General features: G+C 56.7%; 56 protein-coding genes (2 of these 56 cut by a window edge). 31 read left to right on the forward strand and 25 right to left on the reverse strand.

The annotated features are described in order from the left end of the window. Positions 1-521 carry the 5' portion of a Fe-S biogenesis protein NfuA gene (gene nfuA, locus ABLV07_RS09860; RefSeq protein ID WP_015369356.1) on the reverse strand. The gene continues 55 nt to the left of window position 1, outside the view, so 521 of the gene's 576 nt are visible here — the first part of the coding sequence; the start codon lies at positions 519-521; the stop codon falls past the left edge of the window. A gap of 58 nt (positions 522-579) precedes the next feature. Next, positions 580-1,254: a DNA utilization protein GntX gene (gntX, locus tag ABLV07_RS09865; RefSeq protein ID WP_032706492.1), complete on the reverse strand. Its 675-nt coding sequence runs from the start codon at positions 1,252-1,254 to the stop codon at positions 580-582. Between the two features lie 37 nt (positions 1,255-1,291). On the opposite strand from gntX, the gene bioH reads away from it, so the two are divergent. Continuing rightward, complete coding sequence (gene bioH, locus ABLV07_RS09870) at positions 1,292-2,074, forward strand: pimeloyl-ACP methyl ester esterase BioH (protein ID WP_032713170.1); 783 nt, start codon at positions 1,292-1,294, stop codon at positions 2,072-2,074. A 112-nt stretch (positions 2,075-2,186) separates the two neighbouring features. Further along, positions 2,187-2,456: a YdgH/BhsA/McbA-like domain containing protein gene (locus ABLV07_RS09875; RefSeq protein WP_015369359.1), complete on the forward strand. Its 270-nt coding sequence runs from the start codon at positions 2,187-2,189 to the stop codon at positions 2,454-2,456. 49 nt (positions 2,457-2,505) lie between these two features. Here ABLV07_RS09875 and feoC read toward each other — a convergent pair whose 3' ends face one another. From feoC to ABLV07_RS09905, 6 genes are all read right to left on the reverse strand, one after another. Further along, complete coding sequence (feoC, locus tag ABLV07_RS09880; protein ID WP_059304497.1) at positions 2,506-2,742, reverse strand: [Fe-S]-dependent transcriptional repressor FeoC; 237 nt, start codon at positions 2,740-2,742, stop codon at positions 2,506-2,508. Positions 2,743-2,754: 12 nt separating this feature from the next. Next, positions 2,755-5,073, reverse strand: a complete 2,319-nt coding sequence (gene feoB, locus ABLV07_RS09885) for a Fe(2+) transporter permease subunit FeoB (RefSeq protein ID WP_126337327.1) — start codon at positions 5,071-5,073, stop codon at positions 2,755-2,757. A 29-nt stretch (positions 5,074-5,102) separates the two neighbouring features. Then, positions 5,103-5,330 carry a ferrous iron transporter A gene (gene feoA, locus ABLV07_RS09890; RefSeq protein ID WP_126028823.1) on the reverse strand — a complete coding sequence of 76 codons (228 nt, stop codon included), beginning with the start codon at positions 5,328-5,330 and terminating at the stop codon, positions 5,103-5,105. A gap of 386 nt (positions 5,331-5,716) precedes the next feature. Beyond that, positions 5,717-8,047: a Tex family protein gene (locus tag ABLV07_RS09895; RefSeq protein ID WP_047064507.1), complete on the reverse strand. Its 2,331-nt coding sequence runs from the start codon at positions 8,045-8,047 to the stop codon at positions 5,717-5,719. Positions 8,048-8,147: 100 nt separating this feature from the next. Continuing rightward, a complete protein-coding gene (gene greB, locus ABLV07_RS09900; protein WP_015703675.1) occupies positions 8,148-8,621 on the reverse strand; it encodes a transcription elongation factor GreB in 474 nt (157 codons plus the stop codon). 85 nt (positions 8,622-8,706) lie between these two features. Then, entirely contained in the window at positions 8,707-9,465 is a 759-nt protein-coding gene (locus ABLV07_RS09905; RefSeq protein ID WP_015369365.1) for a FadR/GntR family transcriptional regulator, read from the reverse strand. A 234-nt stretch (positions 9,466-9,699) separates the two neighbouring features. On the opposite strand from ABLV07_RS09905, the gene ABLV07_RS09910 reads away from it, so the two are divergent. The 9 genes from ABLV07_RS09910 (at position 9,700) to envZ (ending at position 18,121) form a co-directional block, all read left to right on the forward strand. Continuing rightward, a complete protein-coding gene (locus tag ABLV07_RS09910; RefSeq protein WP_020077790.1) occupies positions 9,700-10,440 on the forward strand; it encodes an SDR family oxidoreductase in 741 nt (246 codons plus the stop codon). A gap of 35 nt (positions 10,441-10,475) precedes the next feature. Next, positions 10,476-11,327: a fumarylacetoacetate hydrolase family protein gene (locus tag ABLV07_RS09915; RefSeq protein ID WP_020077791.1), complete on the forward strand. Its 852-nt coding sequence runs from the start codon at positions 10,476-10,478 to the stop codon at positions 11,325-11,327. Beyond that, positions 11,324-12,619, forward strand: coding sequence for an L-fuconate dehydratase (locus ABLV07_RS09920; protein WP_126027790.1), 1,296 nt, complete (start codon positions 11,324-11,326; stop codon positions 12,617-12,619). The genes ABLV07_RS09915 and ABLV07_RS09920 overlap by 4 nt, the downstream gene beginning before the upstream one ends. Next, on the forward strand, positions 12,606-13,457 hold the full coding sequence (locus ABLV07_RS09925; RefSeq protein WP_015369369.1) for an amidohydrolase family protein: 852 nt from the start codon (positions 12,606-12,608) through the stop codon (positions 13,455-13,457). The genes ABLV07_RS09920 and ABLV07_RS09925 overlap by 14 nt, the downstream gene beginning before the upstream one ends. Then, positions 13,441-14,217 carry an SDR family oxidoreductase gene (locus ABLV07_RS09930; RefSeq protein ID WP_042893919.1) on the forward strand — a complete coding sequence of 259 codons (777 nt, stop codon included), beginning with the start codon at positions 13,441-13,443 and terminating at the stop codon, positions 14,215-14,217. Before ABLV07_RS09925 ends, ABLV07_RS09930 begins: the two co-directional genes overlap by 17 nt. Continuing rightward, on the forward strand, positions 14,214-14,570 hold the full coding sequence (locus tag ABLV07_RS09935) for an L-rhamnose mutarotase (protein WP_116326417.1): 357 nt from the start codon (positions 14,214-14,216) through the stop codon (positions 14,568-14,570). The genes ABLV07_RS09930 and ABLV07_RS09935 overlap by 4 nt, the downstream gene beginning before the upstream one ends. A gap of 31 nt (positions 14,571-14,601) precedes the next feature. Further along, the gene (gene fucP, locus ABLV07_RS09940) at positions 14,602-15,825 is read left to right on the forward strand and encodes an L-fucose:H+ symporter permease (RefSeq protein ID WP_020077794.1); all 1,224 of its coding nucleotides are present in this window, start codon (positions 14,602-14,604) and stop codon (positions 15,823-15,825) included. A gap of 218 nt (positions 15,826-16,043) precedes the next feature. Continuing rightward, positions 16,044-16,763: a two-component system response regulator OmpR gene (gene ompR, locus ABLV07_RS09945; RefSeq protein ID WP_001157751.1), complete on the forward strand. Its 720-nt coding sequence runs from the start codon at positions 16,044-16,046 to the stop codon at positions 16,761-16,763. Beyond that, positions 16,760-18,121, forward strand: coding sequence for a two-component system sensor histidine kinase EnvZ (gene envZ, locus ABLV07_RS09950; RefSeq protein ID WP_015369373.1), 1,362 nt, complete (start codon positions 16,760-16,762; stop codon positions 18,119-18,121). The genes ompR and envZ overlap by 4 nt, the downstream gene beginning before the upstream one ends. 49 nt (positions 18,122-18,170) lie before the next feature. On the opposite strand, the gene pckA is transcribed toward envZ, so the two are convergent. From pckA to ABLV07_RS09975, 5 genes are all read right to left on the reverse strand, one after another. Continuing rightward, complete coding sequence (gene pckA / locus ABLV07_RS09955; RefSeq protein WP_015703667.1) at positions 18,171-19,790, reverse strand: phosphoenolpyruvate carboxykinase (ATP); 1,620 nt, start codon at positions 19,788-19,790, stop codon at positions 18,171-18,173. A 357-nt stretch (positions 19,791-20,147) separates the two neighbouring features. Next, complete coding sequence (gene hslO / locus ABLV07_RS09960; RefSeq protein ID WP_015703666.1) at positions 20,148-21,026, reverse strand: Hsp33 family molecular chaperone HslO; 879 nt, start codon at positions 21,024-21,026, stop codon at positions 20,148-20,150. Between the two features lie 26 nt (positions 21,027-21,052). Next, entirely contained in the window at positions 21,053-21,454 is a 402-nt protein-coding gene (hslR, locus tag ABLV07_RS09965) for a ribosome-associated heat shock protein Hsp15 (protein WP_015369376.1), read from the reverse strand. Beyond that, entirely contained in the window at positions 21,451-22,134 is a 684-nt protein-coding gene (gene yrfG / locus ABLV07_RS09970; protein ID WP_348853706.1) for a GMP/IMP nucleotidase, read from the reverse strand. Before yrfG ends, hslR begins: the two co-directional genes overlap by 4 nt. 60 nt (positions 22,135-22,194) lie before the next feature. Further along, positions 22,195-24,324 (reverse strand): intracellular growth attenuator family protein, encoded by a 2,130-nt coding sequence (locus ABLV07_RS09975; RefSeq protein WP_047740258.1) that lies wholly within the window; start codon positions 24,322-24,324, stop codon positions 22,195-22,197. Positions 24,325-24,609: 285 nt separating this feature from the next. On the opposite strand from ABLV07_RS09975, the gene nudE reads away from it, so the two are divergent. Continuing rightward, on the forward strand, positions 24,610-25,170 hold the full coding sequence (gene nudE / locus ABLV07_RS09980) for an ADP compounds hydrolase NudE (RefSeq protein ID WP_015703662.1): 561 nt from the start codon (positions 24,610-24,612) through the stop codon (positions 25,168-25,170). Positions 25,171-25,684: 514 nt separating this feature from the next. On the opposite strand, the gene ABLV07_RS09985 is transcribed toward nudE, so the two are convergent. Together ABLV07_RS09985 and mrcA are read right to left on the reverse strand one after the other, a co-directional pair. Next, positions 25,685-26,689: a hypothetical protein gene (locus ABLV07_RS09985; RefSeq protein ID WP_047042909.1), complete on the reverse strand. Its 1,005-nt coding sequence runs from the start codon at positions 26,687-26,689 to the stop codon at positions 25,685-25,687. A 237-nt stretch (positions 26,690-26,926) separates the two neighbouring features. Continuing rightward, the gene (gene mrcA / locus ABLV07_RS09990) at positions 26,927-29,485 is read right to left on the reverse strand and encodes a peptidoglycan glycosyltransferase/peptidoglycan DD-transpeptidase MrcA (RefSeq protein ID WP_032709277.1); all 2,559 of its coding nucleotides are present in this window, start codon (positions 29,483-29,485) and stop codon (positions 26,927-26,929) included. Between the two features lie 231 nt (positions 29,486-29,716). Between mrcA and pilM the strand changes: the two genes are divergently transcribed. The 12 genes from pilM to trpS all read left to right on the forward strand — a co-directional run bounded on the left by pilM (position 29,717) and on the right by trpS (position 39,681). Next, complete coding sequence (pilM, locus tag ABLV07_RS09995) at positions 29,717-30,502, forward strand: pilus assembly protein PilM (protein ID WP_015369382.1); 786 nt, start codon at positions 29,717-29,719, stop codon at positions 30,500-30,502. A gap of 2 nt (positions 30,503-30,504) precedes the next feature. Next, the gene (locus tag ABLV07_RS10000; protein ID WP_139397225.1) at positions 30,505-31,044 is read left to right on the forward strand and encodes a PilN domain-containing protein; all 540 of its coding nucleotides are present in this window, start codon (positions 30,505-30,507) and stop codon (positions 31,042-31,044) included. Then, positions 31,028-31,465 (forward strand): hypothetical protein, encoded by a 438-nt coding sequence (locus ABLV07_RS10005; protein WP_032713179.1) that lies wholly within the window; start codon positions 31,028-31,030, stop codon positions 31,463-31,465. The genes ABLV07_RS10000 and ABLV07_RS10005 overlap by 17 nt, the downstream gene beginning before the upstream one ends. Then, positions 31,455-31,862 (forward strand): HofP DNA utilization family protein, encoded by a 408-nt coding sequence (locus tag ABLV07_RS10010; RefSeq protein ID WP_072001163.1) that lies wholly within the window; start codon positions 31,455-31,457, stop codon positions 31,860-31,862. Before ABLV07_RS10005 ends, ABLV07_RS10010 begins: the two co-directional genes overlap by 11 nt. Further along, entirely contained in the window at positions 31,768-33,012 is a 1,245-nt protein-coding gene (hofQ, locus tag ABLV07_RS10015) for a DNA uptake porin HofQ (protein ID WP_151085431.1), read from the forward strand. The genes ABLV07_RS10010 and hofQ overlap by 95 nt, the downstream gene beginning before the upstream one ends. A gap of 269 nt (positions 33,013-33,281) precedes the next feature. Continuing rightward, positions 33,282-33,803 (forward strand): shikimate kinase AroK, encoded by a 522-nt coding sequence (aroK, locus tag ABLV07_RS10020; protein WP_002920267.1) that lies wholly within the window; start codon positions 33,282-33,284, stop codon positions 33,801-33,803. A 53-nt stretch (positions 33,804-33,856) separates the two neighbouring features. Continuing rightward, positions 33,857-34,951 (forward strand): 3-dehydroquinate synthase, encoded by a 1,095-nt coding sequence (gene aroB, locus ABLV07_RS10025; RefSeq protein ID WP_015369386.1) that lies wholly within the window; start codon positions 33,857-33,859, stop codon positions 34,949-34,951. Between the two features lie 84 nt (positions 34,952-35,035). Continuing rightward, entirely contained in the window at positions 35,036-36,328 is a 1,293-nt protein-coding gene (gene damX, locus ABLV07_RS10030) for a cell division protein DamX (RefSeq protein WP_032713181.1), read from the forward strand. Positions 36,329-36,407: 79 nt separating this feature from the next. Further along, positions 36,408-37,235 (forward strand): adenine-specific DNA-methyltransferase, encoded by an 828-nt coding sequence (gene dam, locus ABLV07_RS10035; RefSeq protein ID WP_015369388.1) that lies wholly within the window; start codon positions 36,408-36,410, stop codon positions 37,233-37,235. Between the two features lie 17 nt (positions 37,236-37,252). Beyond that, positions 37,253-37,930, forward strand: coding sequence for a ribulose-phosphate 3-epimerase (gene rpe / locus ABLV07_RS10040; RefSeq protein WP_015369389.1), 678 nt, complete (start codon positions 37,253-37,255; stop codon positions 37,928-37,930). Next, positions 37,923-38,684 (forward strand): phosphoglycolate phosphatase, encoded by a 762-nt coding sequence (gene gph / locus ABLV07_RS10045; protein ID WP_020077804.1) that lies wholly within the window; start codon positions 37,923-37,925, stop codon positions 38,682-38,684. The genes rpe and gph overlap by 8 nt, the downstream gene beginning before the upstream one ends. Beyond that, positions 38,677-39,681, forward strand: a complete 1,005-nt coding sequence (gene trpS, locus ABLV07_RS10050) for a tryptophan--tRNA ligase (RefSeq protein WP_015369391.1) — start codon at positions 38,677-38,679, stop codon at positions 39,679-39,681. The genes gph and trpS overlap by 8 nt, the downstream gene beginning before the upstream one ends. Before the next feature lie 68 nt (positions 39,682-39,749). Here the strand turns inward: trpS and cysG are convergent, their stop codons facing one another. The 3 genes from cysG to nirB form a co-directional block, all read right to left on the reverse strand. Beyond that, positions 39,750-41,123 carry a siroheme synthase CysG gene (cysG, locus tag ABLV07_RS10055; RefSeq protein WP_032713182.1) on the reverse strand — a complete coding sequence of 458 codons (1,374 nt, stop codon included), beginning with the start codon at positions 41,121-41,123 and terminating at the stop codon, positions 39,750-39,752. A gap of 152 nt (positions 41,124-41,275) precedes the next feature. After that, positions 41,276-41,602 carry a nitrite reductase small subunit NirD gene (gene nirD, locus ABLV07_RS10060; protein ID WP_015369393.1) on the reverse strand — a complete coding sequence of 109 codons (327 nt, stop codon included), beginning with the start codon at positions 41,600-41,602 and terminating at the stop codon, positions 41,276-41,278. Continuing rightward, positions 41,599-44,142 (reverse strand): nitrite reductase large subunit NirB, encoded by a 2,544-nt coding sequence (gene nirB, locus ABLV07_RS10065; RefSeq protein WP_015369394.1) that lies wholly within the window; start codon positions 44,140-44,142, stop codon positions 41,599-41,601. Before nirB ends, nirD begins: the two co-directional genes overlap by 4 nt. 215 nt (positions 44,143-44,357) lie before the next feature. Between nirB and ABLV07_RS10070 the strand changes: the two genes are divergently transcribed. After that, positions 44,358-45,680 carry a cytosine deaminase gene (locus tag ABLV07_RS10070; RefSeq protein ID WP_015369395.1) on the forward strand — a complete coding sequence of 441 codons (1,323 nt, stop codon included), beginning with the start codon at positions 44,358-44,360 and terminating at the stop codon, positions 45,678-45,680. Here ABLV07_RS10070 and tsgA read toward each other — a convergent pair. Further along, positions 45,677-46,855: an MFS transporter TsgA gene (tsgA, locus tag ABLV07_RS10075; protein ID WP_020077806.1), complete on the reverse strand. Its 1,179-nt coding sequence runs from the start codon at positions 46,853-46,855 to the stop codon at positions 45,677-45,679. The genes ABLV07_RS10070 and tsgA overlap by 4 nt on opposite strands. Positions 46,856-47,132: 277 nt before the next feature. Between tsgA and ppiA the strand changes: the two genes are divergently transcribed. From ppiA to ABLV07_RS10100, 5 genes are all read left to right on the forward strand, one after another. Further along, the gene (ppiA, locus tag ABLV07_RS10080; RefSeq protein ID WP_015369397.1) at positions 47,133-47,702 is read left to right on the forward strand and encodes a peptidylprolyl isomerase A; all 570 of its coding nucleotides are present in this window, start codon (positions 47,133-47,135) and stop codon (positions 47,700-47,702) included. Between the two features lie 106 nt (positions 47,703-47,808). Continuing rightward, positions 47,809-47,976 (forward strand): YhfG family protein, encoded by a 168-nt coding sequence (locus ABLV07_RS10085; protein ID WP_015703650.1) that lies wholly within the window; start codon positions 47,809-47,811, stop codon positions 47,974-47,976. Next, positions 47,966-48,568, forward strand: coding sequence for a putative adenosine monophosphate-protein transferase Fic (locus tag ABLV07_RS10090; RefSeq protein WP_032713183.1), 603 nt, complete (start codon positions 47,966-47,968; stop codon positions 48,566-48,568). Before ABLV07_RS10085 ends, ABLV07_RS10090 begins: the two co-directional genes overlap by 11 nt. Before the next feature lie 32 nt (positions 48,569-48,600). Continuing rightward, positions 48,601-49,164: an aminodeoxychorismate synthase component 2 gene (pabA, locus tag ABLV07_RS10095; RefSeq protein ID WP_042893910.1), complete on the forward strand. Its 564-nt coding sequence runs from the start codon at positions 48,601-48,603 to the stop codon at positions 49,162-49,164. Positions 49,165-49,253: 89 nt separating this feature from the next. Then, the gene (locus tag ABLV07_RS10100; RefSeq protein ID WP_015369401.1) at positions 49,254-50,474 is read left to right on the forward strand and encodes an aspartate aminotransferase family protein; all 1,221 of its coding nucleotides are present in this window, start codon (positions 49,254-49,256) and stop codon (positions 50,472-50,474) included. Here the strand turns inward: ABLV07_RS10100 and ABLV07_RS10105 are convergent. Further along, positions 50,464-52,542 (reverse strand): YccS/YhfK family putative transporter, encoded by a 2,079-nt coding sequence (locus ABLV07_RS10105; RefSeq protein ID WP_046883947.1) that lies wholly within the window; start codon positions 52,540-52,542, stop codon positions 50,464-50,466. The genes ABLV07_RS10100 and ABLV07_RS10105 overlap by 11 nt on opposite strands. Before the next feature lie 50 nt (positions 52,543-52,592). After that, complete coding sequence (gene crp / locus ABLV07_RS10110) at positions 52,593-53,225, reverse strand: cAMP-activated global transcriptional regulator CRP (protein ID WP_000242758.1); 633 nt, start codon at positions 53,223-53,225, stop codon at positions 52,593-52,595. Between the two features lie 304 nt (positions 53,226-53,529). On the opposite strand from crp, the gene ABLV07_RS10115 reads away from it, so the two are divergent. Further along, positions 53,530-53,934 (forward strand): OsmC family protein, encoded by a 405-nt coding sequence (locus ABLV07_RS10115; protein WP_015703648.1) that lies wholly within the window; start codon positions 53,530-53,532, stop codon positions 53,932-53,934. 62 nt (positions 53,935-53,996) lie between these two features. Here the strand turns inward: ABLV07_RS10115 and ABLV07_RS10120 are convergent, their stop codons facing one another. The 4 genes from ABLV07_RS10120 to ABLV07_RS10135 all read right to left on the reverse strand — a co-directional run. Continuing rightward, positions 53,997-54,866: a phosphoribulokinase gene (locus tag ABLV07_RS10120; protein ID WP_015369404.1), complete on the reverse strand. Its 870-nt coding sequence runs from the start codon at positions 54,864-54,866 to the stop codon at positions 53,997-53,999. Positions 54,867-54,938: 72 nt separating this feature from the next. Then, a complete protein-coding gene (locus ABLV07_RS10125) occupies positions 54,939-55,157 on the reverse strand; it encodes a YheU family protein (protein WP_015369405.1) in 219 nt (72 codons plus the stop codon). After that, the gene (locus tag ABLV07_RS10130; protein ID WP_015703647.1) at positions 55,154-56,176 is read right to left on the reverse strand and encodes a hydrolase; all 1,023 of its coding nucleotides are present in this window, start codon (positions 56,174-56,176) and stop codon (positions 55,154-55,156) included. The genes ABLV07_RS10125 and ABLV07_RS10130 overlap by 4 nt, the downstream gene beginning before the upstream one ends. 80 nt (positions 56,177-56,256) lie before the next feature. Continuing rightward, positions 56,257-56,943, reverse strand: partial view of an NUDIX domain-containing protein gene (locus ABLV07_RS10135; RefSeq protein ID WP_108684469.1) — the 3' portion only. It continues 33 nt past the right edge of the window; 687 of the gene's 720 nt are visible here — the last part of the coding sequence; its start codon lies beyond the right edge, outside the window; the stop codon is at positions 56,257-56,259.

Genomic DNA, 56,943 nt, shown 5'->3' on the forward strand with positions numbered 1-56,943 from the left:
AGCTCCGGGAATTCGTTCAGCAGCTGCTTTTCGATCCCTTCTTTCAGGGTCACATCGACCATTGAGCAGCCGTTGCAACCGCCGCCGAACTGCAGGATAGCCAGACCGTCTTCGGTGATTTCCATCAGCGAAACGCGACCGCCGTGACCGGCCAGCTGTGGGTTGATCTGCGACTGCAGCAGGTACTCCACGCGCTCCATCAGCGGGGCATCGTCGGAAACCTTACGCATTTTGGCGTTCGGCGCTTTCAGCGTCAGCTGGGAACCGAGCTGGTCAGTGACGAAGTCGATTTCAGCATCTTCCAGATAAGGTGCGCTGAGTTCATCAACATACGCGGTCAGCTGTTCAAATTTCAGCGCCGTGTCGGTGTCTTCCACCGCATCCGGTGGGCAATAGGATACGCCGCACTCAGCGTTTGGGGTGCCGGGATTAATCACAAATACGCGAATTTGCGTCCCTTCTTCCTGATTTGCCAGCAGTTTGGCAAAGTGCGCTTGTGCAGCATCGGAAATACGGATCATAGCGTTGGCCTAATAGTTGACTATTTTACTGGGTTATAATACGCCCATCAGCGGGGGTCTACAAGGTACGGCACAAACACCATACCTGAACCGTCGCGGCGCCGTTTCGCAAAAGCAGGCGGGAAATCTCGGCGACGGTGCTTCCGGTTGTGACGACATCATCCACAATGGCGATATGGAGGCCCCGAACGGATAATTCAACCTGGAAAGCATTTTTCAGGTTCTGCTTACGTAATCTGGCGCTTAACTGATGCTGCGTTGCGGTACGCCGGCTTCGCGTCAGCGCATCGCCGCGCCAGGCGCAGCCCATCCAGCGCGCCAGCGGGCGACATAGCGCCTCGCTTTGGTTAAATCCCCGACGCCAATGACGGCGCTGCCACAGCGGCACGCTGACAATCCGATCCACTGGCGGCAGCCCGCAATTAAGGCGCAGGCGTAAAAGAAGCAGTCGCGCCAGCGCCGCCGCGAGTTCCGGATGACGGGCAAACTTAAACTGGTGTACCAGCCCGCTTAGCGGTGGGGCATAGCTATTCACCGTCACCAGCCGCTGCCAGGGCGGTGGTTTTTGCAGGCAGCGTCCACAGGGCAAGGCGGGCGCCAATGCCGGTAAACCGCACTGCGGGCAGAGCGATGGCGTGACGAGCAGCGAGGCGGTGCACCGCGAGCACATCCCCCAGTGAGCCATGGCCAGCGGCATTTGGCATAGCCAGCATAAGCTGTGTGCTGTTAGCATAATTCCCCTCATAGTGATGGAAAGAGAACAGTAACTGATGAATGACATCTGGTGGCAAACCACGGGCGAAGGAAATTGTCATCTTGTGCTGCTGCACGGCTGGGGGCTGAATGCCAACGTATGGGATTGCATCACGCCGGAACTGGCTACGCATTTTACCCTTCACCTGGTGGATTTACCGGGCTATGGCCGCAGCGGTGGTTTTGGCGCCTTAACGCTTGAAGAGATGGCGCAGCAGGTCGTTGAAAAAGCGCCGGAGCAGGCTATCTGGCTTGGCTGGAGCCTGGGCGGGCTGGTAGCGAGCCTGGTGGCGCTGCAGCACCCGCAACGCGTGCAGGCGCTGGTGACCGTCGCTTCTTCGCCGTGTTTTGGCGCGCGCGACCAGTGGCCGGGGATTAAACCGGAAGTGCTGAGCGGCTTCCAGCAACAGCTGAGTGAAGATTTCCAGCGTACCGTCGAGCGTTTTCTCGCCCTGCAAACCATGGGCACCGAAAGCGCGCGCCAGGACGCCCGGGCGCTGAAAAGCACCGTTCTGTCGCTGCCGATGCCGCCTGCTGAGGTTCTCAACGGCGGGCTGGAAATCCTCAAAACCGCCGATTTGCGTCAACCGCTCGCCGCGCTGACCATGCCGTTTTTGCGCCTCTATGGCCGACTGGATGGGCTGGTGCCGCGTAAAATCGTTCCTCTGTTGGATGAGCTGTGGCCGCAAAGTGAGTCTGTTGTCTTCGAAAAGGCGGCCCACGCACCGTTTATTTCGCATCCCCAGCCATTCTGTGAGCCTCTCATCGCGCTGAAAAACCGGCTGAATAATTATTTTTAGCGCTGCGTGGTAAATCATCAGGATCGGGCAATACTTAGGTTGTTGCGGTGGTTGATTATTTCGTTTTTGCCGCCGCAAACTAAAAATAACAACCTTATGGAGAGTAAAGGCTATGAAACTTGTTACAGGTATTGTTGCATCTCTGGTGATAGGCTCCCTCTCTTTTGGCGCGTTCGCGGCGAAAGAGATTCAAAAAGATGAAGTCGCGAAGATGAATCTGACCAAGGTCGGTAGCATCACGACTTCCCGTACCACGTCGCCGATGGACGCGAAGCGCGATCTGTCGAAGAAAGCGGATGAGTTGGGTGGTAAGTACTTCGTAGTGATTGCCGGCGAGAAGAACGAGAAGACGGTTCACGCGAACGCCGACGTGTATAAGTAAATCAGGTGCTCCCCGGATAAGGAGCTAGTCGCTATCCGGGGATATCCATTCAGCGCAAAGACCACCACTCCCGCAGGCAGGCTTTCCCTTCCGGGCAGCTTTTACAGCTGCCGGAAAGGCAGCCATCGGCATCTTCGGTCATCTTGACCGCTTTCCCCATCGCTTCCAGGCGGCTCAACATGGCGTCGATCAACGGCTGTGGCGTATGCAGGCGGGCGCTCAGCTGAGCGGCTTCCATGCGCCCCTGCAGAGCCAGCATATCGCGAACGTCAATTAACGATGCCATGATGATTGCTCCTTAGTGGCAGTCGCCGGCTGGGCTCTGGCAGCAAGACGTCGGGGTTTTACGCGTCGCCAGCAGGGAAACATCCACCCGGCTACGCGCCCGACGCAACAGGCCAAAGACCACGACGTTAAACAGAATTACCGCCAGAATACACACCAGGCTGTAGCGCGGGTGTTGGCTAAAGCTCACGGTCTGGTAGTACAGCGTCGACAGCGAGTAGGCGATATTCAACCCCCACAACACCGAGAACATCATCCAACCGCGGCTGGACTCGCGGGCAATTGCTCCCATCACGGAAATGCATGGAATATAGAGCAGGACGAAGATCAGGTAGCTGTACGCGGCGGCGGCGCTGCCGAATTTACTGCCCATCACCCCCATGGCGCCGGTTTCCATTTCGCCATCGCCTTTGCTTGCTTCAATCGGGTTCGCCAGCACGCTCAGGCTAAAGGTGTCTTTCAGCCCCTGCCAGGTTTCATCGACGGCGGCTAACAGCTCGTCGCCAAGGCTAAACTCCTGTGGGTTAAACTCTTCATTCTGGATATCTTCCGCGGTGTAGAGGGTGTTCAACGTACCGACCACCACTTCTTTCGCCATCGCGCCGGTAAACAGGCCGACGGTTGCCTGCCAGTTATCTTCATGCACGCCAATCGGCTTAAACACTGGGGTGATCACTCGGCTAACCGAAGCCAGCGCCGAGTCGTTGATGTTATCGACCACTTTGCCGCTAAGCGAGAAGCTGTTCAGCGCGCTGAGGAAAATACTGACAATCACAATGACCTTACCGGCGCGCAGGACGAAGCCTTTCAGGCGCTGCCAGGTCTGGATAACCAGGCTCTTGATGTGCGGTACGTGATACACCGGCAGCTCCATCACGAACGGCGAGGCTTCGCCGCGCATAATGGTGTATTTGAGCATCAGGCCGGTGAGGATCGCCATCACGATGCCCAGCACGTACAGTGAGAAGACCGCCAGCGCGCCGTTCTGCCCAAAGAAGGCGGCGGCGAAGACCGCGAAAATCGCCAATCGGGCGCCGCAGGACATAAATGGCGCCATCATGATGGTCATCAGGCGTTCACGCGGCGCATCCAGCGTACGGGCGCCCATAACGGAAGGCACGTTACAGCCGAAACCGACGATCAGCGGCACGAAGGATTTCCCCGGCAGGCCTAACGCCTGCATCAGGCGGTCCATTACGAAGGCCGCGCGCGCCATATACCCGGAGTCCTCAAGGAAAGAGAGGAACAGGTACATCATGCCGATTTGCGGCACCAGCGGCAGCACGGTGTTGATACCGCCGCCCAGCCCTTGCGCGAGGAACACGGTCAGCCAGTCCGGGAAGTGCAGGGTGTAGCCCAGCCACTGGATGCCGTGAATGAAGATAGCCACCGAGCCGGCGTCGAAAATCGGCTGCAGGGCGCCGCCGATGTTGATAGCCAGCAGGAACATCAGGTACATCACGAACAGGAAGATCGGTAAGCCGAGGAAGCGGTTAAGGATAATTTTATCCATCGCCGTGGTGAACCGGCTCGGCTCAGCGGTCAGGGTGTTACTGACGGCATCGCATACCGCGGCAATGCTTTGATAGCGGGCATCGGCGATATAGAGCGCCGGATCGTCCATCTCGCCGCTCAGGTTGGCCAGCGCCACATCCAGTTTGTCGGCGGCGTTGCCGGCAAAGGCGCGGCTGTAAATATCGCCTTCTAGCATCTGCAGCCCCAGCCAGCGGCGCTGACGCAGCGGCATATCAGCAGGCATCGCCTGCGCCAGCATATCGGCTTCGCGCTGCAGAGATTGCGGATAGTGCACCAGTTCCAGCGGCTGATTTTGCTCATGGCGGTCAAGCGCCATTTTCAGCGCTTCGATGCCGCGACCGCGGGTGGAGACCAGCGGAATCACCGGGCAGCCGAGGCGGGCCGCCAGCGCGTCGACGTCGATGCGGATTTGCTGTTTTTCGGCAATATCGAGCATGTTTAGCGCGACGACGCAGGGAATACCCAACTCCAGCAGCTGCAGAGTCAGATAGAGGTTACGTTCCAGGTTCGAGGCGTCGATGACGTTAATCAGCAGGTCGGCATCGCCGCTGAGAATATAGTGACAGGCAATTTGTTCATCGAGCGATGTTTGCGAGGAGATGGTGGTCAGCGAATAGGTTCCCGGCAGGTCAACCAGAGTAACCTGGTGGTCGGTGGTGGTGAAGGCGCCTTCTTTACGCTCAACGGTGACCCCCGCCCAGTTACCCACCCGCTGGCGCGCGCCGGTTAGCTGATTAAATAACGTTGTTTTGCCGGAATTAGGATTACCAATTAAACCAACGGTTAATTTTTTCATTTTTCAGACTCTTAGTGCCGGGTCAGGTGTTATTGCGCAACCGCTTCCAGTTCAATTAACGCGAGGTCTTTTTTACGTAATACCAGGCTCACGCGCCGGGTCTCAATATGAATAGGATCGCCCAGTGGCGCCATGCGCACGACATGAAACGAAGAACCGGGCAACATTCCCAGGGAGAGCAGTTTCTGCCGATAAGCCGGGCTAATATCGCGGGAAAAACCGGTGATTTTCCACGCACTATCAGGAGTGAATTGCATAGGGCCTACTTGTTATCGCTAACCGAAAAGAGAATTTCCAGGCGCGGCTATTAAAGCGGCGCTGGGGACTATAGCCAACGAAGAAGAATAAAACTTAACTGATAACGATGATAATGAGAATGGTTTGTATCATCAATACATGGCATGGATAATAAATGCGGTTTTCCGGGGAATTTGCTTATTTTTTGATATGACGCAAGAACGTTGCTGTAGCTAAAAATAAGGGAAAAATTAATTTATTCACTTAATGTTTAATAAAGGTTTCATTAGTTAACAGAATGAAACTTTATAAATTTCGAACTTATTGAAAGGTTACTGGAATATATTAATCGAGGCTCAGGCATTAAAAAGCGGAAAATTGCCCCTCGAAGAGGGGCAGGGAAGGATTAGCGTTTTTTGCCCATCGCGGCGGCCAGCGCATCCATCATCGCGCTGTTGCCGGCTGGCTGAGCATCGCGACCGCGCGGCTTCGCCGCTTTTGCCGCCGGGCGGTTACCCTGCGGGCGATCGTTGCCGCCGCCGCGGCGCGCGTTGCTGTCGCCCGGTTGTTCATCGAGGCGCATCGTTAACGCGATGCGTTTACGCGGCAGGTCCACTTCCATCACCTTCACTTTGACGATATCGCCCGCTTTGACCACGGTATGCGGGTCTTCAACGAACTTATTCGACAGCGAAGAGATGTGGACCAGGCCATCCTGGTGCACGCCGATATCGACGAAGGCGCCAAAGTTGGTGACGTTGGTGACCGCACCTTCCAGAATCATCCCCGGCAGCAGGTCGTTCATCGTCTCAACGCCGTCGGCGAACTGGGCGGTTTTAAACTCAGGGCGCGGATCGCGGCCCGGTTTTTCCAGCTCTTTGATGATATCGGATACCGTCGGCACCCCGAACTTATCATCGGTAAAATCAGAGGCTTTCAGGTTGCGCAGCTCGCTGCTGTTGCCCATCAGATCTTTCAGCGCCTGCTGGGTAGCGGCCAGAATACGCTCGACCACCGGGTAGGCTTCCGGGTGAACGGTCGAGGCGTCCAGCGGGTTGTCGCCGTGGTTAATGCGCAGGAAGCCGGCGCACTGTTCAAAGGCTTTTGGCCCCAGACGGCTTACCTTCAGCAACTGCTGGCGGTTGAGGAACTGGCCGTTCTCGTCGCGCCAGGCGACGATATTCTGCGCCATCATGCGGGTCAGGCCCGCGACGCGGGTCAACAGCGCCACCGAGGCGGTGTTAAGGTCGACGCCAACGGCGTTTACGCAGTCTTCCACCACCGCATCCAGCTTACGCGCCAGCTGCGTCTGACTAACGTCATGCTGATACTGACCGACGCCGATTGATTTCGGATCGATTTTCACCAGCTCGGCCAGCGGATCCTGCAGACGGCGGGCGATAGAGACCGCGCCGCGTAGGGAAACATCGAGGTCCGGGAACTCCTGCGCCGCCAGTTCGGAAGCCGAGTAGACCGACGCGCCGGCTTCGCTGACGATCACCTTCTGGGCGGTCACTTTCGGGAACTGTTTTTGCACGTCGAGGAAGAAACGCTCGGTCTCGCGGGAAGCGGTACCGTTGCCGATAGCCACCAGCTCAACGTTATGTTTTTCGCACAGCGCCGCCACCACGACGGCGGCTTTAGCCGCCTGGCCGGTATGCGGGTAGATGGTATCGGTGGCCACCAGTTTGCCGGTGCCGTCGACTACCGCCACTTTGACGCCGGTACGCAGGCCCGGGTCAAGACCCATGGTGGCGCGCAGGCCGGCAGGTGCGGCCATCAGCAGGTCATGGAGATTACGGGCGAATACGTTAATCGCTTCGTCTTCCGCGCGTTCGCGCACGGTGCCCATTAATTCGGTTTCGAGGTGCATCAGCACCTTGATGCGCCAGGTCCAGCTGACGACGCCTTTGCGCCAGCTGTCCGCCGGGGCGTTATTCAGGCGCAGGCCGAGATGATCGATAATGATCTGCTCGCAGTGGCTCTCTTTCGGCGGCTCATCAAACTGCGGGTCGGCGTTGAGCGACAGCTGCAGCACGCCCTCATTGCGCCCGCGGAACATCGCCAGCGCGCGGTGCGACGGCACGGAAGCGATCGGTTCATGGTGGTCGAAGTAATCGCGGAATTTAGCGCCTTCTTCTTCCTTGCCGCTGACGACGCTGGCCACCAGATGGGCGTTTTTCCACAGATAATCACGTACTTTCGCCAGCAGGGCGGCGTCTTCCGCGAAGCGTTCCATCAGGATATAGCGCGCGCCGTCGAGAGCGGCTTTGCTATCCGCCACGCCTTTATCGGCATCGATATAGTTTGCCGCTTCGGTTTCCGGATCGTGGGAAGGCTCATTCCACAGCAGATCGGCCAGCGGTTCGAGACCGGCTTCAATGGCGATTTGCCCGCGGGTGCGGCGTTTAGGTTTGTACGGCAGGTAGAGATCTTCGAGCTCGGTTTTGCTGAGGGTGGCGTTGATGGCTTTTTCCAGCGCTTCGCTGAGCTTGCCCTGTTCGCCGATCGATTTGAGGATCGCCTGGCGGCGGTCTTCCAGTTCGCGCAGATACCCGAGGCGAGTTTCCAGATTACGCAGCTGCGTGTCATCCAGACCGCCGGTGACTTCCTTACGATAACGTGCAATAAACGGCACGGTGTTCCCTTCATCAAGCAGGCGAACGGCAGCTTCTACCTGTTCGGCTCTGGCCTGAAGTTCACCCGCAATAATGCGGCAGAGCGAATCATTCATCATCGGTTTTATTCATCATTAGGGTCAAAAATCAGGGGATAGTTATACGGGCTGCCAGGCTAAAATGCCAGCCGCGACCGGGTTCTCTCGGAATGTTCCGGCGCTATTTCACGTATTCAATTTCATTGACGTACCAGCTGGCTTCACCCGCTGGAGTGTTAACGATAGCCAGGTCGCCCACCTCTTTCTTCAGTAAAGCGCGCGCCATTGGCGAATCGATGGAGATATAGTCTTTGCGGCCGAAGATTTCATCGTAGCCGACAATGCGAAAGCGCTTGGTATCGCCATCGTCGTTCTCGATCTCCACCCACGCGCCGAAGAACACTTTGCCTTCCTGCTGCGGGGAATAATCGACGATTTTGAGATTTTCCAGACACTTGGTGAGATAACGCACCCGGCGGTCAATTTCGCGCAGGCGCTTTTTATTGTACTGATAATCGGCGTTTTCACTGCGGTCGCCAAGACTCGCCGCCCAGGTCACTTTCTTGGTGACTTCCGGGCGCTCTGTACGCCACAAGTAATCCATCTCTTGCTTCAGTTTTTCATACCCTTCACGGGTGATCAGCGGCGTTTTCATCTGTGGTTCATCCAAAATAATCTCGTCCCGCCGTACCTTAACCAGCCGTTTCGGCAAGGTAAAGCGGTGGGCGCAGAAATCGCGGCTACTGGCTGCGGGTAAAAATGGTAATCACCTGATCAATATGATTTTTCATTGCTTTCTTTGCCGCACGGACGTCGTGGGCCTCAATGGCTTCAAGGATCGCGCGATGCTCCTGTTCCGAGCGATGCGGCATATCGTCCGGCGTATAGTGGCGCTGCAGCATGCGGAACATACTGCCGTAGCGGTGGCCGAGCAGGTGGCCGATGATAAACGCGTACGCCGGGTTGCCGCTGGCCTGAGCGATACGGATATGGAACAGGCGGTCGCCGGGATGGGTGGTTGAACCGGCACGGTTATCGCGACAGTTTTGCTCAAAGGCCTCGCGGATAGCGGCCAGCTCTTCGGGGCTGGCGTGGCGTGCCGCCAGCGCGGCGGTTTCCGGTTCGATTAACAGGCGCGCCTGCAGCAGAGAAAAGGGCGGTAGTTCGGCGTTAAAATCGAGGTCTATGTTGAGTTCGTCGTCGATCTCCGTCCACTGGTCGCGACCGGCCTGCGCCATCACCGGCTCTTTGGTGGCGACGAGCGGCGTTTGCGATTTGACGATTACCCCGTTGCCGACGCGCACGTCCACCAGGCCAATCACCTCCAACGCAATCAGCGCTTCGCGCACCGATGCGCGGCTGACGTTCAATTGCTGGGCTAAATCTCGCTCAGACGGAAGACGACTGCCGGGCGGAAATTCGTTGTTCTCAATTAATCGCTTGAGTTGGTCTGCTATCTGTCTGTAAATCCTTGGGTTTTCCAGTCTGGTAATCGGCATGTTTCACCTTTGCTCATGCGATAGACAGTGATAAAGCGCACAAATATTGGCCAGCACACTTGAGTGTTTGTTAGTCGAGTGTAATTAATTGGTTAACCAATGTGCCGTTTGTGGCCGTTTTTGCAACATCTAAGCTTCACGATAGCGGGTTATGCCTGACTTGTCATGCGAAAGGTCAGGCCTTTGACTACCACCAATGGCCTGACCATTAGTCCTTTAGACCAGGGGAGAGAAATGGAACTAACCGGAAAACGCGTTTTGATTACCGCCGCAGGGCAGGGGATTGGCAACAGCTGCGCGCGGCTGTTTGCCGCCGCCGGCGCGGAAGTGATTGCCAGCGATATCAACATTGCCGGATTGAGCGATATCCCCGGCGTACAGGCGCTGCAGCTGGATGTCACCCGCGCGGATGCGATTGCCGCCGCCGCGGAAACGCTGGGCCCGCTGGATGTGTTGTTCAACTGCGCCGGGGTGGTGCATAGCGGCAGCATTCTTGAATGTAGCGAGCGGGAGTGGCAGTTCGCCCTCGATCTGAATGTCACCGCCATGTTCCACACGATTCGCGCCTTTTTGCCGGCGATGATCGCCCGCGGCGGTGGCTCGATTATCAACATGTCATCGGTAGCTTCCAGCGTGAAAGGAGTACCAAACCGCTTCGCCTACAGCGCCAGTAAAGCGGCGGTCATTGGCCTGACCCGCTCGGTAGCGGCGGATTTCGTCACCCAGGGCATTCGTTGTAATGCGATTTGTCCGGGTACCGTCGATTCACCTTCCCTACGCGGACGTATTGCCGAGCAGGCGCGCGAGCAGGGGCTGAGCGAAGAGGCGGTTTATGAGGCGTTTGTCGCCCGCCAGCCCATTGGCCGCATCGGCAAGCCGGAAGAGATCGCCCAACTGGCGCTGTACCTGGCTTCCGACGCCAGCGCCTACACCACCGGCACGGTGCAGATTATTGACGGCGGTTGGAGCAACTAACCGCGCGGCGCTTTATTTCACTATCAGGAAAACGCATGAAATTACTTCGTTTTGGCAATCCCGGCAGCGAGCGTCCGGGCGTACTCGATAACGACGGCCGCTTGCGCGACCTATCGAACTATGTGACCGATCTGCGCGGCGACGCGCTGCTGCCGGAGAGTCTGGCGCGTCTGCGCCAGCTGGATCTCTACAGCCTGCCGCTGGTTGATGGCAATCCGCGTATTGGCGCCTGCGTTGGCGGTATCGGTAAGTTTATCTGCATCGGCCTGAACTATGCCGATCACGCCGCGGAGACCGGCGCCGATATTCCGCAGGAGCCGGTGGTATTCAGCAAGTGGACCAGCGCGGTGGTCGGGCCTAACGACAACGTGATTATCCCGCGCGGTTCGCAAAAGACCGACTGGGAAGTCGAATTAGGGGTAGTGATTGGCAAAGGCGGGCGCTATATCGACGAGCGCGACGCCATGCAGCACGTTGCTGGCTACTGCGTGATTAATGACGTCTCCGAACGTGAATATCAAATTGAGCGCGGCGGCACTTGGGATAAGGGCAAAGGCTGCGACACGTTCGGGCCGACCGGCCCCTGGCTGGTGACCGCCGATGAAATCCCCGATCCCAACGCGCTTAACCTGTGGCTGGAGGTCGACGGCAAGCGCTATCAGGACGGCAACACCCGCACCATGATTTTCAAAGTGCCCTATATCATCAGCTACCTGAGCCGCTTTATGAGCCTGCAGCCGGGCGATGTCATCTCCACCGGTACGCCGCCGGGGGTGGGTATGGGCCAGAAACCGCAGCCGGTTTATTTACGCGCCGGCCAGACTATTCGTTTGGGCATTGAAGGGTTGGGCGAACAGCAGCAGCTGACCGTGGAGGACAAACAATGACGCAAATTACCGCCCTGCGGGTAGAGGATATTCGCTTCCCCACTTCTCAGCAGTTGGACGGCTCCGATGCGATGAATCCCGACCCGGATTACTCCGCCGCCTACGTGATCCTCCAAACCGACAATCCTAAGCTCACCGGTCACGGGTTGACCTTCACCATTGGCCGCGGCAACGAAATTTGCTGCGCGGCGATTCAGGCGCTGGAGCATTTAATCGTCGGCGAGCAACTCGAGACGATCGCCGCCGATATGGGCGCCTTCTGGCGGCGCTTTACCAGCGATAGCCAGCTGCGCTGGATTGGCCCGGACAAAGGGGCGATTCACCTGGCGACCGGCGCGGTGGTCAATGCGGTGTGGGATCTGTGGGCGAAGGCCGAAGGCAAACCGGTCTGGCGACTGGTCGCCGATATGAGCCCGGCCGAGCTGGTACGCTGTATCGATTTTCGCTACATCACCGACTGCATTACCCCGGAGGAGGCGCTGCGCCTGCTGGAAAGCCGCCAGGAGGGTAAAACCCAGCGTCTCGAACAGCTACAGGCGCAGGGTTATCCGTGTTACACCACATCAGCGGGCTGGCTGGGATACGGTGATGACAAACTGCGTCGTCTTTGTCAGCAGGCGGTGGACGCCGGTTTCTCGCATATCAAGCTGAAGGTCGGGCGCGACATTGAAGATGATATCCGCCGCGTGCGCATTGCCCGGGAAGTGATTGGCCCCGAGCGGAAATTGATGATTGATGCCAACCAGGTATGGGAAGTGGACGCCGCCATTCCATGGGTCAAAGCGTTGGCCTTCGCCAACCCGTGGTTTATCGAAGAGCCGACCAGCCCGGATGATATCGAAGGTCACCGCAAGATCCGCGAAAACATCGGCGCGGTGAAGGTCGCCACCGGCGAGATGTGCCAGAACCGGATTATGTTCAAACAATTCATTATGCGCGGCGCGATTGACGTGGTGCAGATCGATGCCTGCCGGTTAGGCGGCGTCAACGAAGTGCTGGCGGTGATGCTGATGGCGGCGAAGTACAACCTGCCGGTTTGCCCGCACGCCGGCGGCGTCGGACTGTGCGAATACGTCCAGCACCTGTCGATGATTGACTACCTGTGCATCGCCGGTACCCATGAAGGGCGGGTGATTGAGTTTGTCGACCATCTGCACGAGCACTTCCTGCACCCTTGCGAAATCCGCGGCGCAGCTTATATGCCGCCGCAGGCGCCGGGCTACTCGATTGAAATGCATCAGGCTTCTATCGAGCAGTACCGCTACCGTGGAGAAGCGCATGTTGCGCATTGACGCCCACCACCACTACTGGCGCTATCAGCCACAGGATTACCCGTGGATTGATGACGACATGCCGCAACTGCGCCGGGATTTTTACCCTCCGCAGCTCCAGCCGCTGCTGGCGCAGCACCGGCTCGATGGCGCGGTGGTGGTGCAGGCGCGTCATGATGAAAACGAAACCGCCTGGCTGGTGGCGCAGGTTTCTCAGGCGGTTGGCGTATGCGGCGTAGTGGGCTGGCTGGATATTACCGCCGCGGATCTCGAGGACAAGCTGACGCAGTGGCGCGGCCAGCTGTGCGGGTTGCGCCATCAGGTGCAGGATGAAGCCGATCCGGCAGCGTGGCTTGAGCGCGAGGCGGTCTCGCGAGGAATGCAGCAGTTGCAGCGCCAGGGCTATAGCTGGGATCTGTTGGTTACCCATCGTCATCTCGCGGCGGCGGCACGCTTTGCCGCCCGCCACGATGATCACTGGCTGGTACTCGACCATTTCGGCAAGCCGGATATCGCGCGCGGCGCGGCCCATTGGGCCGAACAGGCGCGGCCGCTGGCGGCGCTACCGCACGTGGCGCTTAAGCTTTCTGGTCTGGTGACCGAGGCCGCGGGCGGATGCTGGACCGAGCAGCAACTGCTGCCTTTCTTCGACGCCGCGCTGGAGCTGTTTGGCCCGCAGCGGCTGATGTTTGGTTCCGACTGGCCGGTATGCCTGCTGGCGGCGGAGTACCGCCAGGTTTACCAGCTGTGCGAAACGGCGCTGGCCCCGCTGACGGAAACGCAGCGGTCAGCTATCTGGGGCGGCACTGCCTGTCGGGTTTATGGTTTAACGGAGGCGAAGCGTGGATCTATTTCTTAAAGACAAAGTGGTTATCGTCACCGGCGGCGGCTCGGGGATCGGCGCGGCGGTAACGCAACTGCTGGCGGAAGAGGGGGCGGTGCCGGTCATCGTCACTAACGCCCAGCCAGAGCAGGGGTTTATGGATAGGCTGAAGCAAATCGCGCCGCAAAGTGAGCTGATTATCGCCGACCTGTGCCAGGAGGCTGAATGCGCCAGGGCGGTGAGCCAGGTGCTGGCGCGCTTTGGTCGTATTGATGCGCTGGTGAATAACGCCGGAGTGAACGATGGCGTAGGGCTCGAGGCCGGGCGTGAGGCGTTTCTCGGATCGCTTGAAAAAAACCTGATCCACTACTATCAGATGGCCCACCTATGCCGCGAAGCGTTAGAGGTGGCGCGGGGGGCTATCGTCAATATCGCCTCGAAAACCGCGCTCAGCGGCCAGGGCGGCACCAGCGGCTATACCGCGGCGAAAGGGGCGGTGCTGGCATTAACCCGTGAATGGGCGGTATCGCTGCGCGAGAGCGGCGTGCGGGTCAACGCGGTGGTGCCGGCAGAAGTGCTGACGCCGCAGTACCAGCGCTGGATAAATACCTTCCCTGACCCGCAGCGGCAGATGGCGGCGATTAACCAACGCATCCCGTTGGGCAAACGCATGACCACGCCGGAAGAGATCGCCAATACCGTGGTGTTTCTTATCTCCTCGCGTGCGTCGCACACTACCGGGCAGTGGCTATCGGTGGACGGCGGATATTTGCATCTCGACAGGGCGCTGTCATGAGCGTTACCGCCGCGCGGCGGCGACTGTGTCAGGCGTTGGATTTGGTCGATACGGCGGAGAAAATTGCCGAATACCAGCGTCTGCATGAACGTATCTGGCCGGAAGTCGCCGGGCATCTGCGCGCCCATGGCGTGCTGGATATGGAGATTTACCGGCTTGGCACGCGGCTGTTTATGGTGATGGAGGTCGCCGGGGATTTCGATGGCGAACGCTTTGCTCAGCACAGCCTGAACCACCCGGTCATTCAGCGCTGGGAAGCGCTGATGTGGCAATACCAGGTTCCCACCCCCTGGACGCCGGCAGGCGAAAAATGGGTGTCGATGGAGCGCATATTCTCTTTGCAGGATCAATAAAACAACTCTGTACTCTACTGAGGATCTCACCATGCTAGTGAATAAAACGGCGGAGCCGCTGGCGGCCCGCGCCGGGGCGACCCCTAATCTGCGCTGGGCATTTATGCTGGTCACCAGCCTGTTCTTTATGTGGGGGCTCTCTTACGGCCTGCTCGATGTTCTCAATAAACATTTTCAGGAGACCCTGCACGTCACCAAAGCGCAGTCCGGTTTACTGCAGGCGGCCTATTTTGGCGCCTACTTCCTGGTGGCGCTGCCCGCCGGCTACTTTATGGATAAACGCGGTTATAAAGCGGGGATCCTGGTCGGCTTGTGCCTGTATGCGCTTGGCGCGCTGCTGTTTGTGCCGGCGGCGAGCGTGAATAGCTTTGCGCTGTTCCTGTTCGCGCTGTTTGTGATTGCCTGTGGATTAGGTTGTCTTGAGACCGCGGCGAACCCTTATGCGACGGTACTTGGCGATAGTAAAGGCGCCGAGCGGCGGTTGAATCTGGCGCAGTCGTTTAACGGACTGGGGCAATTTATTGGCCCGCTGATCGGCGGCACGCTGTTCTTTTCAGCTACTCAGGGCGATACCGGCGATCAGAGCTCGGTAAAAATCACCTATGTCGCTATCGCCGTGCTGGTGCTGGCCATCGCGTTGCTGTTCCGCCGCACGCCGATGCCGGATATTCGCGAAGAGGAGGGCAGTCAGCAAGAAGCGGCGCAGGGGCTGTGGCAGCATCGCCACTTTACCGGCGGGGTTATCGCCCAGTTCTTTTATGTTGCCGCGCAGGTCGGCGTGGGTGCGTTCTTTATCAACTATGCGACCGAGCACTGGCATGGCGTGACAAACCAGCACGCTTCCTATCTGCTGTCGATTGCGATGATTAGCTTTATGGTCGGTCGTTTCTTCAGTACCTGGCTGATGGGGCGGGTGCAGGCGGCGACGCTGCTGATGGTGTATTCGTTGGTCAATATCGTGCTCTGCGGTCTGGTGATGATGAGTATCGACGGCGTGTCGGTGGTGGCGCTGATTGCGGTCTTCTTTTTTATGTCGATTATGTTCCCGACCATTTTCGCGCTGGGCGTTAAAAATATGGGCAGCCATACCAAACGCGCCAGCTCGTTTATGATTATGGCCATCGTCGGCGGGGCGATTATGCCTTACTTTATGGGGGCGCTGGCCGACCGCTACAGCACCGCGCTGGCCTATGGGTTGCCGCTGCTATGCTTCCTGGTGGTGCTGTGGTACGGCATGAGCCAACGACGCGCGTAAGCGGCAAAATTAGCTAAAAAGGCGGAGGAGACCCTCCGCCTTTTTCTTTTTTGTCGCGCCGGTGGTAAATTTTGCTCAGAATGACGGGTATAAACTGCTGTTTAATATGCTTTGTAACAATTTCGACTAGAATATATACCAGATTTGGCTGGTCGTATTAGCGTGGGTTTTTAAGAATACGCACTAACGATTGCAGTGAACCTTTGGGAGTACAAACAATGCAAGAGAATTATAAGATTCTGGTTGTGGATGACGACATGCGCCTGCGCGCGCTGCTGGAACGTTATCTGACCGAGCAGGGCTTCCAGGTTCGTAGCGTGGCGAACGCTGAACAGATGGATCGCCTGCTGACCCGTGAATCCTTCCACCTGATGGTGCTGGATCTGATGCTGCCGGGCGAAGATGGTTTATCTATCTGCCGCCGTCTGCGTAGTCAGAGCAACCCGATGCCGATCATTATGGTGACGGCGAAAGGGGAAGAAGTGGACCGTATCGTGGGCCTGGAAATCGGCGCCGATGACTACATTCCTAAACCGTTTAACCCGCGTGAACTGCTGGCCCGTATCCGCGCCGTGCTGCGCCGCCAGGCGAACGAGCTGCCGGGCGCGCCATCGCAAGAAGAAGCGGTGATCGCTTTTGGCAAATTTAAACTGAACCTCGGCACCCGCGAGATGTTCCGTGAAGATGAGCCGATGCCGCTCACCAGCGGTGAGTTCGCGGTATTAAAAGCGCTGGTTAGCCATCCGCGTGAACCGCTGTCCCGCGATAAGCTGATGAACCTTGCCCGCGGCCGCGAGTACTCGGCGATGGAGCGTTCCATCGACGTACAAATCTCCCGCCTGCGTCGCATGGTGGAAGAAGATCCGGCGCATCCGCGCTACATCCAGACCGTTTGGGGACTGGGCTACGTCTTCGTGCCGGACGGTTCTAAGGCATGAAGCGCGTGCGTTTTTCGCCGCGAAGCTCATTTGCCCGCACCCTGTTACTGATCGTCACCCTGCTGTTCGTCAGCCTGGTGACGACTTATCTGGTGGTGCTGAATTTCGCGATCCTGCCGAGTCTGCAGCAGTTTAATAAGGTGCTGGCATACGAAGTCCGTATGCTGATGACCGATAAACTGCAGCTGGAAGACGGCACCCAACTGGTGGTTCCGCCGGCGTTTCGCCGCGAAATTTACCGCGAGCTGGGGATTTCGCTCTATTCCAATGAGGCGGCGGAAGACGCAGGGCTGCGCTGGGCGCAGCATTATGAATTCTTAAGCCAGCAGATGGCGCACCAGCTTGGCGGGCCGACCGAAGTGCGGGTTGAGGTCAACAAAAGCTCGCCGGTGGTGTGGCTGAAGACCTGGCTTTCGCCGAATATCTGGGTGCGGGTGCCGCTGACTGAAATCCATCAGGGCGATTTCTCGCCGCTATTCCGTTATACGCTGGCGATAATGCTGCTGGCCATTGGCGGCGCGTGGCTATTCATCCGTATCCAGAACCGGCCGCTGGTCGATCTGGAGCACGCCGCGCTGCAGGTCGGACGTGGGATTATTCCGCCGCCCCTACGCGAGTACGGCGCGTCGGAAGTGCGTTCGGTAACCCGCGCCTTCAACCATATGGCCGCCGGGGTCAAACAGCTGGCGGATGACCGTACGCTGCTGATGGCCGGGGTCAGCCACGATTTGCGCACGCCGTTGACGCGGATCCGGCTGGCGACGGAGATGATGGGCGAACAGGACGGCTATCTTGCCGAGTCGATCAATAAAGATATCGAAGAGTGCAACGCCATCATCGAGCAGTTTATTGATTACCTGCGCACCGGCCAGGAGATGCCGATGGAGCTTGCGGATCTCAATGCCGTGTTAGGCGAAGTGATCGCCGCCGAAAGCGGCTACGAGCGGGAAATCGCCACCGATCTGCAGGCCGGAGAAATTCCGCTGCGCCTGCATCCGCTATCGATTAAACGTGCGCTAGCCAATATGGTGGTGAACGCCGCTCGTTACGGTAAGGGCTGGATTAAAGTCAGCAGCGGCAGCGAAGCCAGCCGTGCCTGGTTCCAGGTGGAAGATGACGGCCCGGGAATTAAACCGGAACAGCGCGAACATCTGTTCCAGCCGTTTGTGCGTGGCGATAGCGCCCGTAGCACCAGCGGCACCGGGCTGGGGCTGGCGATAGTGCAGCGTATTATCGACAATCATAACGGTCGCCTGGAGATTGGCACCAGCGAACGCGGCGGCCTGCTGATCCGCGCCTGGCTACCAATTCCGGTGCATCGCGCGCTGTCGCCGGCGAAGCCTGCGAAAGAGAGTTGAAATATAAAAAAGCCGGGCATCGCCCGGCTTTGTTGTCTCTGTGACCTGATTAACGCTTCGGACCGGCCGCAACCAGCGCAGCGCCGGCCGGGGTATCGGTATACTTCTCGAAGTTCTCAATAAACAGTTTCGCCAGCTGATCGGCTTTCTCCTGCCACTGCTCCGGAGAACCGTAGGTATTACGCGGGTCGAGGATATGGGTATCGACGCCCGGCAGCTCGGTTGGGATCTGCAGGTTGAACATCGGCAGAGTGAAGGTTTCGGCGTTATCCAGCGAACCGTCGAGGATAGCGTCGATAATCGCGCGGGTATCTTTAATTGAGATACGTTTGCCGGTACCGTTCCAGCCGGTGTTGACCAGGTAGGCCTGGGCGCCGGAAGCCTGCATGCGTTTTACCAGCACTTCAGCGTACTGCGTCGGGTGCAGCGACAGGAACGCGGCGCCGAAGCAGGCGGAGAAGGTTGGGGTCGGCTCGGTGACGCCGCGCTCGGTACCGGCCAGCTTGGCGGTAAAGCCAGACAGGAAGTGGTACTGAGTCTGGTCAGCGGTCAGGCGTGAAACCGGCGGCAATACGCCAAAGGCGTCGGCGGTCAGAAAGATAACCTTGGTGGCGTGACCGGCTTTCGACACCGGCTTAACGATATTTTCGATATGGTCGATCGGGTAGGAGACGCGGGTGTTCTCGGTCTTCGAACCGTCATCAAAATCGATGGTGCCGTCAGCCCGTACCACGACGTTTTCCAGCAGCGCATCGCGGCGGATCGCGTGATAGATATCCGGCTCGTTGGCTTCCGACAGCTTAATGGTCTTCGCGTAGCAGCCGCCTTCGAAGTTAAATACGCCGTCATCATCCCATCCGTGCTCGTCATCGCCAATCAGGCGGCGTTTCGGGTCGGTGGAGAGGGTGGTTTTACCGGTGCCGGAGAGGCCGAAGAACACGGCGACATCGCCTTTTTCGCCGACGTTAGCGGAGCAGTGCATCGAAGCGATGCCCTGTAGCGGCAGCAGGTAGTTCATGATCGAGAACATCCCTTTCTTCATTTCGCCGCCGTACCAGGTGCCGCCGATGAGCTGGATGCGTTCGGTCAGGTTGAAAGCCACGAAGTTTTCGGAGTTCAGACCCTGCTCTTTCCACTGCGGGTTGGTGCACTTCGCGCCGTTCATGACGATAAAGTCCGGCTCGAAGGCTGCCAGTTCTTCTTCGCTCGGGCGAATGAACATGTTCTTAACAAAGTGTGCCTGCCAGGCGACTTCAGTAATGAAGCGCACGCTGAGGCGGGTGTCGGCGTTGGCGCCGCAGAAGGCGTCGACGATAAACAGGCGTTTGCCCGACAGCTGGTGAGTCACCAGGCCTTTCAGGTGCTGCCAGGTTTCCTGGGAGAGCGGCTTGTTATCGTTCTTGCCATTGCCTTTATCAGACCACCACACGGTATCGCGAGTGGTATCGTCACGGACGATATATTTATCTTTCGGCGAACGGCCGGTGAAAATGCCGGTATCGACGGCGATGGCGCCAAGATTGGTTAATACGCCACGCTCATAACCTTCCAGTTTCGGGTCGAGCTCTTCCTGATACAGCGTATCGAAGCTCGGGTTGTGGACAATTTCCTGGACGTCATTGATACCGTAAGCCTTGAGATCCTGCGGGGTTAAACTATTAACGCGCATGTCACTGCTCCTTAGCCAATATGTACTGCTTTAAATTGTAGGGTTTCTTTCAGGGAATAGACCGCGACCAGGCTCATAGATTTACGTATCTCGACAAACGCCTTTCTTACGAAAAACACAGTGACTCCTGTCACGAAGTGCGCGTGATTATCTCAGGAAAACGGCCGCAGGTGGCGATAGATGTTTCCGAATGGTTAAAAAGTAATTAAAAAAACTGCTGAAATGTGAATGTAATCGCTTTCTTGAAAGAAAGTTACGTAACTCTTTCAGTGAAAATCGATTCAACACGCGGTCGAAATAATTGACGCCAGGCGCGGCGGGCCAGAAAAACCCGGCAACGCCCGGCGAGAAGGGCGATTAGTGTACCTGCGGATCCGCCGGCGAGGCGTTATTGCGGATCTCGGCGATATCCATCGCGTTGAACAGATAATGATTACCGCAGTAGTCGCAATGCATATCAATTTCGCCTTCGTCGGCGAGGATGCTGTCGACTTCTTCATCCGGCAGCGTCTTCAGCGCATCGGCGCAGCGCTGGCGAGAACAGGTGCATTTGAACTCGACGTCTTGCGGGTCGTATACCGTCACCTCTTCCTCATGGTACAGGCGCCATAATACATCGGTCGCCGGCAGGGTGAACAGCTCTTCCGCCTTGATGGTCTCGGTCAGGGTCGCCAGATGCTCGAAGTCGTTAAGCTGCGCGTCCTGAGCCGGCATCACCTGCAACAGCATGCCGCCAGCCACCGCTTTACCGTCGTGCTCGCCGGTACGAATGAACAGTCGGGTCGGCAGCTGTTCGGAACGCTGGAAGTAATCTTCCAGGCATGCCGCCAGGGTATCGCCTTCCAGGCCAACAACGCCCTGATAGCGCTCGCCTTCCTGTGGAGAGATGGTAATGACCAGGTAGCCGTTGCCGACCAGCGTTTTCAGGTCCGCGCCTTCCGGGATTTCGCCCTGAACGCGAGCGACGCCGCGCAGCTGCTGCTGGTTATTACCGTTGATCACCGCCAGCGAGAGCGGGCCGTCGCCCTGCAGCTGAACGGTAATATCGCCGGCGAACTTCAGCGTGGCGGTCAGCAGGCTGGTGGCGACCAGCAGCTCCGACAGCACGGTTTTCACCGGCTGCGGGTAGCTATGGTTGGCCAGGATCTGTTCCAACGTGTCCGATACGGTGACCAGTTCACCGCGCACGGCATAGTTTTCAAACAGATAACGATGTAATTGATCGTGTTGAGTCATAATCATCTCTCTTGCTGGCGGCAGCGCTATTCGCTGTCACCGTGTTTAAATCTCATCAGGTCGCGGCGCTCTTTTTTGTCCGGACGTCTGTCTGGGTGCGGCATCGTTAGCGCATTCAGCTTACGCGCCAGCGCCACTTTTTCGCGTTTCTCGATACTCTCCGCCGTCTCTTCGTACAGCATAACGGCTTCGCTGGCTGGCCTGCGTTGTTCGGTAACGCTTTTGACGATAACGGTACGCTCGTCGTTGCCCTGACGCAGAGTCAGGGTGGCATTCAGCTCGACGATTTTGCTCGGCTTACTACGTTGTCCGTTGTAGTGCACCTTGCCGCCTTCAACCATCTCGCGCGCGATGGCGCGGGTTTTATAAAAGCGGGCTGCCCAAAGCCATTTGTCCAGCCTGACGCTTTCTGCGGGCTTATCTTTCATGGCCTCTCCTCCGGAGTCAGGGAAGGGATCAGCCGCCGGTAATCGTTCACGCCGGGATGGCGGGTATACTGTTTTTCCGCCAGGCCGGAATCCGGATTGGTGACGCCCAGGCAATAACGAATACCGAACTGCGCCGCCGCGTCCAGGATAGCCTCGCTGTCATCGACAAACAGCGTTTTGCGCGCATCAAGGCCGGTTTCTTCCGCCACCGCGCGCCACAGGCGCTGATCCTCTTTCGGATAACCAAATGTGTGGGTGGAAAGTAATAAATCAAGGTGCGCGTCCAGACCGGTGTGCTTGAGCTTCACCGCCAGATTATGCGGGTGCGCATTGGTCAACAGGATGCGGCGCTTGCCGCTGGCCCACAGCGCATCAAGGAATGGCACGGTATCTTCCCGCAGTTTTGCCCGCGGCCCCTGCTCGCTGGTCATCGCACAAATATCCAAACCCAGTCGCTCGCTCCAGTAATCAAGACAGTACCAGTTTAGCGTATGCTGCACGGCGTGATACTCCTGATGCATTGCCGCTTTGGCTTCCTGCAGGTTGAGTCCGCGCGCGGCGCCCCAGGTTTCCGGGACCAGTTTTTGCCAGAAGTAGTTGTCGAAGGCGAGGTCGAGCAGCGTGCCATCCATATCCAGCAGAACGGTATCAACCTCCTGCCACGCGATATTGATTTGCATGGTGAGTCTCCAGCGAGGGGGGAAATGCGCGACAGGGTATCACACCCTGCCGCGCAGGAATTAATCTTGATGATCCGGGGAAGGGATGAGAACCGGATTCAGGCAGCTTTCATAATATTTTTGAATTTCTTCCATGCGCTGACGCTGGCGCTGATAACGGCGGATCGCCTGCACGCCGTGCCACGACATACAGCCAAGCATCGCCAGCAGCAGCAGAGTGGTGCCAAGATAGCGCCACAGCCCGCTGCGATCGGGAATGCGGTGCAGGTTGATATGCTGGGTGCCATTGGCGTCGGTATAAAGATTGGTGACAATCCCCTCCGCATGGAATGGTGTATGCATCAGCATACCCGCCAGACGCTGTAGCTCTCCCCACTGCTCGTGGGCGGGATAATCGTACAGGCTGATAGCCGGCCACGGCTGATTGACCAGTTCGCTGCCTTCATCGCTGGCGATCAGGAATCCGCCAGGCGCCGGGCTATTTAGCGCCTGCGCCGCGCGGGAGGTTTCACGCATCACAAACGGCGCGGTTGAGGTGGTCACCAGATTCTCCAGCGATTCGGCGCTCACCGGCCGCAGCAACACGTTTACCCCATCGAGCTTACCGGCGGTGGCGCGTTTGGTTAGCGCTTCCCAGTTGCGGGTATTGCCAAGGTTGACCAGCGCGTTCTTCAGACGCACGCAGTCATCTTTCGCCGAGCAGAGATCGTTGGTTTTCAGCACGATATCGCCGAAGTCATCCAGCAGTACCATTCCTGATTTTTGAATTGCCGAACGTAATGCCGGGCTAACGTGTGAATCGTCGTCCGGGTCAGGATGCAACTGGCGCTGTACCGCCTGGACCAGCGCCGTGGCTTTACCGACGATATCGGACTCCGGCAGCGGCAGGGGAGGCGCGTCGTTCCAGATGATCTGCGAACAATCGAACGGCGTAAACGGTGAGGCTTCTTTCGCGCTCCAGGCGCCCGGCGTACGGATGTTGCACATTCCGGTACCTTTTAACTGCAGCGTGTCGCCGATGCGGACTTTCGCCTTCTCAAGCTGGCCGACGGTGGTGGCTTCGATGGTCTGCGCCCCCTTAAGCCAGGAGAGCGTGAATTTAAAGGGCATATTCAGCGGGACGCTAATCCACAGCATGATGACGACCAGCAGCGCGCCGGCGGCGATAATCGCGCTGCGTAGCCAGTACTGCAGCGGGAAGTTTTTCACTTCATCGTGCAGCGACAGGAAGCGCCCCTGGCGAACCACATGGCGGTTAAGATAAATATCAATATCGGTTTGCTGCCCCAGGTCCTGGGCGATCCACGGTTGCCAGTGGCGCGGATAGATAAGGTCGATAATCCCCAGCGAAATATTATTGACGTGTTCCTGATCGTTCTCGCCAAACAGTCCCCAGCGTTTCGGCATTCCGCGCAGGCAGTGGATCTCGCGTAGCGAACCGGCCAGCGGCGGCGCATAGATGCCCCATAAGCCCGCTGCCAACAACAGTACGCCGCCGCCGAGCAGCCACGGCGCAAAGACGTCAGGGGAGATCAGGCAGCAATAGAACAGCAGGAAGGCTGCGACGATCATAATCCCTTCGCGCAGGCTGTCAGGACGGCTGAGAGCATGCTCTTCCTGAGTTTCATGGCGGATGTTCAGCAGCTCGACCTGCTCGCTCTCCTCACCGCGAATCGACGCCTGGGTAGCCGATGCGCGTTCAAGCGCGTAGCTGCGGGCTTCCTGCGGATAGTCGCGCAAGGTGTGGTCATTGAGAACAATCACCAGCGGCAGGCTGTCGGTTGGGATCAGCGAGACGCTGTTCTCGTCGTTGATATGCTGTTCCCAGAACGGCGGCAGGTGAACCTCCACCGAGTCGAGGAAGTATCGCCATTTGTTGGGCTCATCAGACGAAATGCCATAGCGGGTGACGGCGCGGGTGACGGTATAAACGGTGTCGCTCTGCTCATTCAGTTTCAGGGCGACAGGCGCGACGCTGGCGCCGGTCGCCGGTACCTGTTGCGACTGGCTGAGGCCATCGAGATACTTTTCGACCGCCTGGCGTTCATCATCAGAAAGCTTGCGGGTCGTCGCGTCGCTAAAGGCTTGCAGTAAGGGGAGGCGACGACGTCTGGCATGAGATCGATACCACCACCCGATAAGCAAGACACAGAGTAGCAGAGCTGTGAAAAAGGTCAGAAAGGTGCCCATGCCCATCCCATCGTCATAGTAATTTTAATTGTTTATCGGCACATGTTGTCTAATGCAGGAAATTTTATTGTGCAATGCAGCAGCATGTAAGCTTATCAAAAACGGGAAAACTCAGGAATCGGTAAATTCTCAAAACAAATTCAACCTATTGACTTTTTTATCTTTATGAATCTTTGCATTGCAAGCAAAACGTTGCAACTATGTAAATTAGTGGCAATTTGGATTGCCGAAACCGTGCTGCGTATCGCACAATGACTTCTGTAATCACAGCATAGACCGATGACAATGAGCAAATCATTACAAAAACCCACCATTCTCAACGTTGAAACGGTAGCGCGTTCGCGTCTTTTTAATGTTGAAAGCGTGGACCTGGAGTTCAGCAACGGCGTGCGTCGCGTTTATGAACGCATGCGGCCCACCGCGCGTGAAGCCGTAATGATTGTGCCGATTGTTGACGACCACATTATTTTAATCCGCGAATATGCGGTCGGTACCGAATCCTACGAATTGGGTTTCTCCAAAGGGCTTATCGACCCCGGCGAGACGGCCATGGAAGCCGCCAACCGCGAGCTGAAAGAAGAGGTGGGTTTCGGCGCCCGTCAATTGACCTTCCTGAAGAAGCTCAGCATGGCGCCATCTTATTTCTCCAGCAAAATGAACATTATGGTTGCGGAAGATCTCTATCCGGAATCGCTGCCGGGCGATGAGCCGGAACCGCTGCCGCAGGTGCGCTGGCCGCTGTCGCAGCTGATGTCGCTACTGGAAGAAGAAGACTTCAATGAAGCGCGTAACGTCAGCGCGCTGTTTCTGGTGCGCGAATGGCTACAGGCGCAGGGGCGTTTGTAAGTGGCTAACATTGTTGTCGCCATCGTCAAAGCCATTTTCGCTGAAAGTGGCTTTGACTTAAACCTGCTGGAAACATTGCTGGCGCTTTACTGATGGTGAAGAAAACGAAAGTTATGCCAAACTTAGTACGTGAATAATTGAAGCGGTAATACAAGGAATAAGAACTAACATTACAGATGTCTTCCAGAAAAAACAGAATTTCTTCATCCATTCTATTGATAATGTTGGTTTTTGTAAGAAGAATGAATATGCGTTGCTTTCTTTTGTGATGAAAAGGATTTTTTTATTTTCTTTTAATCCCAGAAAGAAACATGATACAGGATAAGCTCCAAAAAAACCAGTCATCGATTGGATGTTGTATAGCATTGGAAATTCAAGCTTGCTTGCTAAATAACTTTCTAAGATGGCACTATATTCTTTTCTGTGAGAAATGAATATGAAATACGAGACGATCATTAACAGGATGCCTATCACACAACAAATCAATAACGCATAGCTCAGGTATTGCATATTACTAGTATCCTGTTAATTCCAATATTTTTTTTGACGAGTACTCGCCGAACTTACCACCTATATATCCTCCGGCAAGACCCCCGATAATCGCGCATGGCAATGCCCCTGTTCCAGCTGTTGCTAGCCCTACGCCCACGCAAAGGGCTACTGCGCCGGTGGAGCCATAAGCACCTCCGGCTAAACCTAACGTCGTACTTGCACCAAATTTAAAATATTCTTTAAATGCTGTATTACCACATTCACTTTCTCTTCCAGTAGTACAAGATTTTATAACGTTATTTGTTGCCCCAGCAAACGAAAATGCAATGCCAATATATCCGCCATACTTTAAAAAACGGGCCGCTCTGGCAGCATTACCGGTATAGGTGGAATATCCAGGGATAGCACCTACTCCAACCGTTGACCATTCATGGACAATTGAACGACTGGATAGGTTTAATGCTCTTCGCATATCCTCATATGGTCGGAATTTGATTGAGTGTTTTGCTAAATATTTAATAATAGGTTTATTAACTAATATTTTAAGTTCAGCCAGTAGTTGATTTCTCTCAACAAAGAACTGTTGTCCTATAAGTGTACCTTGTGTCCGAAACTGATTTTGATAGCTGGCCTCTATTTTTTTTAGCGTGGTTTCTATAGCTTTGAAGTATTTTTCTCCAGCATCCCCGACAGCACCAAAAATTTTATCTCCTGCAGTCGTTATTCCGGCAATCATTCCATAGTTTCTTTGAAGAAAACTGGCCTCATCGGTACTGACTCCTACCAGATTGTTATTTACCTGTTGTTTTGCCTGATGGAGCAAACGGATTGTCTGTTCTGTCATCGTGCTATTTGGGTCGGCGACAATGAGTATTTGCCCAGGTTTGACCCAAGGCGTACCTGCATTTAGCTGTTCAAAGTAACGCGCGGCACTGCTATTGCGGTTTCGGAATAACAACCCAGCCTGAAGAGATATAGAGCCCGGCTGTTCGACGATACAGTAACCAGGAGCTAGTTTTCTTGACATAAAAAATCCTTGTCTTAGTTGCTTCCATGGAAAGGGACATCGGAAGTTTTTTAGAACAGTAAGCCTTTTTTTGTCTGAGATAGCAATGATAGAAGGTCATCATCAACCTGAGCCTGCTGGAATTCTTTGCTCATAAAAAACTGCACCTTACTTCGTTGGGTATCCAACTTTTTGGGTGCAGTTCATTTCGGTGGTTTTTTTGCTGCTCTCAGGCCACCTTTTAGAAGGTGGCTTGCATTAGAACAACTCGTGGGTTTCGCCACCGCTATCGGTAATGGTGGTGCCAACTTCGCGCACCGCCTGATGGGTAGGCTGCGTGCCCTCGATGAAGTACTCGGCGCGGCTGTTGCCGCCGTTAGCCAGTTGACCTGTGCTGCGGTCGATATTCACCGTCACAATACCCGGCGGCGGCGTTAACGGCTCTTCCGGCACGCCTTCCAGTACCCGTTTCATAAAATCATCCCAGGCCGGTTGGGCGCTTTTAGCGCCGCCTTCATAACCCGAAATCTGATCTTTAATCGCGCCGGAAGCGGTGGTACGGCCCAAATCGCGGCGGTGGTCATCGAAGCCAATCCACACCGACGTCACGACGCCAGGACCGTAGCCGGAGAACCACGCGTCTTTTGAGCTGTTGGTGGTACCGGTTTTGCCGCCGATATCATGACGCTGCAGGTCGCGGCCCGCACGCCAGCCGGTGCCCATCCAGCCCGGTTCGCCGAAAATATTGGTATTCAGCGCGCTCTTAATCAGGAAGGCCAACGGCGTGTTGATGACATGCGGGGCATACTCCGGCGCGCCGCTTTGCGCGACCAGCGACTGATTAGCCTGCTCAAGCTGCGGCTGTGGCGGAACGTCGCCGTTTTGCGGCTCCTGAGAGGTGGCGACCTCTTCAACATCCTGGTTTTCCAGCACATTGGATTTCGGCGTATCGCCGTAGATCACCGGCGAATTACACTGCGGACAGGCGATCTTAGGCCGCTCTTCAAACAGCACGCCGCCCTGATCGTTCTCAATCTTGCTAATAAAGTACGGATTAATCAGGAAGCCGCCGTTGGCCATTACCGAATAGCCGCGGGCGACCTGTAGCGGGGTAAAGGAAGCGGAACCCAGCGCCAGTGATTCGGTATGGACGATGTTCTGCGCCGGGAAGCCGAAACGCTGCAGATACTCTGCCGCATAATCGACGCCCATTGCGCGCATCGCGCGCACCATCACCACGTTCTTCGACTGGCCTAATCCCTGACGCAGACGAATAGGGCCGGCGTACTGCGGCGGCGAGTTTTTCGGCCGCCAGTCGGAGCCCGCTCCGGCATCCCAGCGGGAGATCGGCACATCGTTAAGCATACTGGCGAGGGTTAAGCCTTTGTCCATCGCCGCGGTATAAAGGAACGGCTTGATATTGGAGCCAACCTGACGCAGCGCCTGGGTAGCGCGGTTGAACTTACTCTGATTGAAGTCAAAGCCGCCGACCAGAGCGATAATCGCGCCATTTTGCGGGTTGATAGATACCAGCGCGGAGTTTACTTCCGGCACCTGCGACAGCCACCATTTGTCGCCCTCTTTGCGCACCCAAATTTGCTGCCCGGTCTGAATGACGTCGGTCACTTTGCGCGGCGTCGAGCCTTGTTGCGTATCGGAAACGTAGCGACGCGCCCAGCGGACGCCATCCATCGTTAATGCCACCGACGTGCCGTTGCCCAGCAACGCGACCGCTTCCTGCGGGTTCGCGGAGGTGACTACCGCCGGGGCCAGCGGGCCGACGCCCGGCAGTTTTTTCAGCGTATCGAGGATTTTTTTGTTATCCCACGGGGTCTCGCCAACTTTCCACAGCACATTGGCCGGGCCACGATAGCCGTGGCGCATGTCGTAATCGAGCACGTTTTTACGCACCGACTGCTGGGCGGCCTGCTGGTTTTTACGCGTGATGGTGGTGTAGACGCGATAGCCGTCTTCGTAGGCCTGCTCGCCGTAGCGGTTGACCATCTCCTGACGCACCATTTCGCTCAGATACGGGGCGGAGAAGGCGATTTCCGGCGTATGGTAGCTGGCGTCAATCGCTTCGCTGCGCGCCTGATCGTACTGTGTCTGAGTGATATAGCCTTCGCTTAACATTCGCGACAACACCACGTTACGACGCGCGGTCGCGCGGTCCAGCGAATAGAGCGGGTTAAAGGTGGAAGGCGCTTTCGGCAGACCGGCGATAACCGCCATTTCGCTCAGCGTCAGCTGATCGACTGATTTACCGAAGTAAACCTGCGCGGCGGCGCCGACGCCATAGGCACGGTAGCCGAGGTAAATTTTGTTGAGGTAAAGATCGAGAATTTCGTCTTTATTCAGCAGCTGTTCGATGCGGATTGCGAGGAAAACTTCTTTGATCTTACGCGTTATCGTTTTTTCCGGACTGAGGAAAAAGTTACGTGCGAGCTGCTGAGTGATGGTACTGGCGCCCTGCGAGGCATGGCCTGAGAACATCGCCACGCTGGCGGCGCGGAAAATCCCCACCGGATCGACGCCATGATGCTCATAGAAGCGGCTATCTTCAGTCGCGATAAACGCTTTTATCAGCTCCGGCGGCATCTGCTGCAGAGTGACGGGGATGCGGCGCTTTTCGCCATATTGCGCAATAAGCTCGCCGTCCGCGCTATACACCTGCATCGGGATCTGCAAGCGCACATCCTTTAAGGTCGCGACATCGGGGAGTTGCGGCTCTATAAATTTGTAGAGGCCATAAATCGAGCCTGCTCCCAGCAGAACGCAACAAACTGCAAGGATAAAAAGATACTTTACGAACTTCACCGGAGAATTCCCATTTAGTTTTATTTGGGCAGTTTATAAACAAACGCGCGGTAGTATAAAGGCAAGCCAGGAGCATTGATATACCCCTACGGGGCGGCTTGCTGGCGCTATGCCTTCCGGACGGCGTGTCGATCGACGCTAAAAGCCCCCATTTCGCCACATGGTATATCTCGCCACATGGTATATCCAGGCTGCTCCTTGAATCGCAATCGCGGATAAGGAGATCTAAGCATGACTTTCAGAAATTGGCGTATAGGAATTCACATTCAACAGGATAGCGTCGCCATCGTGGCGCTGTTGTACGAACGCGGGCGTTGGGCTTTGCGTCGCTGGTGGCGAATTCCGCTACCGCCCGGCCTGGTGGCGCAGGGCAGCATCGTTGACCTTAATGAGATGGTGAAGCGGTTACGTGAATGGCGCCGCGAGCTGCCGTTACAGCATCAGGTGTGCATTGCGCTTCCCGCCAGCCGTACGCTGCAAAAGCAGTTGCCCGCGCCACAGGTGTCGCTGCGGGAAAGCGAAAGAGCGACATGGATAGCGGGCACGATGGCGCGTCAGCTGGAAATGCCTGCCTCTTCGCTGTGTATCGATTACGCCGCCCGCGCGGCAAACGATGGCTGGCAGGCGACGGCGGCTCAGCGTTTGGATATCGACGCCCTGCGTCAGCTGGCGCGGCGGCTTAAGCTGCGCCTGGCGGCTATCGTACCGGATGCGGCTGCTCTCACTTCTTTTTTTCCCTGGCTTACTGACGAGACTCAGGGCCTGGTCTGGCAGGGGGACGCGCAGTGGTTATGGGCGACCCAGGAGCGCTGGGGCTATTGTCCTTGCGCTGAAGCCCCCTCTTTCTCGCACTTAACCTCGCGCCTCAATGATGAACAGTTCCAGCTCTGTAGCAGCCTGCCGTTGGCGGAAAATAGCTTCGATTGCTGGAGCGCGATCCACCGCCTGCAGCCGCCGCTTCCCGCCTGCGGCGATCGCTTTGCTATCGCGCTTGGTTTGGCGCTGGGAGGTAAATAATCATGGCGCAGCAGATTAATCTTCTGCCGTGGCGCGAGACGCGACGGCGGCAACGCTTGCGCCTGGGCGGGCTGCTGGCGGCGGCGATGGCGCTAAGCATCGCCACTCTGACGATAGCGACGCGCACGTTACGTCAGATGGATGTGGCGCAGCAGGTAATGCGCACCCAGGCCGACAATCTGCTTTATTCCGCGCTGTTGCAACGCGAGCGGGAGATGCGTGAGGAAATACAGCGCGGTGAGCGGCAGGCACGGCGAGCGCAGCGGCGGGCGGCGACGCATGCCTGGCAGCCGCGACTGTTATCGCTGGCTGCACTATTGCCGGAGCCGCTGTGGCTGACCAGGCTGGACTACCAGCCGCAGGGAATCACCCTCAACGGCCTGGCGCTGAACCTCAAGGCGGTGGCGGCGCTGGAAAAAGCGCTCAGCAAGCTGGAGGATTTTCAACCGGTTACGCCAGGGGCGACGCAGCGTGATGCACAGGGGCGCTGGTCATTCAGCTTTTTCCTTGCAGGAGAAACCACCGATGCGGGTAGCGATTGAATGCCTGCTGGCGCTGCGTGGGTGGTCGTTGATGTTACTCTGCGGCGCAGTGTTGGCTGCGGCAATGTGTCTGGCGTTTTCGCTTGCTGCTGTCAGCGTTTCACCGCCCGCGAATGTGCCGCTACAGGCGCAATGGCGGCGAATATTGCCGCTGCGCGCCACGCTGCAGCAACGCGTAGTCCATAGTTGGACGGCCCGGCATTTTTCGCCGCTGGAGCCGCCTGTCGCCGGCGTCGCCTTACAGGCCTGGCAACCGAGGGGGCGCGGTGGCGAAATGCTTGCTGTGGTTGACTGGCAGGCGGTGCCGCCGCTGTTTGCCTGGCTTGCCGATTGCGGGGTACACCCTGGCGCTTTTTCATTGAATGCCGAAAAAGGAGCGTTGCAGTTGTCGCTGCAGCTGGAGAGGGACGATGAAACATAAAGGATACATGCTGTTGTTGGTTTGTCCTCTGCTGACAGGGGCGCGGGATCCTTTTTTACCCGTCGAGGATCGCTGCCAGATCACGCCACTGACACAGTGGCGCTACGGCGGCGGAACTGGCCACCCGGCGCTGTGGCTGGCTCTTATTCAGGATCACACCGGTCAGTGGCGGCGTGTACGACGCAACGACGTTTTGCCTGGCGGTTGGCGAATTCGACAGCTAACGGCAGAAACATTAACTCTGGAGGCCAGCGCCGGGTGTGAACCCGCAAGCTGGGTCTGGCCACGTAAGGGAAGCCAACATGATGCGAAGGATAAGCCCGTTGCTACTTCTGCTGTTGCCGTTGCTGGCCGCGGCGACGAAAAAAGAACCGCCGGTGTCGCTGGTGGTCGATGATGTACCGGTGGTCCAGGTACTGCAAAGCCTGGCGGAAATGCAAAATCTTAATGTAATCGTGGCGCCGGAGGTCAGTGGTACATTGTCGCTCCACTTAAACAGCGTTCCCTGGCGACAGGCGCTCCAGTCGGTTGTCGATAGCGCCGGGCTGACAATGGCCCGGCAGGGCACGGTGTTGTACATCCATACACAGGCGTGGCAGCAAGCAAAACGGGCGCAGCAGGAAGCCGAGCAGGCCAGACGCTGGCAGAATCTGCCATTACGTAACCACAGTATCCCGCTGCGCTATGCCGACGCAGACGAACTGGCGAAATCCGGGGGCAAGCTGTTGAGCGCCCGCGGCACGATGACTGTCGATCGGCGTACTAATCGTCTGCTAATCCGCGACGACGATCGTCATTTGCCGGCGCTGAAGGCGTGGGCTGAAGAGATGGATCTGCCGGTCGGGCAGGTGGAACTGGCGGCGCACATTGTGTCAATGAGCGCGACCAGCCTGCGTGAGCTTGGCGTGAAGTGGAGCCTGGCGGAGGCCAGCAGTACGCCGGGGATGGGGAAAATGACCAACCTGAGTAGCAACCTGGCGGTGTCAGATGCAACCACCCGCGGCGGCTTTAATATCGGCCGGATCAACGGGCGATTACTGGAGCTGGAGCTTTCCGCGCTGGAGCAAAAGCAGCAGGTGGACATCATCGCCAGTCCACGCTTGCTTGCGTCGCATTTGCAACCCGCTAGTATCAAACAGGGCAGCGAAATCCCCTATCAGGTCTCCAGCGGAGAAAGCGGCGCCACCTCGGTTGAGTTTAAAGAGGCGGTCCTGGGGATGGAAGTGACGCCGACGGTGCTACAGCAGGATCGCGTGCGCCTGAAGCTGCGCATTAGCGAAAATACGCCAGGCCAGGTACTGCAGCAGGAGAATGGTGAAGTGTTGGCAATTGATAAGCAAGAAATTGAAACCTTAGTCGAGGTGAAAAGCGGCGAGACCCTGGCGCTGGGCGGTATTTTTTCGCAAAAGAATAAGTCGGCGCGCGACAGCGTGCCGTTGCTTGGCGAAATCCCCTTGCTCGGGCAGCTGTTTCGCCATGATGGTAAAGATAATGAACGACGTGAACTGGTTGTCTTCATCACGCCGCGTATTCTGGCAGTACATTAAGCGGGTTTTTCATGCTAAACACGTTTCAGGTGTTTGACGCGGGGACGGATTTAGCATACAAGGGGTACCGATTTGAGAGTCGGGTACGACATCAATCCTCCCTTTATGTCCGGCGATTTTATTCTGTTGCCAAACCAGCCGGAGTATTGAGATAATTTTTAGTCTGACTCTCGCTCTATTGCATATGAGGTTTCAGTTCATGTCCTGCTGCGCTGGGTGTCTGCGAAGCGGGTTTATCATTAACGAATAGTCTTAGTAGTACCGAAAAAATGGCAGAGAAACGCAATATCTTTCTGGTTGGGCCTATGGGTGCCGGCAAAAGCACTATTGGGCGCCAGTTAGCCCAACAGCTCAACATGGAATTTTACGATTCTGATCAAGAGATTGAGAAACGCACTGGCGCAGACGTCGGCTGGGTCTTCGATGTCGAAGGCGAAGAAGGCTTCCGCGATCGTGAAGAAAAAATCATCAATGAGTTGACGGAAAAACAGGGAATCGTACTCGCCACTGGCGGCGGCTCAGTAAAATCCCGTGAAACGCGTAACCGTCTCTCCGCCCGCGGCGTGGTGGTCTACCTGGAAACAACGATCGAAAAACAACTTGCTCGTACGCAGCGCGATAAAAAGCGTCCTTTATTACAAGTAGATGCGCCGCCACGTGAAGTTCTTGAAGCGTTGGCAGATGAACGTAATCCACTGTATGAAGAGATCGCCGATGTCACTATCCGCACCGACGATCAAAGCGCGAAAGTCGTTGCAAACCAGATTATTCACATGCTGGAAAGCAACTAATTCTGGCTTAATAAAGTGCGTCAGAGTAAAGCAACTGAGGTGGACGTCGCGTTATGGAGAAGCTGACTGTAACTCTCGGGGAACGTAGTTACCCGATTACCATCGCGGCTGGTTTGTTTAACGATCCAGCTTCTTTTCTGCCACTGAAATCAGGCGACCAGGTCATGCTGGTCACCAATGAAACGCTGGCGCCGCTTTATCTTGATACCGTTCGCTCCGTACTGGAGCAAGCGGGTGTCAACGTTGACAGTGTGATCCTGCCGGATGGCGAGCAGTATAAAAGCCTGGCGGTGATGGATACGGTATTTACCGCGCTGTTGCAAAAACCACATGGCCGCGACACCACACTCGTGGCGCTCGGCGGCGGCGTGGTTGGCGATTTAACCGGTTTTGCCGCGGCGAGCTATCAGCGCGGCGTACGTTTTATTCAAGTTCCCACCACGCTGCTTTCGCAGGTGGACTCTTCGGTTGGCGGCAAAACGGCCGTAAACCATCCCCTCGGTAAAAATATGATTGGCGCCTTCTGGCAGCCGGTTTCCGTGGTCGTCGACCTTAATTGTCTCAAAACCTTGCCGAAGCGTGAGCTCTCCTCCGGCCTGGCTGAGGTTATTAAGTACGGCATTATCCTCGACGGCGAGTTCTTCTGCTGGCTTGAAGACAACATCGATGCGCTGATGGCGCTGGATGAATCAGCGATGGCGTACTGTATTCGCCGTTGTTGTGAGCTAAAAGCCGAAGTTGTCGCTGCTGACGAGCGCGAAACCGGGTTACGTGCTTTACTGAATCTGGGACATACATTTGGCCATGCTATCGAAGCTGAAATGGGCTACGGTAACTGGCTACATGGCGAAGCTGTGGCGGCAGGAATGGTCATGGCGGCGCATACGTCCGAGCGTTTAGGGCAGTTTAGCGCGCAGGATACGCAGCGTATGATTGCGCTGTTGCAACGTGCAGGGTTGCCGGTACGCGGGCCGCAGGAAATGTCTGCAGAAGCGTATTTGCCTCACATGATGCGTGATAAAAAGGTACTGGCAGGCGAAATGCGCCTGGTATTACCGCTCGCTATAGGAAAGAGCGAGGTCCGCGGCGGAGTGTCGCACGATGTAGTTCTTGGCGCGATTGCTGATACTCAGCAGGCGCAACAATAAGAAGGTCTAGCCGCGTCCGCGCGGCGTTATCATTTCGGGCAACATGCAATAATCGTGAGCATAAGCCTTTTAGTGGGGTGTTAAATGGATGATTTCAAACCAGAAGACGATATGAAAGCCGATCGCAACGATCGTCGTGCTGGTCGTTCCCGTCAGTCTTCCGAGCGTGACGCCGATCCGCAGATCAATTTCGACGATCTCGATCTTGAGGCCGATGAAGGCCGTCCGACGCGCGCGAACAAAGCCCGTCGTGAACGCGATGAAGAAGAGTACGAAGAGGACCTCGAGTCCGAAGAAGAAGTAGAAGAAGAGCAGCAGGTTGAACGCCGCCCGCGTAAACGCAAAAAGGCCCCTGCTAAACCGGCTTCCCGCCAGTATGTCATGATGGGCGTCGGGGTGCTGGTACTCCTGCTGCTGATTGTCGGCGTGGGTTCGGCGCTGAAATCGCCATCTTCTTCCAATGAATCCGCTTCTGGTGAAAAGAGCGTTAATCTGTCAGGCGATCAAAGCATGACCGCTGACCAGAACAACAATGCCGCGCAGCCGGTCGATCAAACTGCGGGCAACACCAACCAACAACAGTCGCAGGACGTTTCTCTGCCGCCGATCGCCTCTAATCCGACTCAGGGTCAACCCGCCTCCGAGCCGCAGGGCCAGCAGCGTGTGGAAGTTCAGGGCGACCTGAACAATGCGCTGACTCAACAGCAGGGTCAACTGGATAGCGCTGTTGCTAACTCCACCTTACCGACCGAACCTGCGACCGTTGCGCCGATGCGTAATGGCGCCGCGCCGCGTCAAACGACCGAACGCCAGACGGCCGCCGCGCCGCGTCCTGCCGAGCGTAAACAGGTGGTGATTGAACCGAAACCGCAAAGCAAGCCGCAGGCGACCGCCAAAGCGCCGGTTGAAACTAAGCCTAAGCGCGTAGAGAGCGCGCCGGCGGCTACCGCCAGCAAGCCTGTCGCCACTGCGCAGACTAAACCGGCTGCGACAACCGCGCCAACGGCTACCGCGACTGCGCCTGCCGCAACGACCTCCACCCCGGCGGCCACCGCGCCTGCGGCGACCGCAGCGGCTGGCAGCAAAACGGCTGGCGATGTTGGTTCGATGAAGTCTGCGCCGTCTGGCAACTATACGTTGCAGCTCAGCAGCTCCTCTAACTACAACAACCTGAATAACTGGGCGAAGAAAGAGAAGCTGGAAAAATATGTTGTCTATGAGACGACTCGCAACGGTCAACCGTGGTATGTGCTGGTTAGCGGCATCTACGCTTCAAAAGATGAAGCGAAACGTGCTGTCGCCACGCTCCCTGCGGATGTTCAGGCGAAAAATCCATGGGCAAAACCGCTGCACCAGGTACAAGCTGACCTGAAGTAATGCCGCGAGTAGTCTTAAGCGCAGGATGCTGTCGGAGCGATTTCTCCACAGCCGGAGAAAGTGTAATTAGTTAGGCAGCATGAAAAAGAATCGCGCTTTTCTGAAGTGGGCAGGGGGGAAATACCCCCTGCTTGACGATATTAAAAAGCATTTGCCGGAAGGTGAATGCTTGATTGAGCCCTTCGTGGGCGCCGGGTCGGTATTCCTGAATACCGACTTTTCTCGTTATATTCTCGCGGATATCAATAGCGATCTGATCGGTCTGTATAACATCGTCAAATTGCGCACCGACGAATACGTCAGCGCGGCACGTGAGATGTTTACGCCGGAAAATAACGCCGCGGAGCGCTACTACCAGTACCGTGATGAATTCAACCAGAGTCAGGATCCCCTGCGTCGCGCGGTGCTGTTCCTGTATCTGAATCGTCATGGCTACAACGGCCTGTGCCGCTACAACCTGCGCGGCGAGTTCAACGTGCCGTTTGGCCGCTACAAAAAGCCCTATTTCCCCGAGGCTGAGCTCTATCACTTCGCCGCCAAGGCGCAGAACGCCGAGTTTTACTGCGAATCTTATGAAGAGTGTATGAAGCGCGCCGATAGCCGGGCGGTGGTCTATTGCGATCCGCCGTACGCGCCGCTGACGGCGACGGCGAATTTTACCGCCTACCACACCAACAGCTTCAACCTTGATCAGCAGGTACTGCTGGCGAAAAAGGCGGAATCGTTGATGAAAAAGCGGATCCCGGTGCTTATCTCAAACCACCGCACGCCGCTGACGCAGGAGTGGTATAAAAACGCGGCGGAAACGCATATTGTGAAGGTTCGGCGCAGCATCAGCAGCAATGGTGGTACGCGTAAAAAGGTGGACGAGCTCTTAGCGCTGTACCGTCCACCGAAGACCAAATAAATTTCAAGGAGATGCGGATGAAGCAGTATTTGATTGCCCCTTCGATTCTGTCGGCTGATTTTGCCCGTTTGGGCGAGGATACCGCTAAGGCACTGGCGGCGGGTGCGGATGTCGTACACTTCGACGTCATGGACAACCACTATGTGCCGAATCTGACGATTGGCCCGATGGTACTGAAGTCGCTGCGCAACTACGGCATTACCGCGCCGATCGATGTGCACCTGATGGTAAAGCCGGTCGACCGCATCATTCCTGATTTTGCCGAAGCCGGCGCCAGCATTATCACTTTCCACCCGGAAGCCTCTGAACACGTCGACCGCAGCCTGCAGCTTATCAAAGAGCATGGCTGTAAAGCGGGGCTGGTATTCAACCCGGCAACGCCGCTGAGTTACCTCGATTACGTTATGGATAAGCTGGATGTGATCCTGCTGATGTCGGTTAACCCAGGCTTTGGCGGCCAGTCCTTTATTCCGCACACCCTTGAAAAACTGCGTCAGGTGCGTCAGCTTATCGATCAATCCGGTTACGACATTCGCCTTGAAGTCGATGGCGGCGTGAAAGCCAGCAATATTGGTGAAATTGCCGCCGCCGGTGCGGATATGTTTGTCGCGGGTTCGGCGATCTTCGGCCAGCCGGACTACAAAAAAGTTATTGATCAAATGCGTAGTGAATTAGCGAAGGTTAGTCATGGATAAATTACAGGCCATCCGCGGCGTGGCATTCGACCTGGACGGTACGCTGGTCGATAGCGCGCCGGGTCTAACCGCCGCCGTTGATAGCGCGCTTTATGCGCTGGAACTGCCGGTGGCAGGTGAAGAACGCGTCGTGACCTGGATTGGCAACGGCGCAGACGTCCTGATGGAGCGGGCGCTGAACTGGGCTCGCCAGGAGCGCGCCACGTTACGCGCGGCGATGGGGAAACCTTCCGTCGACGATCATGATATACCGCAAGACGAACAGCTACGCGTTTTGCGTAAACTGTTCGACCGCTATTACGCCGAAGCGGCGGAAGAAGGTAGTTTCTTGTTCCCGGCGGTGGCCGATACGCTCGGCGCGCTGCATGCCAAAGGCCTGCCGCTGGCGCTGGTCACCAACAAACCAACGCCGTTCGTGGCGCCCTTGCTCGAGGCGCTGGATATCGCGAAATACTTTAGCGTGGTGATCGGCGGCGACGATGTGAAGAACAAAAAGCCGCATCCGGATCCGCTGCTGCTGGTGGCGCAAAAGCTCTCTCTGACGCCTGCCGAACTCTTGTTCGTCGGGGATTCGCGCAATGATATTCAGGCGGCGAAAGCGGCAGGTTGCCGCTCTATCGGTCTGACTTACGGCTATAACTACGGCGAGCCGATAGCGCTGAGCGAGCCGGATTTTATCTTTGACCAATTTAATGAACTCTTGCCCGCTCTTGGGCTACCGTACAGTGAAACTCAGGAATTAAAAAATGACTAAGCCCATCGTTTTTAGTGGCGCACAGCCCTCAGGTGAATTGACCATTGGCAACTATATGGGTGCGCTGCGTCAATGGGTAAACATGCAGGATGACTATCACTGTATTTACTGCATCGTTGACCAGCACGCGATCACCGTGCGTCAGGATCCGCAGAACCTGCGTAAAGCAACGCTGGATACGCTGGCGCTGTATCTGGCCTGCGGTATCGATCCGCAAAAGAGCACCATTTTCGTCCAGTCTCACGTGCCGGAACACGCACAGCTGGGCTGGGCGCTCAACTGCTACACCTATTTCGGCGAACTGAGCCGCATGACCCAGTTTAAGGACAAGTCCGCGCGCTACGCCGAGAACATCAACGCCGGTCTGTTTGACTACCCGGTACTGATGGCCGCTGACATCCTGCTGTACCAGACCAACCAGGTACCGGTAGGCGAAGATCAGAAACAGCATCTTGAGCTGAGCCGCGACGTTGCGCAGCGCTTTAACGCTATCTATGGCGATATCTTTAAAGTGCCTGAGCCGTTTATTCCTAAGTCCGGCGCGCGCGTCATGTCGCTGCTGGAGCCGACCAAGAAGATGTCCAAGTCCGATGACAACCGCAACAACGTCATTGGCCTGCTGGAAGACCCGAAATCGGTAGTTAAGAAGATCAAACGCGCGGTGACCGATTCCGACGAGCCGCCGGTTGTCCGTTACGATGTGCAAAACAAAGCGGGCGTTTCCAACCTGCTGGATATCCTCTCCGCCGTCACCGGCCAGAGCATTCCGGAGCTGGAACAGCACTTTGAAGGTAAAATGTACGGCCATCTGAAAGGTGAAGTCGCCGAAGCCGTTTCCGGGATGCTGACCGAGCTGCAGGAGCGCTATCACCGTTTCCGCAACGACGAAGCGTTCCTTAATCAGGTGATGAAAGAGGGCGCCGAGAAGGCCAGCGCGCACGCTTCTAAGACTCTGAAAGCGGTATATGAAGCGATTGGCTTTGTCGCTAAGCCGTAATAAGGCTCGCTGAAGGTAAAAAAACCGGGATTATCCCGGTTTTTTTGTCTTTGTCAGAGCGCATTAGCTTAATGGTGAGAAAACCAGTTCAGCTTGTCGCGTAGCGCCACCACGCGGCCCACGATAATTAACGCCGGGCTGGCCATCTGCTGCGCCAGGATATCCAGCCGATCCAGAGTGCCGGTGACGACCTTCTGGTTGACCGCGGTGCCGTTTTCGACGATAGCGGCCGGCATATCCGCCGCCATGCCGTTGGCGATCAGTTTTTCGCGGATCGCCGGCGCCTGGTTTAGCCCCATATAGAACACCAGCGTCTGTTTTTCCGCCGCCAGATTTTGCCAGTCGAGATCGCTACCGGTTTTCAGATGGCCGGTGATCAGGCGTACGCCCTGGGCGAAATCGCGGTGGGTGAGCGGAATGCCGGAGTAGGCCGAGCAGCCGGAGGCGGCGGTGATCCCCGGCACCACCGAGAACGGAATACCTGCCGCGCAGAGGGTCTCCAGCTCTTCGCCGCCGCGGCCAAAAATAAACGGATCGCCGCCTTTCAGACGTACAACACGTTTGCCGCTTTGCGCTTCGCGCAGCAGGATTTGGTTAATCTCCTCCTGCGGCACGCAGTGATAGCCTGCACGTTTGCCGACAAACACCCGATCGGCGTCACGGCGCACCAGGTTCATAATGTCGTCGGAGACCAGTCGGTCATAAACCACTACATCGGCCTGCTGGATCTGCTGTAGTCCCTTGAGGGTGAGCAGCCCGGCATCGCCCGGACCGGCGCCCACCAGCACCACTTCGCCGCGATGTTCCAGCGGCTCATTCAATAACTGTTCCGTGGTGTCGGCAACGGCCTGACGATCATCGTTCGCCAGCGATTGGGCGAGACGATCGTTAACAAACAGCTTTTCCCAGAAGCGGCGGCGCTCGCCGACGGTAGCGAACTGTTTTTTCACCCTTGAGCGCAACTGCCCGGCATAGCGGGCGATTTGCCCGAGGTGCAGCGGCAGCAGCGATTCGAGCTTTTCACGCAGCAGGCGCGCCAGCACCGGGGAGGTACCGCCGGAAGACACGGCGACCATCAGCGGCGAGCGGTCGATAATTGACGGCATGATAAAGCTGGCCTGACGGGGCGCATCCACCACGTTGCAGAAAATACGCCGTGATTCAGCGGCCTCGCTGACCTGCTGATTAACGACATCATCGTCGGTGGCGGCGATCGCCAGCCAGCAGTTATCGAGCAGCGCAGGATTGAAATCGCCCTGCGCCAGCGTCAGCATTTGCGCCTCGGCCCACACCTGAAACTGCGGAGTAAACTGGCGTGAGTTCACCGTTAACCGGGCGCCTGCGTCGAGCAACAGGCGCGCCTTGCGTTCAGCGACATCGCCGCCGCCGACCAGCAAGCAGTCGCGATCGCGTAGTTGGCAAAAAATAGGTAAGTGGTCCACGGCAGATCCTCACGGCAAGGGGGGAAAGGGAGTGCGGTCGTAGCATAGCAGCAGAGGGAATCACGGAGATATGAATTTTGCCGCCTCTACTTATTAGTGGTCATAAGCTGATGATATGGTTCCCCCCGCGGCGCGGAGGGAACCTTGCGGCATCAGGCTTTCAGCTGCACTTTGCCATCTTTAACACGGGCTTCGTAGTGGGCGATGGAGTGGCTCTCATCTTCCATGCACAGCCCGTCGCTGAGGCGGAAGCGCTGCTTTTTCAGCGGGCTGGCAACCCACAGCGCGCCGTCATGCTCAGCGATAATCCCGCGGGACAGCACGCTGGCATTGAAGAACGGATCGATATTGCTGATGGCGAACACTCTGTCGTCATGGTACGGACGGAAGATAGCTACCTGCTGTTGCCCCAGCAGCGCACAGACGCCGGTCGCCGGCAGGATGTCGTCAATTTTGCAGATGTTTACCCACTGGCTCATACGTTTTCCTCCACCAGCGTGACCGGGATGCGCTCATAGGGCGTGGCCGGGCGATGCTGGTCACGTTCCGGCACCACCTGAACGTTCGGGTCGCGCTGATCGCTGTTGATAAAGTGTTTGAAGCGCGTCTGTGCCGCCGGGTTATTGACGGTCTCGGTCCATTCGCAGGCAAAAGCGGCGCGCAGGCGAGCCAGCTCTTCTTCAAGGTGATCGTTCAGGCCCAGCTTATCGTCGATGATGACGCTGCGCAGATAGTCGATGCCGCCTTCCATGTTGTCCAGCCACGGCGCGGTACGGGTAAGCTTATCGGCGGTGCGGATGTAGAACATCATAAAGCGGTCGAGATATTTGATGAGCGTATCGCGATCGAGGTCTGCGGCCAGCAGATCGGCGTGGCGTGGTTTCATCCCGCCGTTACCGCACACGTACAGGTTCCAGCCTTTCTCGGTGGCGATGATCCCAACGTCTTTACCCTGGGCTTCCGCGCATTCACGGGTACAACCGGAGACGCCGAACTTCATTTTGTGCGGGGTACGGATACCTTTATAGCGGTTTTCCAGTTCTACGCCGAAGCCGACGCTATCGCCGACGCCGTAGCGGCACCAGGTACTGCCGACGCAGGTTTTCGCCATACGTAACGCTTTGGCGTACGCATGGCCGGTTTCGAAGCCGGCTTCAATCAGTTGACGCCAGATTTCCGGCAGGTCGTCTTTTTGCGCGCCGAACAGGCCGATACGCTGGGAGCCGGTGATTTTGGTATACAGATTAAATTCGCGCGCGATGCGACCGACGGCAACCAGGCCTTCTGGCGTAATTTCGCCGCCTGCGGAGCGCGGGATAACCGAGTAGGTGCCATCTTTCTGGATGTTGGCGAGGAAGTTATCGTTGGTGTCCTGCAGCGGCGTGTGCTGTGGTTTGAGGATGTACTCATTCCAGCAGGAGGCCAGCAGGGAACCGACGGTCGGCTTACAGACTTCACAGCCGTAGCCCTGACCGTGTTTTTCCAGCAGTTCGTCGAAGGTTTTGATGCCTTCCACGCGGATCAGGTGGAACAGCTCCTGGCGAGAGTAGGCGAAGTGCTCACACAGATTGTTGTTCACTTCGATACCCTGTTTCGCCAGCTCGGCGTTGAGCACCTGCGTCACCAGCGGAATACAGCCGCCGCAGCCGGTTCCGGCTTTGGTTTCCGCTTTCAGCGCCGCCACGGTGTGGCAGCCTTTATTGATAGCGGCGATCAGGTCGCCTTTGCTGACGTCGAAGCAGGAACAAATCTGCGCGCTGTCCGGCAGTTTATCCACGCCGATGGACGGCTTGCCGCTGCCGGCGTGGGCCGGAAGGATCAGCGAATCCGGGTTTTCCGGCAGCTCGATGGCATTCAGCACCAGCTGCAGCAGGTTGCCGTAATCGCTGGTGTCGCCGACCAGTACCGCGCCAAGCAGGGTTTTGTTATCTTCGCTGACAATGAGCCGTTTGTAGACCTCTTTACTTTCGTCGAGATAGACATAGCTACGCGCGCCCGGCGTGCGCCCGTGGGCGTCGCCGATACCGCCAACGTCAACGCCGAGCAGCTTCAGCTTGGCGCTGAGGTCGGCGCCGGTGAACAGATTGTCGTTGCCGAGGATATGGTCAACGGTAACCTGCGCCATTTTGTAGCCTGGGGCGACAAGACCGTATACGCGGTTATTCCAGCTGGCGCATTCGCCGATAGCGTAGATATCCGGGTCGGAGGTCTGGCAGCTATCGTTGACCATGATGCCGCCGCGTTGGGCGACGGCGAGACCGCACTGGGTAGCCAGCTTGTCGCGCGGACGGATACCGGTAGAGAAGACGATGAAATCGACCTGCAGTTCGCTACCGTCGGCGAAGCGCATCGTTTTGCGTGCCTCGGTGCCCTGCTGAACGATCTCTTTGGTGTTTTTGCTAGTGTGAACTTTCACACCCATGCTTTCAATCTTACGCTTCAGCTGCTCGCCGCCCATCTGGTCGAGCTGCTCGGCCATCAGCATCGGCGCGAACTCGATCACGTGGGTTTCCACGCCGAGATTTTTCAGCGCGCCAGCCGCTTCCAGACCGAGCAGACCGCCGCCGACCACCGCGCCGCGTTTGCTGCGACGGGCGCAGGATTCGATGGCGTTAAGATCTTCAATAGTACGATAGACGAAGCAATCCTGGGTTTCCGCGCCTTTAATCGGCGGGATCCACGGGTATGAGCCAGTCGCCATAATCAGCTTGTCGTAGAAAACGGTACGGCCAGCGCTGGAGTGGATCACCTTTTCCTGACGGTTGATGGTAATCGCGCGTTCGCCGACCAGTACCTTGACGCCGTGTTTCTCATAGAAACCTTCGCGTACCAGCGACAGCTCTTCCGCAGTGTGATGGGAGAAGTAAGACGACAGGTGGACACGGTCATAGGCGATACGCGGCTCTTCACAGAACACGGTAATGTCGAATTGTCCGGCAGGCGCCTTATCAAGAAGCTCTTCGATAAAGCGATGGCCGACCATGCCGTTACCGATAATAGCGATTCTGACTTTGCTCATTTTTGCCTCGATTTCTTTTCTATTACCGCCTACCTTAACGATTCAGCTACTACACTCATTGATACAAATCAATTTAGAACTTACCTACCACTTAATGAGTATATTCATGATTTATAATGATTTTTCTAAGTTGCGGAAAAATCAGGCTTTTCCGTTTTGTTCTTTTTATGTACAAAGACAGCGGAAGAAATAAGCAATGTTCAGGGGAGCAGACTATGTCGACAACGCCGTTGTGGTTAATTCAGAACGTCCATCTGCCACAGAAGGAAGGGCTGTGGCAGATTGCGATTGATAAAGGGCGATTCGGCGACATTACGCCGATGGGAGAGGCGCGCAGCGAGAGCTACGAAGTGCTTAACGCCCGCGGCGGATTGGCCATCCCGCCGTTTATCGAACCGCACATTCATCTCGATACCACGCAGACGGCGGGAGAACCAAACTGGAACCAGTCCGGGACGCTGTTCGAAGGGATTGAGCGTTGGGCCGAGCGTAAAGCGCTACTAAGCCATGAGGATGTGAAAGCCCGCGCGTGGAAAACCCTGCGCTGGCAAATCGCTAACGGCATCCAGTTTGTCCGCACCCATGTCGATGTTTCCGACCCAACGTTGACCGCGCTGAAAGCGATGCTGGAAGTCAAACAAGAGGTAGCGCCGTGGGTCGATTTGCAGATAGTCGCCTTCCCCCAGGAAGGGATTTTATCCTACCCCAATGGTGAGAGTTTGCTGGAGGAGGCGTTACGGCTGGGCGCCGATGTGGTCGGGGCGATCCCGCATTTCGAATTTACTCGTGAATATGGTGTGGAATCACTGCATATCGCCTTCCGTCTGGCGCAGAAATACCAGCGTCCGCTGGATATCCACTGCGATGAAATTGACGATGAACAGTCGCGCTTTGTCGAAACGGTCGCCGCGCTGGCGTTAAAAGAGGGAATTGGCCCCCGGGTGACCGCGAGCCACACCACCGCGATGCACTCCTATAATGGCGCTTATACCTCGCGGCTGTTCCGCCTGTTAAAACTCTCGGGCATTAACTTCGTCGCCAACCCGCTGGTCAATATTCATCTGCAGGGGCGCTTTGATGACTACCCGAAGCGGCGCGGCGTGACGCGAGTTAAGGAGCTGATGGCGGCCGGCATTAATGTCTGTTTTGGCCACGATGATGTGTTCGACCCGTGGTATCCGTTGGGAACCGGCAACATGCTACAGGTGCTGCATATGGGGCTACACGTTTGCCAGTTGATGGGCTATCAGCAGATTAACGACAGTCTGCAGCTGATTACCCACAACAGCGCCAGAACCTTTGGGCTCAATGATTACGGCATCGCTACCGGCAACCCGGCCAATCTGGTGATCTTGCCGGCGGAAAACGGTTTTGAAGCCGTACGCTGCCAGGTGCCGGTACGTTGGTCAATTCGTCAGGGAAGGGTCATTGCGACTACGCAGCTGGCGCAGACGTGGATACAGACCGATAAAGGCGGCGAGGAGTTGTTTTTTACCAAAAATAGCCCCTTTGCCGAAGCAAAGGGGCCTAAGGCTTAGTGCGCCGACGCGTTCTGACGGTGGCGGGAAACGAAGCCAAGGAGCAGACACATCACGAATACCACGGCATAGAGGCCGTTCGCGGTGTGCAGCGCGGCCAGCGGGCCGCTGGCCGCGACGATCGGCCCGGTCACTACGAAGGTCAGCATGGTGCCGATAGTGCCGCAGGTCAGAATGAAGTTCACCAGCTTCGGTGAAGCGACTTTAGTCTGCTGCGAGCCCAGAGTAATGATCGAGGTATAGATGGCGCTGGAGAAGAAGCCAAGGGTCAGGATGAACCACGGCATATGCTCCGGCGAACCGTTAATGAACAGATACATCAGGACTGTCGCCAGGCCCGCCAGCACGGTCAGGATGCGCTGCAGGTCGAAGAAGCGCAGGATGAAGCTGAACGACCACATGCCGATCATATAGGACATCCAGAAATCGCTAACCAGCTTACCGGCGTCGCCGAGGCTCATGCCGAGGCCTTTGGCATATTCCGGTACCCAGGAGATAAAGCCCAACTGGCCGAGTATGTAGCACAGCGCGGCGATGGAAAGGAACAGCACGCCGATGCCCCATTTCTCTTTCACTACCGGCTGGCTGTTTTCCGCCAGCGCTTTGTTGCCAAGCACCGGGAACTCACAGCCGAAAGTCAGCGCGAAAATAGCAACGTAGACCAGGCCGATACAGGCGTAAACCCAGTACCACTCAATGCTGCGCGCCAGCAGAACGGCTGCGACCATCGGGAAGATCATCCCTGCCATGCTGAAGAAGGAGTCGGTGAACAGCAGACGCGCGCCGCGCTGGCGGCCTTCATACATGTGGGTAATCAGGAAAGTACCGATCGACATGGTGATCCCGCTGACCAGACCGAGCACGAACATCGACGCGGAGAACAGCGTCAGACTGTGGCCGAACATCAGCCCGGCGATAGCTAACAGCATCAGGATAAAGCCGAAGCGCAGCTGGGTTTTCAGCGGCACGATCTCCATCAGCCAGGCATTGAGGAAGATAGAAATCAGAATACCGGCATTGAGGAAGGTAAAGGTGTTACTCATACTGGACACCGGCAGATGGAAATAATCCGCGATGTTCCCCATCACCATCCCGGTGACGATCACCAACGCGCCGGTCAGGGCGTAGGAGAAAAAGCTGATCCATGTGAGCTTAATACGATTGCTGTTAGTCATGACAGGCCTGTGAATAGATAGATAAAGCGCGTTGACGCTGCGCCGGGCGCACAGATTTTATTCATTCAAGTGATGAAGGCAAACGTTTATATTGAAATGTAGAGCTTATTGCATGGTTTTGTGTGACTTTGATCACATTAATAAGATTGCTCACACCTGAGTCAGTTCGTAACAAGTGTTTCAGCTAAGTAAAATTAGGTAAAAGGCTAGCCCGCTATGCAAAGGCTCTTTAGAATCAAGGCACTTGCTTTTTACTCTGCTCCGTTAAGGAATTTCCATGCTCAAATCCACTCTGGCGGCGATGGCTGCCGTATTCGCCATTTCAGCATTCTCCCCCGCCATGGCGGCCAAGGGCGACCCGCACGTACTGCTGACCACTTCTGCTGGCAACATCGAGTTGGAGCTGAATAGCCAGAAGGCGCCGATTTCTGTCGATAACTTCCTGAAGTACGTGAACAGCGGTTTCTATAACAACACGACCTTCCACCGGGTGATCCCAGGCTTTATGGTGCAAGGCGGCGGCTTTAACGAGCAGATGCAGCAAAAGCAGCCGAACCCGCCGATTAAAAACGAAGCCGACAATGGCCTGCGTAATACCCGCGGCACGATCGCCATGGCGCGTACTGCCGACCAGGACAGCGCGACCAGCCAGTTCTTCATCAACGTGGCCGATAACGCCTTCCTCGACCATGGCCAGCGCGATTTTGGCTACGCGGTATTTGGTAAAGTGGTGAAGGGAATGGATGTCGCCGACAAAATTTCTCAGGTTCCGACCCACAACGTCGGCCCGTACCAAAATGTTCCGTCCAAACCGGTCGTTATTCTCTCGGCGAAAGTGCTGCCGTAATCCTCTTCTGGCGCGGGCGGTCCGCCTGCGCCCAGCTTGCCTCTCTGCGTAACCTGAAATTGCTGCTTATACTTGTGGCACACAGGGGACGATAAGGGAGGCGACCATGCGTTTACTCACCGATAAACAAAAATCCCGGCTCTGGGAACAGACCCGCAATGCCAATTTTCAGGCCAGCCGACGCCTTGAAGGCGCGACGGTACCGCTCGTTACCTTGACGGCTGAGGAAGCGCTGGCGCGTCTTGCCGAGCTGAGGAGGCGTCATGAGCGCTAAATATGGTGACGATCGCGACCCCTATCTCTATCCGACGCTGGATGTGTTGCGTAATCGGCTGGGTATTCGTCAGGCGCAGCGGCTGGAACAAACGGCATGGGAATTCACTTCGCTGCGCGCGGCGACGATCCCGTTGGGCCCGCGCGGCCGCGGCTTACCGCATCTGTGCGCCATTCACCGGCAACTTTATCAGGATCTCTTTGACTGGGCGGGCAAACTGCGGGAAATCGATATCTACCAGGGCGATACGCCGTTTTGCCACTTCGCGTGGATAGAGAAAGAGGGCAACGCGCTGATGCGCAAGCTGGAAGAAGAGGACTATCTGTGTGAACAACCCCGGGAGACGTTCGTCGAACGCCTGAGCTGGTACTACGGCGAAATCAATGTCCTGCACCCGTTCCGCCTTGGCAACGGCCTGACGCAAAGGATCTTCTTCGAACAGTTGGCCATTCACGCCGGCTACCTGCTCGACTGGCGGGGTATTGAGCCGGATGCGTGGAGCCAGGCTAACCAGCTGGGCGCGATGGGCGACCCGGAACCGCTGGAGCGTATCTTTCGTAAAGTGGTAAGCGAAGCGCGGGAATCTGAGTAGAATAGCCCGGTTTTGTTTTTTCCGGAGCCGCTATGATCCTGCTAATCGATAACTATGACTCTTTCACCTGGAATCTGTACCAGTACTTTTGCGAACTGGGGGCGGAGGTGCTGGTTAAGCGTAACGATGAGTTAACGCTGGCAGAGATAGCGTCGCTGGCGCCGGAGAAAATCGTTATTTCGCCGGGCCCCTGCACGCCCGATGAGTCAGGTATTTCGCTGGACGTTATCCGCCGCTATGCCGGAAAAACCCCGCTGCTCGGCGTGTGTCTGGGTCATCAGGCTATCGCCCAGGTCTTCGGCGCCGCCATCGTACGCGCCGCTCAGGTCATGCATGGTAAAACGTCGCTTATTGAGCACAACGGCGAGGGCGTTTTTAAGGGGTTAAACAACCCGCTCACCGTTACGCGTTACCATTCATTAGTTATCGACCCGCCAACTCTTCCCGCGGATTTTATCGTTACCGCCCGCAGCGCCAGCGGTGAAATCATGGGTATCCGCCATCGCCAGTGGGATCTCGAAGGCGTGCAGTTCCACCCGGAGAGTATTCTTAGCGAACAGGGACACCAACTGCTGCAAAACTTCCTTAAACGCTGATTTGTAGTTGCCATGAGTTGATTTATTATGCATATTTTGTGATTAAAACATCGCATTCATTGCACCTTACACAGAAGGATGGGCATCACATGGCAACAGAGCAACCGGCAATCACCCGCGCCACATTCGATGAAGTCATTCTGCCGATTTATGCACCGGCGGAGTTTATTCCGGTGAAGGGGAAAGGCAGCCGCGTTTGGGATCAGCAGGGCAAAGAGTACGTTGATTTTGCCGGCGGGATTGCGGTGACCGCGCTGGGCCACTGCCACCCGGCGCTGGTGGCGGCGCTGCACGAGCAGGGCGAAACCCTGTGGCACACCAGCAACGTTTTTACCAACGAGCCGGCGCTGCGCCTGGGTCGCCAACTGGTGGACGCTACTTTTGCCGAACGCGTGGTGTTTATGAACTCCGGTACGGAAGCCAATGAAACGGCGTTCAAGCTGGCGCGTCATTACGCAATCACTCGCCATAGCCCGTACAAAACCAAAATCATCGCTTTCCATAATGCCTTCCACGGACGGTCGCTGTTCACCGTCTCGGTTGGTGGTCAGCCGAAATACTCTGACGGTTTCGGGCCGAAACCGGCAGATATCGTGCATGTCCCATTTAACGATCTCGAGGCGGTGAAAGCGGTGATCGATGACCATACCTGCGCGGTGGTGGTTGAGCCGATTCAGGGCGAGGGCGGGGTGATGGCGGCGACGCCGGCGTTCCTGCAGGGGCTGCGCGAACTGTGCGACCAGTATCAGGCACTGCTGGTATTTGATGAAGTGCAGTGCGGTATGGGCCGTACCGGTTCGCTGTTCGCCTATATGCATTACGGCGTGACCCCGGATATCCTGACCAGCGCGAAAGCGCTCGGCGGCGGTTTCCCGATTAGCGCGATGTTGACCACCAATGAAATTGCCAGCGCCTTCCATGCCGGTTCCCATGGCTCCACCTACGGCGGCAATCCGCTGGCCTGCGCGGTGGCGACCGCGGCTTTCAACCTGATTAACACGCCGCAGGTGCTGGAGGGCGTGAATGCCAAACGGGCGCTGTTTGTCGAACACCTGCAGCAGATCGATGCGCAGTTTGATCTGTTCAGCGACATCCGCGGCATGGGGCTGTTAATCGGCGCCGCGCTTAAGCCGCAGCATCATGGACGCGCGCGCGATTTCCTCTATGCCGCGGCGGAGGCCGGGGTGATGGTGTTAAACGCCGGGCCGGACGTAATGCGCTTTGTGCCGTCGCTGGTGATTGATGATAGCGATATCGCCGAAGGGATGGCGCGCTTTGCGCAGGCGGTTAAAAACGTGCTTAGCGCCTAGTCGTGCGTAGCCAGATGCCGTGATGCGGACGCTGACGCCATGCCACCGACGAAATGGTGTGCATGGTGTTCAGATGGCCGAGGATCCGCTGCAGATGCTGCTCAAGGGTGCTGAGCGGCCCACGCAACACTTCCCCGTCCTGGGATTCCATAATATTTACATCGCCCGCGCTGCCCGGCCCGTCTGAATCCAGACGCTGCTGACAGCGCTGCAGCGCAATTTCACAAGATTCCAGATACCGCTGCGCCAGGTCAGGCGTTAGCATCGTATGCTCGCGCGCCAGCGTGGTCATGGCGTTGATATGCTCAACGATAAACTGGCTATGGGTTACCCACAGCTTCATATCTTCCAGATAGTGCGAGTTAAAACCCGGTTCCTGCATCGCCTGGTTAAGCGAGTTATACAGGGCGTTGTGCGCCTGGTTGACGCGCATACGCTGGTAGGCCAACGCCGGGGCCTGCGGATCGGCGCTAAGTATCAGCCGAATAGCCTCCTGATCGGCCTCCAGGGCATCGTGGGCGTTTTTACGCAGCAGGCCGCTCTGCCATTGCGGCCATAGCCAGACCATCCCGCCAAAGGCGATCAGACAGCCAATGATGGTATCGATAAAGCGGGCGACGATGAACTGCTCGCCGTTAAGCGTTAGCAACTGCAGGGTATATACCGCGGTGACGGTAAAGCCCACCATCGCCCAGCCGTAGTGTTTACGAATGATGAGATAGCTCAGCAGCGTGATGAACAACATACCGCTTAACGTATAGCTCTCCGGTACGTGGAAGTGTAAGGTCAGCCAGGCGATCACCAGGCCCGCCAGGGTGCCTGCCGCCCGGTGGACAATCCGCACGCGGGTGGCGCCGTAACCGTTTTGCGTCACGAACAGCACGGTCATCAGGATCCAGTAAGGCTTCGGCAGGTGCAGGGCGCTGCCCATCAGGCTGGCGATGCTCAACATTACGCTGATGCGCGCGGCGTTGCGCAGCGCCGGGGATTTCAATGACAGGTAATTCTTCAGGGCCGGTAGCAGCGGCAGGCGTCGTTCTTTGTCCGCCATCAGGTTACGTGCGTACAGCGGGCGCTGGGTGCGCAGCACGCGGGCGATACGACTGAAGTGCCAGGCGCAGAACTGGCCAACTGGGTTATCGGGATGCTGATAGGCGATTTTTTCCAGCGCGCCGATTTGCTTATCCATCTGAAAGCGGCGCGGGTAGCGGTGGTAGAGAATATCATCCGCCAGCACCCGCAGACGAGCGGCAACGGTCTGCGCGTTCCAGCGGATGACCGCTTCCGCATGGCTGCGCTCCACCAGTTTTTGCACCTCTTCCGGCTGGTGCAGGCTCACTGAAATATGTTCCTGCAGATCCAGCCCAACCTGGAACGCGCGCAGCAGTCGCTTATGTTCGCTACGCTGGTTGGCGGCTAACATATGCATCTGCTGATAGCACTGGGTAATTAAATCGACTACCTTCTGCTGGCGGGTAAGCAGCGGCGGCAGGGAGGTCGTCGGATCAGTGTGCTGCGTCAGGAGGCTATATTTGGCCTCGCAATAGTTAGCCAGTTCGCGGTAAAGCAGGCTTAACGACTCGCGCAGCGGCTGCTCTCGCCAGAGCCAAAACCAGAACCAGTTAAAGAGTCCGTACCACAAGGTTCCCAGCGCATAGATAAGCAGCGGCTCCCAGATGGGCATATTGCCGGCCAGGCTTAAGGTAAAAATGGCGGCGATAAGCGATGCCGGCAACAGGCGAGCGTGTAGCGAGCTGATTTCCGCCGTCACGCCGAGAATCAGCGCCAGCGCGCTGAGGATAAGCGGCAACGGGATGTCGCGCGCCAGAAGCAATTGCACAATCAGGCTGCTGCCGGCAAACAGGCAGCCGCCAACGATCAGGCGTTTGAAAAAACGTTTATGCGGGGTGTCGAGACCGGCAATATTGCAACAGGCGGGAACTAAAGAGAACAGCAGCCCTTGCTGCAGATGGCCGAGCAGAAGCCCGATGGCCACAGGTAGACACAGCACCAGCGTTTGCCGCAGTGCATAGTTGACTTCCGGGTGGTAAATCAGCCTGCGCCACATGGGAGAAACAAAAACGGCGTACTGCGCGGAGCAATACGCCGTTTAGCGACTTAACGGGTACCGTAGACGACGATAGTTTTACCGTGTGCCGAGATCAGGTTTTGATCTTCCAGCATCTTCAGAATACGGCCGACGGTTTCACGAGAGCAACCGACGATCTGGCCAATTTCCTGGCGGGTGATTTTGATCTGCATCCCGTCCGGGTGAGTCATGGCATCAGGCTGTTTCGCCAGATTCAGTAAGGTCTGAGCGATACGGCCCGTCACGTCGAGGAAAGCAAGGTTACCGACTTTCTCGGAAGTGACCTGCAGACGACGCGCCATCTGCGAAGAAAGGCGCATCAGGATGTCCGGGTTCACCTGGATTAACTGACGGAATTTTTTGTAAGAGATCTCGGCCACTTCACATGCGGTTTTCGCACGTACCCAGGCACTACGTTCCTGACCTTCTTCAAACAGGCCTAATTCACCGATGAAATCGCCCTGGTTGAGGTAAGAGAGGATCATCTCTTTACCTTCTTCATCCTTGATGAGTACAGCCACGGAGCCTTTTACGATGTAGTAAAGCGTTTCCGCTTTCTCACCCTGGTGAATCAGCGTGCTCTTTGATGGGTACTTATGAATGTGGCAATGAGACAAGAACCATTCAAGGGTAGGGTCTGTTTGCGGTTTGCCAAGCACCATGCGCGGTTATCCTCTGTTATAAGCTATCTCCGGACGCCGACACTACACGGCATCCGGGCATGCAATCGTATTTTTCCCTATGCCTGGGAAGCTGGCTGCTCAATTTATGCAGCCTGTAATGTGAACTCCTCAGCATACATGCGGTACATCAATGTATTACTGTAGCATCCAGACTGTTTTAGCATAGCTTTCACCGCATGTCTCCTGGTGTCTCGCTTCAGCATGACCCAGGTCGCCTTCCGTTGCGAGATTTGTTATGTGCGCGTAATCTGTCAGGAAAATTGCAACAGCGGAGTTAAATTTTATGCAAGCGCGTGTGAAATGGGTGGAAGGTCTAACCTTCATCGGTGAGTCGGCCTCCGGCCACCAGATTTTAATGGATGGCAACTCCGGGGACAAAGCGCCCAGCCCGATGGAGATGGTGTTAATGGCGGCGGGCGGCTGTAGCGCAATTGACGTGGTGTCTATCCTGCAAAAAGGGCGTCAAAACGTCACTAACTGCGAAGTGAAGCTGACCTCCGAACGCCGTGAAGAGGCGCCGCGCCTGTTCACTCATATCAATCTGCACTTTATCGTCACCGGTAAAGAGCTGAAGGATGCGGCGGTGTCCCGTGCGGTGGATTTATCCGCGGAGAAGTACTGCTCGGTGGCGTTGATGCTGGAAAAGGCGGTCAACATCACCCACTCTTACGAAGTCATCGAAGCCTGAGGCGAATTGACGTAGCGGGACACTAACCCCGGCAGCACGGCGACCGGGGTTTTATTTTGCCCTTAACTAATGGTTTTGCCTTCCATCAAGCGCTCGACCAGCGGCGCCATAATGAGCTCCATCGCCAGCCCCATCTTACCGCCCGGCACCACCAGGGTGTTCATATGCGAGATAAACGACCCCTGTAGCATCGCCAACAGCCAGGGATAATCAATCCCCTGCAAATTGCGGAAGTGAATCACCACGAAGCTTTCGTCGAGCGATGGAATACCTTTGGCGGCAAACGGATTCGAGGTATCGACCGTCGGCACGCGCTGGAAGTTGATATGGGTACGTGAGAACTGGGGGGTGATGAAATTGATGTAGTCCTCCATCGAACGCACCACTGAGTCCATCACCGCTTCGCGCGAATGGCCGCGTTCGCTGGTATCGCGAATGAGCTTCTGAATCCATTCGAGGTTGACGATCGGCACCACGCCGACCAGCAGGTCGACATGTTTCGCCACGTCATGCTGCGGCGTCACCACGCCGCCGTGCAGCCCCTCATAAAACAGCACGTCGGTCGGTTCAGGCAGCGGCTGCCACGGGGTAAAGGTGCCGGGAACCTGATTCCAGGGAACCGCTTCATCATAGGTATGGAGATATTTTCGCGACTGGCCCTTGCCGAATTCGCCGTACTCTAAAAAGGTGCGTTCAAGCAGGCTGAAGTCGTTGGCCTCCGGGCCGAAGTAGCTGATGTGTTTGCCCTGATCGCGCGCTTTGCGGATCGCCATGTCCATTTCCGGGCGAGTATAGCGATGGAAGCTATCCCCTTCGACCTCCGCGGCATGCAGGTTCAGTTGCGAGAAAATTTTGCGAAACGCGAGGCTGGTGGTGGTGGTGCCCGCGCCGCTGGAGCCCGTGACTGCGATCACTGGATGTTTGGCAGACATAACAACTCCCTGATTAAGTGATGGTGTGTCGCCGTATCGCGCCAGGCTCTCGCGGTTAGAGGGGCATGGCGCTTAGCCGTTAAACATCTTGCGGGGCATGATGTTGACCGTCTCGTGCAGTTCTGACCACACCAGTACGGCCTCCCCGGTTTTAAGCTGCTGTTTTACATCGGCGACTTTATCGGCAAGCGAACGTTCATGTTCACCATAATCGGTGCCTTCGCGCAACACAAAGCTTTCAATCAGATTATCCAGCGTTTCGGGATCGAGATCCTGCCAGGGAATAATCATGCTTGTCCTCCCAGCCAGCGGGTTAACCAATCCGGAATACGTTGCTCCAGCCACATTTGCGGTTTTCGCAGCGTACCGCCGACAAAGCCAACGTGGCCGCCTTGTTCCGTGAGCTGATATTCGACGTTAGCCGGCAGCTGTTCCTGCGGCGGTATTGAATGATGGTCCATAAATGGATCGTCTTTTGCGTGAATGATCAGCGTCGGCTTGGTGATATCGCTTAAGCGCGGCATCGCGCTGCACTGTCGGTAATAGTCTAGCGCATCGGCGAAACCGTGGATTTTGGCGGTGATCATGTCGTCGAATTCGCGGATGCGGCGCATGCTTTTGAGCTGGCGAAGATCCACCGGCAGCGAGCCTGGATAGGCTTTCAGCTTGCGCGAGGCGTTGGCTTTCAGCAGGTTGAGCAGGTAACGCTGATAGACGCGCGAAAATCCTTTATCCATATGGTAGCTGCAGGCTTCCAGCATAAAGGGCGCCGAGACAATGACGGCCGCATCGAGCGGAATATTGTCGCCTTCTTTCGCCAGCAGACAGCCCAGCATGTTGCCGCCAAGCGAATAGCCTACCGCCGCCGTCGGCGCGGCGCCGAATTCACGCCGCAACCAGTGCAGGAACCAGGTGCCGTCTTCCGTTTCGCCAGAGTGATAAATACGACTGTTGCGATTCGGCTCGCCGCTGCAGCCGCGAAAATGCATCACCACCCCGAGCCAGCCGCGCTGCATGGCGGCGTGAATTAAACCGTGGGCGTAAGGGCTGTGCAGGCTGCCTTCCAGACCGTGAAAGACCACCAGTCGCGGTTTGTGGCGCGCGCCGGCGGGGTCTTCGCTCCAGGCCAGATCGACGAAATCGCCATCCGGCAGCTCAAGGCGCTGCCAGTGCGGCGTAAATCGGAGCTTGCGGCGGATGATCCGCGGCAGCATGGTTTGCAGATGACGATTGCCCACGCCGCGCATCGGATGGAATTCGCGCGAATCGTTATCGGGGGGCGTCACTGCTGTCGGGGTTATTTCAACCATAGTACCAGGATTATTAAGAAACTTTTAGAACACTATACCGCGCATAAAAGTGGGCGGTTAGCCAATATGTGGTCTTGCGGCTAATCGGCAAGCAGATTGCGCGAGAAGAGGTGGATATCCGCACCGGGCTTGAGCCGCCACAATCGCGCCTTTCGCGCCCCTGTCGCCAGCGTTTCTCCGGTTTCTTCGAACATGCCGGAGGCCTCAAAACGGCGGATTAGGCTTTTACGCTGAATCGGCTGGCCGAGGATGATTTCGGTCGCTTCCTGCAACTGGCCGTGGGTAAAGGTATCCCCCAAACAGTAAACAGGCAATAACGAATACATCGTTTTCTGGCGCAGGCGCTCCAGCGCGGCGCTGACTATCTGCCGATGATCGAAGGCAAGGTGATACTCATCAAGCTGCTGGACCGGCACCCAGCGGGCGTCGCTGACGCTGGCGATATGCGGCTGACAATCGACCCAGGCGATTAGCGCGAACCAGGCAACGGTCAGGCTCCAACCGCGCGGATCGCGGTCCGGTCCGGAAAAGGTACCGAACTGCTCCAGCCATGAAGGGGAAATGCCGGTTTTTTCCGTCAGCTTCCGCAGCGCCGTAGTGCGGGTGGACTCATCGTGGCCCGTATCGATAAATCCGCCGGGCAGCCCCCATGCGCCTTGCTGTGGCGGATTCGCGCGTTCAACCAACAGTACGCACAGCGCTCCCTGATGAAGGGTAAACAGCACGCTGTCGACGGTCACCAGCGGTGAAGGAAAACGGCTGGCGTC

Source organism: Klebsiella sp. CN_Kp097 (assembly GCF_040064495.1).
Taxonomy (GTDB): domain Bacteria; phylum Pseudomonadota; class Gammaproteobacteria; order Enterobacterales; family Enterobacteriaceae; genus Klebsiella; species Klebsiella aerogenes.

Coding starts and splice junctions, on each gene's coding strand:
- gntX (WP_032706492.1), bottom strand. CDS start 1,254: ATGCTAACAGCACACAGCTTATGCTGGCTATGCCAAATGCCGCTGGCC.
- bioH (WP_032713170.1), top strand. CDS start 1,292: ATGAATGACATCTGGTGGCAAACCACGGGCGAAGGAAATTGTCATCTT.
- ABLV07_RS09875 (WP_015369359.1), top strand. CDS start 2,187: ATGAAACTTGTTACAGGTATTGTTGCATCTCTGGTGATAGGCTCCCTC.
- feoC (WP_059304497.1), bottom strand. CDS start 2,742: ATGGCATCGTTAATTGACGTTCGCGATATGCTGGCTCTGCAGGGGCGC.
- feoB (WP_126337327.1), bottom strand. CDS start 5,073: ATGAAAAAATTAACCGTTGGTTTAATTGGTAATCCTAATTCCGGCAAA.
- feoA (WP_126028823.1), bottom strand. CDS start 5,330: ATGCAATTCACTCCTGATAGTGCGTGGAAAATCACCGGTTTTTCCCGC.
- ABLV07_RS09895 (WP_047064507.1), bottom strand. CDS start 8,047: ATGATGAATGATTCGCTCTGCCGCATTATTGCGGGTGAACTTCAGGCC.
- greB (WP_015703675.1), bottom strand. CDS start 8,621: ATGAAAACGCCGCTGATCACCCGTGAAGGGTATGAAAAACTGAAGCAA.
- ABLV07_RS09905 (WP_015369365.1), bottom strand. CDS start 9,465: ATGCCGATTACCAGACTGGAAAACCCAAGGATTTACAGACAGATAGCA.
- ABLV07_RS09910 (WP_020077790.1), top strand. CDS start 9,700: ATGGAACTAACCGGAAAACGCGTTTTGATTACCGCCGCAGGGCAGGGG.
- ABLV07_RS09915 (WP_020077791.1), top strand. CDS start 10,476: ATGAAATTACTTCGTTTTGGCAATCCCGGCAGCGAGCGTCCGGGCGTA.
- ABLV07_RS09920 (WP_126027790.1), top strand. CDS start 11,324: ATGACGCAAATTACCGCCCTGCGGGTAGAGGATATTCGCTTCCCCACT.
- ABLV07_RS09925 (WP_015369369.1), top strand. CDS start 12,606: ATGTTGCGCATTGACGCCCACCACCACTACTGGCGCTATCAGCCACAG.
- ABLV07_RS09935 (WP_116326417.1), top strand. CDS start 14,214: ATGAGCGTTACCGCCGCGCGGCGGCGACTGTGTCAGGCGTTGGATTTG.
- fucP (WP_020077794.1), top strand. CDS start 14,602: ATGCTAGTGAATAAAACGGCGGAGCCGCTGGCGGCCCGCGCCGGGGCG.
- ompR (WP_001157751.1), top strand. CDS start 16,044: ATGCAAGAGAATTATAAGATTCTGGTTGTGGATGACGACATGCGCCTG.
- envZ (WP_015369373.1), top strand. CDS start 16,760: ATGAAGCGCGTGCGTTTTTCGCCGCGAAGCTCATTTGCCCGCACCCTG.
- pckA (WP_015703667.1), bottom strand. CDS start 19,790: ATGCGCGTTAATAGTTTAACCCCGCAGGATCTCAAGGCTTACGGTATC.
- hslO (WP_015703666.1), bottom strand. CDS start 21,026: ATGACTCAACACGATCAATTACATCGTTATCTGTTTGAAAACTATGCC.
- hslR (WP_015369376.1), bottom strand. CDS start 21,454: ATGAAAGATAAGCCCGCAGAAAGCGTCAGGCTGGACAAATGGCTTTGG.
- yrfG (WP_348853706.1), bottom strand. CDS start 22,134: ATGCAAATCAATATCGCGTGGCAGGAGGTTGATACCGTTCTGCTGGAT.
- ABLV07_RS09975 (WP_047740258.1), bottom strand. CDS start 24,324: ATGGGCACCTTTCTGACCTTTTTCACAGCTCTGCTACTCTGTGTCTTG.
- nudE (WP_015703662.1), top strand. CDS start 24,610: ATGAGCAAATCATTACAAAAACCCACCATTCTCAACGTTGAAACGGTA.
- ABLV07_RS09985 (WP_047042909.1), bottom strand. CDS start 26,689: ATGTCAAGAAAACTAGCTCCTGGTTACTGTATCGTCGAACAGCCGGGC.
- pilM (WP_015369382.1), top strand. CDS start 29,717: ATGACTTTCAGAAATTGGCGTATAGGAATTCACATTCAACAGGATAGC.
- ABLV07_RS10000 (WP_139397225.1), top strand. CDS start 30,505: ATGGCGCAGCAGATTAATCTTCTGCCGTGGCGCGAGACGCGACGGCGG.
- ABLV07_RS10005 (WP_032713179.1), top strand. CDS start 31,028: ATGCGGGTAGCGATTGAATGCCTGCTGGCGCTGCGTGGGTGGTCGTTG.
- ABLV07_RS10010 (WP_072001163.1), top strand. CDS start 31,455: ATGAAACATAAAGGATACATGCTGTTGTTGGTTTGTCCTCTGCTGACA.
- hofQ (WP_151085431.1), top strand. CDS start 31,768: ATGATGCGAAGGATAAGCCCGTTGCTACTTCTGCTGTTGCCGTTGCTG.
- aroK (WP_002920267.1), top strand. CDS start 33,282: ATGGCAGAGAAACGCAATATCTTTCTGGTTGGGCCTATGGGTGCCGGC.
- aroB (WP_015369386.1), top strand. CDS start 33,857: ATGGAGAAGCTGACTGTAACTCTCGGGGAACGTAGTTACCCGATTACC.
- damX (WP_032713181.1), top strand. CDS start 35,036: ATGGATGATTTCAAACCAGAAGACGATATGAAAGCCGATCGCAACGAT.
- dam (WP_015369388.1), top strand. CDS start 36,408: ATGAAAAAGAATCGCGCTTTTCTGAAGTGGGCAGGGGGGAAATACCCC.
- rpe (WP_015369389.1), top strand. CDS start 37,253: ATGAAGCAGTATTTGATTGCCCCTTCGATTCTGTCGGCTGATTTTGCC.
- gph (WP_020077804.1), top strand. CDS start 37,923: ATGGATAAATTACAGGCCATCCGCGGCGTGGCATTCGACCTGGACGGT.
- trpS (WP_015369391.1), top strand. CDS start 38,677: ATGACTAAGCCCATCGTTTTTAGTGGCGCACAGCCCTCAGGTGAATTG.
- nirD (WP_015369393.1), bottom strand. CDS start 41,602: ATGAGCCAGTGGGTAAACATCTGCAAAATTGACGACATCCTGCCGGCG.
- nirB (WP_015369394.1), bottom strand. CDS start 44,142: ATGAGCAAAGTCAGAATCGCTATTATCGGTAACGGCATGGTCGGCCAT.
- ABLV07_RS10070 (WP_015369395.1), top strand. CDS start 44,358: ATGTCGACAACGCCGTTGTGGTTAATTCAGAACGTCCATCTGCCACAG.
- tsgA (WP_020077806.1), bottom strand. CDS start 46,855: ATGACTAACAGCAATCGTATTAAGCTCACATGGATCAGCTTTTTCTCC.
- ppiA (WP_015369397.1), top strand. CDS start 47,133: ATGCTCAAATCCACTCTGGCGGCGATGGCTGCCGTATTCGCCATTTCA.
- ABLV07_RS10085 (WP_015703650.1), top strand. CDS start 47,809: ATGCGTTTACTCACCGATAAACAAAAATCCCGGCTCTGGGAACAGACC.
- ABLV07_RS10090 (WP_032713183.1), top strand. CDS start 47,966: ATGAGCGCTAAATATGGTGACGATCGCGACCCCTATCTCTATCCGACG.
- pabA (WP_042893910.1), top strand. CDS start 48,601: ATGATCCTGCTAATCGATAACTATGACTCTTTCACCTGGAATCTGTAC.
- ABLV07_RS10100 (WP_015369401.1), top strand. CDS start 49,254: ATGGCAACAGAGCAACCGGCAATCACCCGCGCCACATTCGATGAAGTC.
- ABLV07_RS10105 (WP_046883947.1), bottom strand. CDS start 52,542: ATGTGGCGCAGGCTGATTTACCACCCGGAAGTCAACTATGCACTGCGG.
- crp (WP_000242758.1), bottom strand. CDS start 53,225: ATGGTGCTTGGCAAACCGCAAACAGACCCTACCCTTGAATGGTTCTTG.
- ABLV07_RS10115 (WP_015703648.1), top strand. CDS start 53,530: ATGCAAGCGCGTGTGAAATGGGTGGAAGGTCTAACCTTCATCGGTGAG.
- ABLV07_RS10120 (WP_015369404.1), bottom strand. CDS start 54,866: ATGTCTGCCAAACATCCAGTGATCGCAGTCACGGGCTCCAGCGGCGCG.
- ABLV07_RS10125 (WP_015369405.1), bottom strand. CDS start 55,157: ATGATTATTCCCTGGCAGGATCTCGATCCCGAAACGCTGGATAATCTG.
- ABLV07_RS10130 (WP_015703647.1), bottom strand. CDS start 56,176: ATGGTTGAAATAACCCCGACAGCAGTGACGCCCCCCGATAACGATTCG.